This is a genomic window from Pseudomonas ceruminis, from assembly GCF_021602025.1.
Taxonomy (GTDB): Bacteria; Pseudomonadota; Gammaproteobacteria; order Pseudomonadales; family Pseudomonadaceae; genus Aquipseudomonas; species Aquipseudomonas ceruminis.
The window spans coordinates 55,977-113,647 of the sequence record NZ_BQHW01000011.1 but is presented as its reverse complement, the minus strand read 5'-3'; the positions used below and the strand labels follow the sequence as shown (position 1 = coordinate 113,647).

At 65.2% G+C, this 57,671-nt stretch carries 43 protein-coding genes and 1 pseudogene (2 of these 44 cut by a window edge); 24 read left to right on the top strand and 20 right to left on the bottom strand.

All coding sequences use genetic code 11. The features are described 5' to 3' along the window. Positions 1 to 812, top strand: partial view of an NAD(P)/FAD-dependent oxidoreductase gene (locus L6D80_RS14840; protein ID WP_176512701.1) — the 3' portion only. 73 nt of this gene lie to the left of the window's left edge; only the last 812 of its 885 coding nucleotides appear in the window; the start codon falls outside the window, past its left edge; the stop codon is at positions 810 to 812. A gap of 105 nt (positions 813 to 917) precedes the next feature. On the opposite strand, the gene L6D80_RS14835 is transcribed toward L6D80_RS14840, so the two are convergent. After that, positions 918 to 1,610, bottom strand: a complete 693-nt coding sequence (locus L6D80_RS14835; protein ID WP_054901767.1) for a type 1 glutamine amidotransferase domain-containing protein — start codon at positions 1,608 to 1,610, stop codon at positions 918 to 920. Positions 1,611 to 1,708: 98 nt separating this feature from the next. Beyond that, positions 1,709 to 2,620, bottom strand: a complete 912-nt coding sequence (locus L6D80_RS14830) for a LysR family transcriptional regulator (RefSeq protein WP_176512700.1) — start codon at positions 2,618 to 2,620, stop codon at positions 1,709 to 1,711. A 95-nt stretch (positions 2,621 to 2,715) separates the two neighbouring features. Between L6D80_RS14830 and L6D80_RS14825 the strand changes: the two genes are divergently transcribed. After that, positions 2,716 to 3,882, top strand: a complete 1,167-nt coding sequence (locus L6D80_RS14825) for an MFS transporter (protein WP_054901769.1) — start codon at positions 2,716 to 2,718, stop codon at positions 3,880 to 3,882. A 135-nt stretch (positions 3,883 to 4,017) separates the two neighbouring features. On the opposite strand, the gene L6D80_RS14820 is transcribed toward L6D80_RS14825, so the two are convergent. Then, entirely contained in the window at positions 4,018 to 4,641 is a 624-nt protein-coding gene (locus L6D80_RS14820) for a glutathione S-transferase family protein (protein WP_176512699.1), read from the bottom strand. Positions 4,642 to 4,716: 75 nt separating this feature from the next. Next, on the bottom strand, positions 4,717 to 6,828 hold the full coding sequence (locus L6D80_RS14815; RefSeq protein ID WP_176512698.1) for a TonB-dependent receptor family protein: 2,112 nt from the start codon (positions 6,826 to 6,828) through the stop codon (positions 4,717 to 4,719). A gap of 432 nt (positions 6,829 to 7,260) precedes the next feature. On the opposite strand from L6D80_RS14815, the gene L6D80_RS14810 reads away from it, so the two are divergent. From L6D80_RS14810 to L6D80_RS14740, 15 genes are all read left to right on the top strand, one after another. Further along, a complete protein-coding gene (locus tag L6D80_RS14810; protein WP_176512697.1) occupies positions 7,261 to 9,360 on the top strand; it encodes a TonB-dependent receptor family protein in 2,100 nt (699 codons plus the stop codon). Positions 9,361 to 9,371: 11 nt separating this feature from the next. Further along, the gene (locus tag L6D80_RS14805) at positions 9,372 to 11,084 is read left to right on the top strand and encodes an ABC transporter substrate-binding protein (RefSeq protein ID WP_176512696.1); all 1,713 of its coding nucleotides are present in this window, start codon (positions 9,372 to 9,374) and stop codon (positions 11,082 to 11,084) included. Then, on the top strand, positions 11,081 to 12,013 hold the full coding sequence (locus L6D80_RS14800; RefSeq protein WP_176512695.1) for an ABC transporter permease: 933 nt from the start codon (positions 11,081 to 11,083) through the stop codon (positions 12,011 to 12,013). The genes L6D80_RS14805 and L6D80_RS14800 overlap by 4 nt, the downstream gene beginning before the upstream one ends. Positions 12,014 to 12,033: 20 nt before the next feature. Continuing rightward, entirely contained in the window at positions 12,034 to 13,278 is a 1,245-nt protein-coding gene (locus tag L6D80_RS14795) for an acyl-CoA dehydrogenase family protein (protein WP_176512694.1), read from the top strand. A gap of 14 nt (positions 13,279 to 13,292) precedes the next feature. Further along, positions 13,293 to 14,687, top strand: coding sequence for an LLM class flavin-dependent oxidoreductase (locus L6D80_RS14790; RefSeq protein WP_176512693.1), 1,395 nt, complete (start codon positions 13,293 to 13,295; stop codon positions 14,685 to 14,687). A 76-nt stretch (positions 14,688 to 14,763) separates the two neighbouring features. Beyond that, on the top strand, positions 14,764 to 15,819 hold the full coding sequence (locus L6D80_RS14785; protein ID WP_054901776.1) for an NADP(H)-dependent aldo-keto reductase: 1,056 nt from the start codon (positions 14,764 to 14,766) through the stop codon (positions 15,817 to 15,819). A 79-nt stretch (positions 15,820 to 15,898) separates the two neighbouring features. Next, entirely contained in the window at positions 15,899 to 16,753 is an 855-nt protein-coding gene (locus L6D80_RS14780; protein ID WP_176512692.1) for an ABC transporter permease, read from the top strand. Then, positions 16,750 to 18,396 (top strand): dipeptide ABC transporter ATP-binding protein, encoded by a 1,647-nt coding sequence (locus L6D80_RS14775; protein WP_054901778.1) that lies wholly within the window; start codon positions 16,750 to 16,752, stop codon positions 18,394 to 18,396. Before L6D80_RS14780 ends, L6D80_RS14775 begins: the two co-directional genes overlap by 4 nt. Before the next feature lie 121 nt (positions 18,397 to 18,517). Beyond that, positions 18,518 to 20,245: an ABC transporter ATP-binding protein gene (locus L6D80_RS14770; RefSeq protein ID WP_176512736.1), complete on the top strand. Its 1,728-nt coding sequence runs from the start codon at positions 18,518 to 18,520 to the stop codon at positions 20,243 to 20,245. Between the two features lie 262 nt (positions 20,246 to 20,507). After that, a complete protein-coding gene (locus L6D80_RS14765) occupies positions 20,508 to 22,100 on the top strand; it encodes an ABC transporter substrate-binding protein (RefSeq protein WP_232964043.1) in 1,593 nt (530 codons plus the stop codon). Beyond that, positions 22,097 to 23,083, top strand: coding sequence for an ABC transporter permease (locus L6D80_RS14760; RefSeq protein ID WP_176512690.1), 987 nt, complete (start codon positions 22,097 to 22,099; stop codon positions 23,081 to 23,083). The genes L6D80_RS14765 and L6D80_RS14760 overlap by 4 nt, the downstream gene beginning before the upstream one ends. Further along, complete coding sequence (locus L6D80_RS14755) at positions 23,080 to 23,943, top strand: ABC transporter permease (RefSeq protein WP_176512689.1); 864 nt, start codon at positions 23,080 to 23,082, stop codon at positions 23,941 to 23,943. The genes L6D80_RS14760 and L6D80_RS14755 overlap by 4 nt, the downstream gene beginning before the upstream one ends. Beyond that, positions 23,940 to 25,652, top strand: coding sequence for a dipeptide ABC transporter ATP-binding protein (locus tag L6D80_RS14750; protein ID WP_176512688.1), 1,713 nt, complete (start codon positions 23,940 to 23,942; stop codon positions 25,650 to 25,652). The genes L6D80_RS14755 and L6D80_RS14750 overlap by 4 nt, the downstream gene beginning before the upstream one ends. Before the next feature lie 95 nt (positions 25,653 to 25,747). Further along, positions 25,748 to 26,959, top strand: a complete 1,212-nt coding sequence (locus L6D80_RS14745) for an acyl-CoA dehydrogenase family protein (protein ID WP_176512687.1) — start codon at positions 25,748 to 25,750, stop codon at positions 26,957 to 26,959. Then, positions 26,956 to 28,338: an MFS transporter gene (locus L6D80_RS14740; protein ID WP_176512686.1), complete on the top strand. Its 1,383-nt coding sequence runs from the start codon at positions 26,956 to 26,958 to the stop codon at positions 28,336 to 28,338. Before L6D80_RS14745 ends, L6D80_RS14740 begins: the two co-directional genes overlap by 4 nt. A gap of 85 nt (positions 28,339 to 28,423) precedes the next feature. Here the strand turns inward: L6D80_RS14740 and sfnR are convergent, their stop codons facing one another. From sfnR to L6D80_RS14700, 8 genes are all read right to left on the bottom strand, one after another. Beyond that, a complete protein-coding gene (gene sfnR, locus L6D80_RS14735) occupies positions 28,424 to 29,524 on the bottom strand; it encodes a sigma54-dependent transcriptional activator SfnR (protein WP_054901785.1) in 1,101 nt (366 codons plus the stop codon). 9 nt (positions 29,525 to 29,533) lie between these two features. Then, a complete protein-coding gene (locus L6D80_RS14730) occupies positions 29,534 to 30,721 on the bottom strand; it encodes an acyl-CoA dehydrogenase family protein (RefSeq protein ID WP_176512685.1) in 1,188 nt (395 codons plus the stop codon). 9 nt (positions 30,722 to 30,730) lie between these two features. Further along, positions 30,731 to 31,291, bottom strand: coding sequence for an FMN reductase (gene msuE, locus L6D80_RS14725; RefSeq protein ID WP_176512684.1), 561 nt, complete (start codon positions 31,289 to 31,291; stop codon positions 30,731 to 30,733). Between the two features lie 346 nt (positions 31,292 to 31,637). Then, the gene (locus L6D80_RS14720) at positions 31,638 to 32,156 is read right to left on the bottom strand and encodes a cytochrome c family protein (RefSeq protein WP_054901788.1); all 519 of its coding nucleotides are present in this window, start codon (positions 32,154 to 32,156) and stop codon (positions 31,638 to 31,640) included. Between the two features lie 4 nt (positions 32,157 to 32,160). Further along, positions 32,161 to 32,682 (bottom strand): methylamine dehydrogenase light chain, encoded by a 522-nt coding sequence (locus tag L6D80_RS14715; RefSeq protein WP_176512683.1) that lies wholly within the window; start codon positions 32,680 to 32,682, stop codon positions 32,161 to 32,163. A gap of 14 nt (positions 32,683 to 32,696) precedes the next feature. Beyond that, positions 32,697 to 33,320, bottom strand: a complete 624-nt coding sequence (gene mauD, locus L6D80_RS14710; RefSeq protein ID WP_176512682.1) for a methylamine dehydrogenase accessory protein MauD — start codon at positions 33,318 to 33,320, stop codon at positions 32,697 to 32,699. A gap of 3 nt (positions 33,321 to 33,323) precedes the next feature. After that, positions 33,324 to 33,860 (bottom strand): MauE/DoxX family redox-associated membrane protein, encoded by a 537-nt coding sequence (locus L6D80_RS14705; RefSeq protein WP_176512681.1) that lies wholly within the window; start codon positions 33,858 to 33,860, stop codon positions 33,324 to 33,326. A gap of 15 nt (positions 33,861 to 33,875) precedes the next feature. Further along, entirely contained in the window at positions 33,876 to 35,024 is a 1,149-nt protein-coding gene (locus L6D80_RS14700; protein WP_054901791.1) for an amine dehydrogenase large subunit, read from the bottom strand. Positions 35,025 to 35,215: 191 nt separating this feature from the next. Here L6D80_RS14700 and L6D80_RS14695 point away from each other — a divergent pair, with 191 nt between their 5' ends. Continuing rightward, entirely contained in the window at positions 35,216 to 36,703 is a 1,488-nt protein-coding gene (locus L6D80_RS14695; RefSeq protein ID WP_176512680.1) for an aldehyde dehydrogenase family protein, read from the top strand. Between the two features lie 59 nt (positions 36,704 to 36,762). Here L6D80_RS14695 and L6D80_RS14690 read toward each other — a convergent pair whose 3' ends face one another. The 3 genes and pseudogenes from L6D80_RS14690 to L6D80_RS30330 form a co-directional block, all read right to left on the bottom strand. After that, on the bottom strand, positions 36,763 to 37,779 hold the full coding sequence (locus L6D80_RS14690; protein ID WP_176512679.1) for an ABC transporter substrate-binding protein: 1,017 nt from the start codon (positions 37,777 to 37,779) through the stop codon (positions 36,763 to 36,765). A gap of 77 nt (positions 37,780 to 37,856) precedes the next feature. After that, positions 37,857 to 38,612, bottom strand: coding sequence for a methyl-accepting chemotaxis protein (locus L6D80_RS30335; protein ID WP_371263308.1), 756 nt, complete (start codon positions 38,610 to 38,612; stop codon positions 37,857 to 37,859). A 102-nt stretch (positions 38,613 to 38,714) separates the two neighbouring features. Further along, positions 38,715 to 39,680 (bottom strand): annotated as a pseudogene (locus L6D80_RS30330) (methyl-accepting chemotaxis protein); the annotation flags it as partial. Positions 39,681 to 40,218: 538 nt separating this feature from the next. Between L6D80_RS30330 and L6D80_RS14680 the strand changes: the two are divergent. Further along, positions 40,219 to 41,538 carry a Na+/H+ antiporter family protein gene (locus tag L6D80_RS14680; protein WP_054901795.1) on the top strand — a complete coding sequence of 440 codons (1,320 nt, stop codon included), beginning with the start codon at positions 40,219 to 40,221 and terminating at the stop codon, positions 41,536 to 41,538. Between the two features lie 4 nt (positions 41,539 to 41,542). On the opposite strand, the gene L6D80_RS14675 is transcribed toward L6D80_RS14680, so the two are convergent. Then, complete coding sequence (locus L6D80_RS14675; RefSeq protein ID WP_054901796.1) at positions 41,543 to 42,547, bottom strand: FecR family protein; 1,005 nt, start codon at positions 42,545 to 42,547, stop codon at positions 41,543 to 41,545. Positions 42,548 to 42,828: 281 nt separating this feature from the next. Between L6D80_RS14675 and L6D80_RS14670 the strand changes: the two genes are divergently transcribed. After that, positions 42,829 to 47,331, top strand: coding sequence for an NEL-type E3 ubiquitin ligase domain-containing protein (locus L6D80_RS14670; protein WP_176512678.1), 4,503 nt, complete (start codon positions 42,829 to 42,831; stop codon positions 47,329 to 47,331). 68 nt (positions 47,332 to 47,399) lie between these two features. On the opposite strand, the gene L6D80_RS14665 is transcribed toward L6D80_RS14670, so the two are convergent. The 4 genes from L6D80_RS14665 to L6D80_RS14650 all read right to left on the bottom strand — a co-directional run bounded on the left by L6D80_RS14665 (position 47,400) and on the right by L6D80_RS14650 (position 54,702). Further along, positions 47,400 to 48,020, bottom strand: a complete 621-nt coding sequence (locus tag L6D80_RS14665) for a hypothetical protein (protein WP_236183054.1) — start codon at positions 48,018 to 48,020, stop codon at positions 47,400 to 47,402. Beyond that, positions 47,977 to 51,180, bottom strand: coding sequence for a dermonecrotic toxin domain-containing protein (locus L6D80_RS14660; RefSeq protein ID WP_236183053.1), 3,204 nt, complete (start codon positions 51,178 to 51,180; stop codon positions 47,977 to 47,979). The genes L6D80_RS14665 and L6D80_RS14660 overlap by 44 nt, the downstream gene beginning before the upstream one ends. A gap of 72 nt (positions 51,181 to 51,252) precedes the next feature. Continuing rightward, the gene (locus tag L6D80_RS14655) at positions 51,253 to 53,022 is read right to left on the bottom strand and encodes an acyl-CoA dehydrogenase C-terminal domain-containing protein (RefSeq protein WP_176512677.1); all 1,770 of its coding nucleotides are present in this window, start codon (positions 53,020 to 53,022) and stop codon (positions 51,253 to 51,255) included. A gap of 57 nt (positions 53,023 to 53,079) precedes the next feature. Continuing rightward, positions 53,080 to 54,702, bottom strand: coding sequence for an acyl-CoA synthetase (locus tag L6D80_RS14650; RefSeq protein WP_176512676.1), 1,623 nt, complete (start codon positions 54,700 to 54,702; stop codon positions 53,080 to 53,082). Between the two features lie 192 nt (positions 54,703 to 54,894). On the opposite strand from L6D80_RS14650, the gene L6D80_RS14645 reads away from it, so the two are divergent. The 4 genes from L6D80_RS14645 to L6D80_RS14630 form a co-directional block, all read left to right on the top strand. Further along, positions 54,895 to 56,301, top strand: a complete 1,407-nt coding sequence (locus L6D80_RS14645) for a sensor histidine kinase (RefSeq protein ID WP_054901801.1) — start codon at positions 54,895 to 54,897, stop codon at positions 56,299 to 56,301. Positions 56,302 to 56,313: 12 nt separating this feature from the next. Beyond that, positions 56,314 to 56,952: a response regulator transcription factor gene (locus L6D80_RS14640; RefSeq protein ID WP_082422815.1), complete on the top strand. Its 639-nt coding sequence runs from the start codon at positions 56,314 to 56,316 to the stop codon at positions 56,950 to 56,952. A gap of 136 nt (positions 56,953 to 57,088) precedes the next feature. Continuing rightward, positions 57,089 to 57,562, top strand: coding sequence for a MarR family winged helix-turn-helix transcriptional regulator (locus tag L6D80_RS14635; RefSeq protein ID WP_054901802.1), 474 nt, complete (start codon positions 57,089 to 57,091; stop codon positions 57,560 to 57,562). A 31-nt stretch (positions 57,563 to 57,593) separates the two neighbouring features. After that, positions 57,594 to 57,671, top strand: the start of a protein-coding gene (locus tag L6D80_RS14630) for an HlyD/EmrA/EmrK family protein (RefSeq protein ID WP_054901803.1). The gene runs 1,116 nt beyond the window's last position; the window shows 78 of its 1,194 coding nt (coding positions 1-78); its start codon is at positions 57,594 to 57,596; the stop codon falls past the right edge of the window.

The window sequence follows — 57,671 nt, the reverse complement described above, 5'->3', positions numbered from 1 at the left end:
GCAAGGTGCTGGTGATCGATGCCGGTGTGCGGCGTAATCGTTTTGCCCATAGCTCCCATGGCTTTCTCGGCCAGGATGGGCGTAACCCCGGCGTCATCGCCGGCGAAGCCCGTGCGCAATTGCTGGCTTATCCAACGGTGGAGTGGTGTGCGCAATCGGCGGTTTGCGCGTCGGGCGCGGTGGATGCGTTCGTGGTCACCACCGCGAACGGTGAGCAGTATGGCGGGCGGCGCCTGGTGCTGGCCGCCGGTGTGGTGGATGAGCTGCCGGCAGTGCCCGGCCTGATGCAGCGTTGGGGGCAGAGCGTGTTCCATTGCCCGTATTGCCACGGCTATGAACTGGATGGCGGCCCGATAGGCGTACTGGCGGCTTCACCGGTGGCGATCCACCACGCGATGATGTTGCCCGACTGGGGGCCGACGACCTTCTTCCTCAATGGGGTGTTCGAGCCGGATGGCGAGCAATTGGCCCAGCTGCACAAGCGCAATGTGCACGTGGAGCGCGAGGGGGTGGTGTCAGTGGGGGGTGAGGGTGCCGATGTGAGGCTGACCAGTGGCCGTGTGGTCGAGCTTGCCGGGCTGTTCACCCAGCCCCGCACACGCATGGCCAGCCCGGTGCCTGAGCGATTGGGGTGTGCCTTCGAGGATGGTCCGATGGGGCCGTTCATCAAGGTGGATGCCATGCGCGAGACCAGCGTGCCTGGGGTATTTGCCTGCGGGGATGCGGCCGTGGCGGCAGGTAATGTGGCCATCGCGGTGGGGGACGGTGCGCGCACGGGTGGGGCAGTGCACCACTCGTTGATCTTTCGCTAGATTCGCCGACGGTGTGTGAGCACCGTACCTGTGGCAGCGGGTTTGCCCGCGAAGGCTGCGGCCGACATTGCCACCGCAGGCAAACCCGTTGCCGCAGGGGCTGGCCTATGCAGGCTCCTGTGCCAGCCGGTCGAGCAGTGCCTTGGCCACCGCCTCGGACGATGCCGGGTTTTGCCCGGTGATCAGGTGCCCATCCTCCACGACATAGCTTGCCCAGTCCGCCGCTTTGGAATAGTCACCCCCGTTCTGCTTGAGCATGTCCTCGACCAGAAATGGCACCACCTGGGTCAGCCCGACCGCTTCTTCTTCGCTGTTGGCGAACCCGGTCACTTTCTTGCCCTGGACCACCGGATGGCCATCGGGTGCCTTGACGTGCTTCAGTACCCCCGGCGCATGGCACACCGCGGCAATCGGTTTGTTGGAGGCATAGAAGGCTTCGAGCAGCGTTTTTGAATCCTTGTCTTCGGCCAGGTCCCACAGCGGCCCATGGCCACCGGGGTAGAACACGGCGTCGAAGTCGTACGGGTCGACCTCACCCAACGGTACCGTGTCGGCCAGCGTAATCTGTGCTTCGTTATCGCTGCGAAAGCGCCGGGTCGCGTCGGTCTGGGCGTCTGGCTCATCGCTTTTCGGGTCCAGCGGTGGCTGGCCGCCCTTGGGCGAGGCCAGGGTGACGTCAGCGTCGGCGTCGAGAAACACGTAGTAGGGGGCGGCAAACTCTTCCAGCCAGAAGCCGGTTTTTTTGCCGGTGTCGCCCAATTGGTCGTGGGATGTCAGCACCATCAGGATCTTTTTCATCTGAGCCTGTCCTCCAAGCGTGAATGGGCAGTGCGCCGTTCGCTCTGCATTACTGTGGGAGGCTGTGCAGAGGCAGACGTTCCTTATGAATGCGCGGCCTAGGCCTGCACCGCCGGCCAGCCCTGATGGTGCTGCACCATGAAGTCCACGAACACCCGTACCCGCGCCGGCATCGCCGGGCCACCCACGAACACGGCGTGGATCGGCTCGCGGTCGCCGGGGTTGAATGCTTCGAGCACCGGCACCAGTTGGCCGCTTTTCAGCTCCTCGGCCACGGTGAAGATGCCGATCCGCGCGATGCCTGCCCCCAGCCTGGTCAGTTGGGCCAGTGCCTCGCCGCTGCTGCATTCGATGTTGCCGTTGACCTTCAGCGAAAAATCCTGCCCGTCGCGGCGGAACGGCCAGTCGGGTGCCGCACGGCGGAAGTTGAAGCGCAGGCAGTTGTGCCGGGCGAGGTCTTCAGGCTCCTGCGGTGTGCCGCAACGCGCCAGGTACTCGGGCGAGGCGACGATCACCCCACCGGTGTCGCCAATGTAGCGGGCGCTCAACGAGCTGTCTGGCAGGTGGCCAAAGCGCAGGGCCACATCGGCCTGACCGCCGAGAACGTCGGCAATCTCGTCACTCAACGTCAGGTCGACCAGCACCTGCGGGTAAAGGGCGCTGAATGCGGCCACCAGCGGCACCACTGTCTGCCTGCCATGGCCAAGCGCTGCGCTGACCCTTAATCGGCCTCTGGGCACGCCCTGGTCGGTGATGGCCTCTTCGACCTCGACCATGTCGGCAAGGATGCGCCGCGCGCCACGCAGGTAGGCCTCGCCCTCTGCTGTGAGGTTGATTGCCCGTGTGGTGCGCAACAGCAGGCGCGTGCCCAGGCGCTGTTCGGTCCGCGCAATGATACGGCTGACCGCCGAAGGCGTCAGGCCTAACGCCCGCGCCGCAGCAGACAGGCTGCCTTCATCCACCACCTTGGCAAAAATCTCCATCTCGCCGGATCGCCCGTTGTAATCCATTTGTGCCCCTTGCGCAAAGGTGGTTGCCAGAAAAGCGGTCTAGTGCTTTCAAAGCGCGAATCGTAGCATTCCACGCACAGATAAGGAGCACTTCCATGCGCATCAATCCACCTCTCGTCGCACTCGCCGTCGGTGCCTTCGGCATCGGTGTCACCGAGTTCGCCCCCATGGGCATGTTGCCCAGTATCGCCAACGACCTTGGCGTATCGATCCCTGCAGCGGGCCTGCTGGTCAGTGCCTATGCGATCGGCGTGCTGATCGGCGCCCCGCTGATGACCTTGACCACCGGCAAGGTCCCTCGGCGTTACCTGCTGATCGGGCTGATGGCCATCTTCACCTTGGGCAACCTGATGTCGGCACTGGCCACTGACTACCAGAGCCTGCTGATCGCCCGTGTCGTGACCTCGCTCAACCACGGCGCGTTTTTTGGTGTCGGCTCTATCGTCGCGGCCAGTGTAGTGCCCCCCGAGAAACGTGCCGGAGCGGTCGCTGCCATGTTCATGGGGCTGACACTGGCCACCATCGGCGGTGTGCCGCTGGCCACCTGGTTTGGTGAGCTGCTGGGTTGGCGCACCGCGTTCTGGGGCATTGCCGGCCTGGGGTTGGTGACGATGACAGCGCTGTGGTTTGCCTTGCCCAACCTGCCGCTGCCAGAAAGCGGTGGTGCCATGGCCGAAATCCGCGTGCTGGGGCGTGGGCCGGTGCTGTCGGCGTTGGCGCTGACGGTGGTTGGTTCCAGTGCGATGTTCACCGTGTTCACCTATATCGCGCCAATCCTGCACAGCGAGGCCCAGGCTTCTACCACCTTTATCACGGCCATGCTGGTGCTGTTCGGTGTGGGCCTGACCTTTGGCAACGTGTGGGGCGGCAAGGCGGCGGACCGCTCGGTGGACAGAACGTTGATTGTCTCGCTGGCCGTGCTGATCGCCGTGTTGCTGGTGTTCCCGCTGCTGCTGGGCTGGCCGCTGCCGACGGCCGTGGCGATTCTGGTCTGGGGTGCTGCCAGCTTTGCTCTGGTACCGCCGCTGCAGATGCGTGTGATGGAGGCTGCCAAAGAGGCGCCAAACCTGGCTTCGGCGGTGAACATCGGTGCCTTCAACCTGGGCAATGCCATCGGTGCTGCGCTGGGGGGAGCGGTGATCAATGCCGGGCTGGGGTATCCGGCGATTTCCTGGGCCGGGGCGTTGATGGCAGGGCTGGGTCTGGTGTTGACCGTTGCCTGGCGCGCTCGGCCCCAGGCACTGGCAAGCCAACTGTCATAGACCACCGCAACACGTTCATTTGCAGCGCCCACGCCACAGCGATTTGCGACAACGTCTGAACGTTGACGCAAATCGCTGTGGGCGTGGGAGGTAGGCTGTCAATTCATTTGCGAGCGCGGCATTGCCCTCACCGGCTTAAGCCATGCCGTTGCGTCCATGGGCCAGAAAACCCGGGCGCTCGCTCAGCCGCTCGTAATAGTCGCGTACAGCCGGCAGAGGCGGGTGCTCCAAAGGTGTCTCGAACCAGCGGTTCACCGACAGGCCGATGGGGATGTCGGCCAGGGTGAACCGCCCTCCGGCCACATAGGCTCCGGTCAGGGCCAATTGCCGGTCAAGTATGTGCATGTAATGCGACCACTGTGCGCACCCCTCGGCGAGGGCCTGAGGGTCCTGGTGGGCCGGTGAATGGCGCACCAGCGACATGAACGCGTAGCTCCACGAGCGGTTCAGGTCCGAGGCCTGCCAGTCGATCCACTGATCCACGCCTGCCCTGGCGCGTGCTTCGGTCGGGTAGAAGGCCGCCTCGCCGTAGCGTGTGGCAAGGTAGCGGATGATGGTGTTGGACTCCCACAGGGTGAAGTCGCCATCCTGGACCACTGGCACCATGGCATTGGGGTTCAGTGCCAGGAACTGAGGCGTATCGGTGGGCTGGTAGCCTGTGCCCCAGTCTTCGCGTTCGAACGGGACATCGAACTCGGTGCACGCCCACAAGACCTTGCGCACATTGATGGAAGACGCTCTGCCTAATATCCGTAACATGCTGTTGGTCCTTTGCCGGGAAGAGCCGATCGTCAACCACGGCCCTTCCTCGGTCAAGCGCGAATTGCGCAGCGGTCAGTAGCGGACCTCCACGCCGACGTACGCCCCGATCCCGTCACCCGGCCAGAACGACGCCGTGTCCTGCCCCTGTGCGTTGTACACGGGCGAGACCGCCGTCACGTAGGCCTTGTTGGCCAGGTTCTTCAGGTCCAGCGAAACCTTCCAGTTGCCCTTGGGCGCTTCGTAGCCCACGTTCGCCCCCCAGATGGTGTACGACGGCGCATACAGGCTGTTGGCGTAATCCACCGCCGTGCGCGATGCCGACTGCACATTCACCCCGGTGTACCAGCCGCTGTGGTCCTGGTATTGCAGTTCGCCCTGGTAGATGTGCTTGGGCACCCCCGGCAGTTGGTTGTCGCCGAAGGTGTCGTCATGCCGGTAATAGAAGTCGTTGTAGGTATACACCTGGCGCCAACGTACCAGGTCGCCCTGGGGGTTTTCCCACAGACGGGTGTTAAGGCCGGCCTCGATACCCTGGTGGATGGTCGGCGAGGCATTGAACGCTCCGGTGACCGCCGCCGCGTTGGACGTGGCGGGGATGATCTGCACGTTCAGCAACTCGTCGTGGATCCACGAGCGGTACAGCGCCAGGCTGCCATCGAAAATGCCATGCGAGCCCTTGATGCCGACCTCGAAGGTGTTGCCCTTCTGTTCCACCAGCGGGCGGATGTACGGCAGGGTTGGACCAGAGCCGGAATACTCCCATGAAGCGGGCGGGTCGATGCTGCGGCTGAAGTTGGTGAACACCTGCAGGTTCGGGCTGAACTCATAGCGCAGGCCAATGCGCGGCGCGACGCTCCAGTTGTCATAGTCCACATGCTGCGGGAAGGCGGTGGTGTTGCGGTTCACCGCGTAGTCGATGTCGACGTCGCGCCGCACGTTGACGAACGACACACCGCTGGTCAGCCACAGGTTGTCGACCAGGTTGAGGTCGTTGCCCAGTGCGATCACGCGGTCGAAAGAGCCCTTGTAGTTGACCTTCTTCAGCGACACCTTGTCGTCGTTGGCCGAGTTCACCCCGCCGCGCAGGTGCTGTGTGGAGGTGAAGGCAATGTTGCTGCGGCTTTCATGGCCGAACAAGGTGTCGACGCGGTCATAGCCCAACAGCAGGCCGAGGTCGTGCCAGTCCCAGTAGCTGGGGTTGCTCGGGCTGCGCGGGCTATTGGTGTGGCGGTAGTCGTGGTACGACAGGCCCACGGTCAGGCGCGCGTCGTCGTCGAAGGTGTACGTGGTCTTGCTGCCCAGCCAGATGCTACCGGGGCGACGGGCCCCGGCACCGCTGCTTTCGGCAGTGGCACTGGCGCGGCGGTTGTGGTGCAGGGCCGCGTCCAGGGTCGTGGCGCTGGGGTCGTTGTGGGTTTCATCGCGGTAGCGCAGCAGCAGACGGGTTTCAAGTTTCGGGCTGAAGCGGTAGCCGGCATTGGCAACGATGCCGGAGCTCTTCGACAGGCTGTAGTCGCGATAGCCTTCGTTGCGGTAGTTGTCGGCCTGCAGGTAGTAGTCCAGGTCACCTTCCACACCGCCATAGCTGATGCTCTGCTTCTGGTAGTGGTAACTGCCAGCTTCAGCGCGCACGCGCAGCCCGGGGGCAGTGTAGCCGCTGTGGTTGACGAAGTTCACCGCGCCACCCAGGGACAACGCTCCGTATTGGAAGGCGTTGCCCCCGCGCAGGATCTCGGTGTAGTTGACGCCACTGGCATTGAGGAATTCGTAGGGGGTGCCGCCCGGTCCCGTCAGCGGCAGGCCGTCGAAGAGAAACTTGATGCCCTCGCGGAAATAGCCTGGCGAGGTGTTGGCACCCGAGCCGCGGATCGAGATCTTTGCCGCATCGTTGCCGCCGGTGCTCTGCACGAATACACCGGGCTGGTAACCCAAGGTGTCCTGCAGGGTGGCGGTGCGGCCCTTGGCCACTTCTTCGCTGTCGACCACGCTCGTGCCACCGGGGACTTCGGCCAGGGCACTGGCGGCCTGTTGCACTTGGGTCTGCTTGGCGCCTTGCACGGTGACCGTGCCCAGGGTCTGGTCAGCGGCCAGCACCGTGACCGGGGCCAGCAGGGCCGTGGCCACGCTGGCCAGGGCGGCGTGGCGGATAGCCAGGCGCAAGGGATGAGGATGAATCGCACGCATCTTTGTATTCCTTGAAAGTCATCGTAGGTCCTCGGCGCTCTATGGGAATAGTCAGGCCTGTCAGGGCAGGGTAGAGCAGTTTCTGTGCCAGCTGGCATACGGCCGTAAGTTGCGGGTTTTGTCGCGTGTTTTAAGTAAGGCAGTGAACAGGGCAACAACTTTTGTTGTGCGGCTGTTGGTTTGCTAACAGTCGTTGTTATATGCAAATTACCAAATGAAAGCCCCTTGCTACGGGGGTTTTGGCGTCGCTGATGTTGTGCTTGCAACACTGGCTAAACAGTTTGTTTGGCAGACGAAAGTGAACCGTGGGGAAACACCCGTAAAAAGGCGGAAAAAGGCTGGCACGACAACTGCAATATCCCTGGCAGAGCATTACGGCGATCTTCGCAGGTAGCGCGAATATCAGCCTTATATATAAAGGGAGTACTTGCAGTGCGTGCGAAAGTTCGACCATACAGTCATCATCTGGCCACAGCCGCCAGCTTGCCGGTGTTACTGACACTGCTCTGGCCAACCGTGGCGAGCGCAGCAGAATCCACCCTGGACACTGTGACCGTTACCGGCGCGGCGGCCACCGGCGCGCAGCAGGACCAGAAGCGCCTGCAGAAGGTGGCGGGCAACACCGCGGTAGTCGACAACCGCCAAGTCGAGCAGGGCCGTGCGGCCAACGCCGAAGATGTGCTGGCCTTGCAACCAGGGGTTTTCGCCCAAGGCACCAGCGGCACCGCCGCCAACAAGATCTCGATCCGCGGCTCGGGCCTCAACACCTTCTACCAAGGCTACGTGCTGGGCACCAAGTTCCTCTTCGACGGCCTGCCGATAACCGGCCCTGGCGGCACCCAGGAAGACTTCCTCGACATGCAGGCGGTGGACCACACCGAAGTGCTCTACGGCGCCAACGCCTACCAGTACGCCGCACTGTCATTGGGTGGGGCGATCAACATGGTCAGCAAGACCGGGCGCACCGACCCGGGCAACTACGCCCGTTTCGAAGTGGGCAGCTACGGGTACCGCAAGCAGCAGCTGAGCACCGGCGGTGTGGTGGGCGACAGCGACTACTACATCAACGTGCTGCACAACGAACGTGACGGTTATCAGGACCACGCCAGCAACGAGGGCCGTGGCATCGCCGCCAACTTCGGCCATGTGTTCAGCCCCAAACTCCAGACGCGGCTGTTCCTCAAGTACCGCGAAGAGCAGTTGATCAATGGCAACACGCTGACCCGCCAGCAGCTCAAGCATGACCCGCGCAGCAACCTGGTACCGACTGGGCGGCGCAAGGACGGCACCACCTTCATCGGTAACAAGACCACCTACACCTTCGATGACGGCAACACGCTCGAGGTGGGCGCCGCGTACAACAACTACCCGTTGCTCAATGGTTGGCGCTACGCCGTGGCGCCGCAGGACTGGCGCTCCAAGGACATCAGCCTGAGCCTGCGCTACCTGCGCACCGGCGACCGCTTCCTCGGCCTCCCCAGCGAGAGCAGCGTCATCTTCAGCAACACCCGTGCTTACCTGGCCGATGTGAAGTCCCATAGCCGCGCCACTGACGCGAAAATTCAGGAAACCAACTACACCGGCTCGCGCGACACCGTGCTGACCTTCGCCAATGAGTTGCAACTGGCCGATGACCTGTGGCTGTCCTCGGGCCTGTCGTTCATCAATATCCGTCGCAAGGCCGAGATCGAAGGCACCACGCTGACCACTCCCAACCCCAGTCATTTCCCCACCAGCGTCGAGTACGTGGAGAACGATCTGGCCCCGCGCCTGGGCCTGCGTTACCAGATCAACCCCGAATTCACTGTGTTCAGCAACGTCAGCCGTAGCATCGACCCACCGGTGACTTGGCAGTTGGGCAGCACCAGCAATCCGTTCCTGTATGACGTGCGGCCACAGAAGGCCACCACCTTCGAGGTCGGTGTACGCGGCAGCCATGGCATCTTCGACGGCAGCCTGACCCTGTACCGCTCGTGGGTGCAAAAAGAGCTGCTGACCGTGGTAGTGCGCCAGGCCAGCGCCACGCAAGACCAACTCACCGCCACCTCCAACGCCAGCCCGACTATCCACCAGGGCATCGAAGCCGGGCTCAGTGCACTGCTCTGGGCCGGTGCCAACGGCGATACCCTCGACCTGCGCCAGGCATACACGCTCAACGACTTCCACTACCGCCACGACGACACGTTCGGCGGCAACGAGTTGCCTAGCCTGCCGCGCCAGGTGTACCAGGCCGAGCTGGCCTATCGCCAGGCCAGCGGCTTCTATGCCTCGCTCAACCTGCGCGCCGCGTCGAGCTACTACATCGACTACGCCAACACCTGGCAGGCACCGTCGTATGTGCTGTGGGGCGCCAAGGTCGGCTACCAGGCGCCGAGCAAGAAGTGGGAGGTGTTCGCCGACCTGCGCAACATCACCGACGAGCGCTACACCAGCGCGGCCAACACCGCCTACAACGCCAACGGCCGAGATTCGGCGAACTTCTATCCGGGGGACGCCTTCTCGGTGACCACCGGCGTGGCGTTCCGTTTCTGATGGCCGGGCCGATGCGGCACCTCATCCGTCACGGCGCACTGGCCGGCGCGCTGCTGCTCGCCGCCTGCTCACCGGCCAACCCGCCGGACACCGCCAGTACCCTGAAAGGCGAGGCGACGTATGTCGCCAACGGGGTGATGCGCTACCCCGCCAGCGACTTCGTCGAGCAGGGCGTCGGCCGGCGCGGCGGTACCTTGCGGGTGTCGGCCGCGAGCGATGCTGGCAGTTTCGATATCCATGCACTGTCCCACGGCAACATCCAGTGGCTGGGGCGCATCCTCTTCGATTGCCTGGTGTACCAGGCCGAAGACGGCACCCTCACACCGTGGCTGGCAAAAAGCTGGGACATCAGTGCCGACGGCCTGACCTACACCTTTCACCTGCGCGATGACGTGACCTTCAGTGATGGGGAGCGTTTCAATGCCGAGGCGGTACGGGTCAACCTGGAACACATGCGCGACCCGAAAACCAAGTCGCCGCTGGCTGCCGCCTACATCGCGCCCTATCTGCAGGGCAGGGTGGTGGATGAATACACGTTCGAGGCGACCCTGCGCACACCGTATGCACCGTTCCTAGACGTCCTGTCGCAAGCCTGGCTGGGGATGATCTCACCACGGCAGATCCTCGAGGCGCCCCGGACCATCGCCAGCAAGCCCATCGGTACTGGGCCGTTCGTGTTGACCGACTGGGTGCGCGAGCAGAGTGCCAGCTTCGAGCGACGGGCCGGCTACCACTGGGCGCCGCCGGCGATCAATCATGCGGGCGAGGCCTACCTGCAGCGCATCGAACTGAGCTACGTGCCTGAGGCGATGATCCGCTATACCTCGCTGGAGGCCGCCGACAGCGACATGGCCCTGGACGCACCGGCGCAGAACGCTGCGGCCATTCGCGCCAACCCCGCCCTGACCCTGCGCAACCGTATCCGCAAGGGCAACCCGGCGCGTAGCCTCACGTTCAATGTCGAGCGCGTGCCATTCGATGACGTGCGCGTGCGCCAGGCCGTGGCCAAGGCCATCGACCGCGACGGCCTGGCCTGGATTTCCGGCTTTGGCCAATACCTGGCCAAGGGTGACTTCCTTGCCGTCAACACCCCTGGCTACGACCCGTCGGCCCGCGATGCGCTGGCCTTCGACCCGGCCGAAGCTGGCCGCCTGCTCGATGCAGCCGGCTGGACCGGCCGCGACGCCGAAGGCTTTCGCACCCGCAATGGCCAGCGGCTTGGCGCAACCTTGCTGACTTATGACAACCCCGCGTTCCCGGCCAATGTCTCCGTGGCGGCACAGGCTGACCTGCGCAAGGTCGGCTTTGACCTGGCCATCGAACTGCTGCCCATCACGCGGGTGATGGAGCTGCGCTACGCCGGAGACTTCGACGCCCTGGGCGGCGGGTATTGGCACACCAACACTGCCGATGGCCTGTACATCCTCTACCACAGCCAGTCGATCCCCAGCGCACGGATGCTCGGGCAAAACGCCGGCCATTTCCGCGACGCACGCCTGGACCAGCTGCTTGGCGACGCCCGGCGCAGCAACGACCCGGCACAGCGCCGGACGCTGTATCGCCAGGCACAGCAACGCCTGGGCGAAACCGTGCCGGCCGTGCCGTCGGTGGAGAGCCAGATGCTGCTGGCCTACCGCAAGGCGGCCGTCGGCGGGGTGGTGTTCGACGGCTCGCACAACGTCCCTCTGTTCACCAGCGTATGGCTGGCCAAGGAGCAACCATGAAACTGCTGACAACGTTGCTGCGCCGCCTGCGCGACGGCGTGATCGTGTTGTGGGCGGCGGCCAGCTTGACGTTCCTCGGCGTGCAGCACAGCGGTGGGGATACTGCGCTGGCGATCCTGGGAGGGCCGGATGCCATGCCAACGCCCGAGATGCTCGCCCAGGTGCGCGCCGAATATGGCCTTGACCAGCCGCTGTGGCTGCAATACGGCCACTACCTGGCGCGCCTGGCCAAAGGCGATCTGGGCGAGTCGTACCGGTTGCGCATTCCGGTGGGCCAGGCCATCGGCGAGCAGGTCGGCGCAACGCTGGCCCTGGCCAGCAGCGCGGCGGTGCTGGCCGTACTGATCGCACTGGTCTCGGCATTGTTGACCGCCAATCGCGGCCGGCGCCTGCGGGCATGGGTCTCGGGCATCGAGCTGGTGCTCTCGTCCACGCCCAACTTCGTGATCGGCACTGTGCTGCTGTTGGCCTTCGCCTTCTACTTCCACCTGCTGCCACCCTCTGGCTCGCGTGGCTGGCGCTCGCTGGTATTGCCGACCCTGGCCCTGGCGCTGCCGGTTGCTGCGGTGCTGGCCCAGGTGCTGCGCCAGTCCTTGGAGCAGGTACTGGAGCAACCTTTCATCACCCAGGCCCGCGCCCGCGGTATGTCCGACACCGCGGTACGCCTGCGCCATGCCTTGCGCCATGCGCTGGTGCCATTGGTGACCCTGGCCGGCTACGTGTTCGCCAGCCTTTTGGGCGGCGCAGTGGTGCTGGAACTGCTGTTCGGCCGCCAGGGCATCGGCCGGCTGATGCTCGACGCCACCGCCAACAAGGACATCCCACTGGTATTGGGTGTGACCGTACTGGCGGCCGCGATCTATGTGCTGGTGAACCTGCTGGTGGACCTGCTCACCCAGGCCATCGACCCGCGCACTGCGCGCCGCTGAATTCAAGAGAAGGAACCGTGATGAGTCAAACCCCTGTGTCCGACGCCGAACTGGATGCCCGCTTCGCGCCGATCTACCGCCGCATCGCCGAAGGCGCGGTGGCCCGTGAACAGCAACGCACGTTGGCCTTTGAGCCGGTCGCCTGGTTGCGCGAGGCTGGTTTGGGCGCCTTGCGCGTGCCGCAAAGCCACGGCGGCCTTGGTGCCAGCCTGGCGCAACTGTTGCGCCAACTGGTGCGTCTTGGGCAAGCCGATTCCAACCTGCCGCAGATTTTCCGCGCCCACTTCGGCTTCGTCGAAGGGCGGCTTGCTTCCAACGATGCCGCGTCCCAGGACTACTGGTTCGCCCGTGTGGTGGCCGGTGAGCTGTGGGGCGCGGCGATGGCCGAGCGCAGCGACAGCACCGGCAACACCGTGCAGCTGAGCGACACGCAGGACGGCTACCGCCTGGACGGCGAGAAGTACTACTGCACCGGCACGTTGTACGCCGATTGGGTGGCAGCGGTGGCCAACCATGGCGATGACTTCGTCAGCCTGGCGGTGCCCACCGGTGCGCCGGGGGTAGAGCGGCTCGACGACTGGGATGGTTTCGGCCAGCGCCTGACCGGCAGCGGCACCACCCGTTTTGCCCAGGTGAGCGTGCAGCCCGACCACGTGCTGCGCCGCTTCGCCAAGGGCGAGCTGCGTGCCGAGTCTTACCTCACGGCGTTCTACCAGGCCGTGCACCTGGCCACCCTGGCCGGCATTGCCCGCGCCGTACTGGCCGATGCCGTGGCCTTCGTTCAGGGTCGCACCCGTGCCTTTGGTGTGCCGGGGCAGTCGCAGCCGGCCGAAGACCCGCTGGTGCAAGCAGTGATCGGCCGCCTGGCCAGCCTGGCCTTCGCCGCCGAGGCGCAGGTCACGGCGGTGGGCCAGAGCCTGCAGGCCGTATTCGAAGCCGGGCAGGCCGGGGACGTGCCCGAACAGCTCTACACCGACGCTGAAATCCACACCTTCCAGGCCCAGCAGATCGTGCTGCCCCAGGTGCTTGAAGCCAGCACCCTGCTCTTCGAGGTGGGCGGTGCGTCGGCCACCAGCACGGCCCGGCGGCTCGACCGCCATTGGCGCAATGCCCGCACCTTGGCCTCGCACAACCCGGCGATCTACCGCGAGCAGGCACTGGGCAACTACTACCTCAACGGCATCAGCCCGGCTCAGGCCTGGCGTGCCCGCCAGGCTGCCGCCAGCGCAGGGCAGGGCGGCGGCGACGAAGCCAGTGCGGTCTGAACAGGAGAATCACCATGAGTAACAAACCCGCGCAGATGAGCCTGGGCATGAACATCCTCGGCTTCGGCTCGCACGCCGGTGCTTGGCGCCAGGGCGAGGCGGCCATCGATGCCTATATCGACGTCAACTACTACCGCGACATCGCCCGGCTGTCCGAGCGGGGCTGCCTGGATGCGATCTTCCTCGCCGATGGCCCAGCGTTGCCACCCGATGTATCCAGCCAGCCCGGTGGGCGTCTGGAGCCCACCGTGCTGCTGACGGCGGTGGCTGCGGCCACGGAGCGCATCGGGGTGATCGCCACCTGCTCCAGCACCTACAACGAGCCGTTCAACCTGGCCCGGCGCATCGCGTCGCTGGACCACATCAGTGGCGGCCGCGCTGCCTGGAACGTGGTCACCAACGCCGGCGATGCGGCGGCGCAGAACTTCGGCCTGCCAGGCGCGCCCTTGCATGTGGACCGCTACGGTCGCGCCGAGGAATTCGTCGATGTGACCCTCAAACTGTGGGACAGCTGGGAGGACGACGCGATCATCGGTGACCGCGCTGCTGGCCGCTTTGCCGACCCGGGCAAAGTCCACACTATCGACTTCCAGGGCAAGCACTTTCAGGTCAAGGGGCCGCTGAACCTGCCGCGCTCGCCCCAGGGCCGACCGGTGCTGGTGCAGGCCGGTTCTTCCGAAGGCGGCAAGGCACTGGGGTCGCGCTATGCCGATGCGATCTTCACCACCCAGACCACGCTGGCAGACGGGCAGGCGTTCTACCAGGAAATGAAGGCACGGGCCAAGGCCTGGGGGCGCAACCCTGCGCACCTGAAGATCATGCCCGGCCTGTCGACGGTGATCGGCAGCACCGAAGCCGAGGCGCATGCCCGCTTCGATGAGCTCAACGCCTGGCACGGCGAGCACGGCCTGCTGCAGCAAGTGGCCGGGCGCATCGGCATCGATGCCCGGGAGCTGGACCCGGATGCACCGTTGCCGTGGGCAAAGATTGGAGCGGTGGCGGATTTCGAACGGGGTTCCCACGGTTTCCTGGAAGCCCAACTGAACCTGGCGCGCAGTGAAAACCTGACCATCCGCCAACTCTCACGGCGGATCCTGGTGGGCCACCGGTTGGCGGTGGGCACCCCCGAGCAGGTCGCCGACACCCTCGCCGAATGGTTCCTGGCAGGGGCAGGGGATGGCTTCAACATCATGCCCGACATGTTCCCGTCAGGGGCGCGGGTCTTCGTCGAGGAGGTGGTGCCGTTGCTGCAGAAGCGCGGGTTGTTCCGCACCGAGTACAGCGGGACCACGTTGCGCGAGCACCTCGGGTTGCCCAAGGCGGTGAACCAGTTTGCCAAAAAGGGGCCGCAGCACCCCGCAACCGCCACCGCTTCTGTGCTGGCCCAAGGCACGGCGCGCGCTCTGTAGGCGCCGGTTTGCCGGCGATGGGCTGCGAAACCGCCGCACGGTCCCGAATACACTCAATTACCCAAGGATTTACACCATGCTCTACCGCCACCTAGGCCACACCGACCTCAAGGTCAGCCTGCTCAGCCTCGGCACCATGACCTGGGGCCACCAGAACACCGAGCACGACGCCCACCAGCAACTGGACGCTGCCATCGCCGCCGGCGTGAACCTGATCGACACCGCCGAGATGTACCCCACCCCCACCCGCGCCGAAACCTGGACCACCACCGAGCGTTACATCGGTACCTGGCTGGCTGCCCGCGGCCAGCGCGACAAGCTCGTGCTGGCCAGCAAGATCGCCGGCCCCGCCCGCGAACCTGGGGGCCAGGCGCACATCCGCGATGGCCTGTCGCACCACGACCGCAAGAACATCGTCGCGGCCCTTGAAGGCAGCCTGCGCCGCCTGCAGACCGACTACCTGGACCTCTACCAGTTGCACTGGCCCGACCGCACCAGCAACTTCTTCGGTATCCGCGAATACCCCTACGTGGACGACCACCCCGACACCGCGGCCATCGAAGAAACCCTTGCCGTGCTCGATGAGCAGGTCAAGGCGGGCAAGGTGCGCCACATTGGCGTTTCCAACGAAACACCGTGGGGCGTGGCGCGCTTCCTGCGCCACAGCGAGGAGCAGGGGCTCTCGCGTATCGCCAGCATCCAGAACCCCTACAGCCTGCTCAACCGCCTGTACGAAAATGGCCTGTCGGAGTTCAGCCACCGCGAGGGCATCAGCCTGCTGGCCTATTCGCCGTTGGCGTTCGGTGCACTGACCGGCAAGTACCTGGACGGCGCGCTGCCGGAGGGTTCCCGGTTGTCATCGGTGTACCGCACCTTCAACCGCTACGGCAGCGCCGAGGCCAACAGCGCCATCGCCCGTTACGTGCAGCTTGCCCGCGAGCACGGGCTGACCCCGGCGCAACTGGCCCTGGCCTTCGTTATCCGCCAACCGTTCGTGGCCAGCGCGATTACCGGGCAGACCACCTTGGCGCAATTGCAGGAAAACCTCAGCGCACTTGAAGTACAGCTCACGGATGACGTGCTGGCCGAGATCCAGGCCGTGCACCGGCGTATTCCCAACCCGTCGCCGTGAGTTGAATGGCAAGGGCTTCGCCCGTGTTCGCGGGGGTACCCGCGAAGAGGCCAGCACCGCTGACACAACAAGGACTGACATGACTGCGATCGCACTAACTCCCTGGACGTCATCAAACCGCTACCGCTGGCTGTCCCGCCCCGGGCTCTGGCTAGCATGGGCCACGCTTGGTTTGTTGCTGCTGGCGGTGCTCGTCCCTGGCTGGCTGTCCCCAGCCGACCCCCTGGCTGCGGACGCGCGCCTGGCCTACCAACCTCCCAGCAGTACCTTCTGGCTGGGCACCGACGAAAACGGCCGTGACGTGCTCAGCCGCTTGATCCACGGTGCCCGGCCGTCACTGTTCATCGGTTTGGCTGCCACCCTGGTCGGCCTGGGCCTGGGCACACTGCTCGGCTTGCTGGCTGGCCTGGCTCCGGCCTGGCTGGACAACCTGCTGATGCGCGCCGTGGACGTGTTGCTGGCATTCCCCGACCTGCTGTTGGCACTGGTGATCATCACCCTGTTCGGCCAGGGCGCCAGCAACCTCATCATCGCCGTGGGTATCGCTTCGGTGCCGCGCTACGCTCGCCTGGTACGGGCTCAAACCCTGACCATCCGCCAAGCTGGGTTTGTCGAGGCAGCGGTGACGTTAGGCCGCAAACCGCTGGCGGTGGTGCTCGGGCATGTGCTGCCCAATGCCGTGCAGCCAGTGCTGATCCTCGCCTGCATCGGCCTGGGCGGGGCCATCACGTCAGCGGCAGCCTTGAGCTTTCTCGGCTTCGGCGCGCCTCCCCCTGCGCCCGAATGGGGCGCGATGATGGCCGTGGCCCGCAACTTCATGGCCAACGCCCCCTGGCTGATGGCCTGGCCGGCACTGGCAATCACCTTGACCGTCATTTCCATAACCGTCATCGGCCGTGACTGGCTGAGGCGCAGCGAGGGTAGAAGCGTATGAGCCTTTTCCAGACACAGCCACCGCTGGTGGACATCCGTGACCTGCAGGTGAGTTTCAATGGCGTGCCGGTGGTGCGTGGGGTCAACCTGCAACTGCACGCCGGGCAGTGCCTGGCGTTGGTGGGCGAGTCCGGCTCAGGCAAGAGCGTGACCGCGCGCACCTTGGTGGGCCTGACCGGCCCCGGTGCGGCAATACGGGCGCAACGGCTGGCCTTTGCCGGGCAGGACCTGCTCGCGTTCGATGAAGCAGCCTGGCAGCGCCTGCGTGGTGGGCGCATCGGTTTTGTCATGCAGGACGCCCTGGGCTCGCTTGACCCGCTGCGCCGGGTGGGGGCCGAGATCGAGGAACCGTTGCTGCTGCACACTGGGCTGGGCGCCGAGCAGCGCCGCCTGCAGGTGTTGGAGCTGTTGCGCCAGGTCGGTGTGCCGGAGCCCCAGGTGCGTGCCCGGCAGTACCCGTGGCAGCTCTCCGGTGGCTTGCGCCAGCGTGCGCTGATTGCCTCGGCCATCGCTTGCCAGCCGCGCCTGCTGATCGCCGACGAACCGACCACTGCGCTGGATGCCACCGTGCAGGCGCAGATCCTCGACCTGCTGGAGCACTTGCGCGGGCGCGACAACAGCCTGCTGATGGTCAGCCACGACCTGGCGGTGGTCGCGCGCCTGGCGGACTGGGTTGCGGTAATGCGCCACGGTGAGGTGGTGGAGCAGGGCAGTGCCGAACAAATCCTGCAAGACCCGCAGGACCCCTACACCCAACGCCTGCTCAGCGCAGCGCGGGCGGTGCATTTCCAGCGCCGGTCGGCACCTGCCCTGGCCCTGGTGGAGGATGCCGTGGACGAGCAGCCGGTACTGCTGCAAGCACGTGGTTTGAGCAAATCGTTCGTGGGCCCGGATGGCCGGCCCCGTCAGGTGCTAGACGGCGTCTCCCTGCAATTGCGCGCAGGGCAGACCTTGGGTGTGGTGGGCGAGTCCGGTTCCGGCAAGAGCACCCTGGGCCGCATTCTGCTGGGCCTGGAGCGGCCGGAGCAGGGCAGCGTGGCATTCGCCGGGCAGGACTGGCTGGCGCTTTCTGCCGCGCAGCAACGCCAAGTGCGCCAGGGTATCCAGGTGGTGTTTCAGGACCCGCTGGCCTCGTTCGACCCGCGCTACACCGTGCTGCGGGTGCTCGCCGAGGCACTGGCCCAGGCCGGCGTGCCCCGTGGACTGCGGCGCGCCGAGGCGGCCACGTTGCTGGAACGGGTACAACTGCCCTTGAGTGTGCTTGACCGGCGCCCACTGGAGCTGTCCGGCGGGCAGCGCCAGCGCATCGCCATTGCCCGCGCGCTGGCGATGAAGCCGCGCGTACTGGTGCTGGATGAGCCGGTGTCAGCGCTGGATGTGTCGGTGCAGGCGCGCATCCTGGCGTTGCTGGCCGAGCTCAAGGCCGAACTCAACCTCGCCTGCCTGTTCATTTCCCATGACCTGGGCGTGGTCGAGCAGGTCAGCGACCAGGTGCTGGTGATGCAGGGGGGCCGGGTGGTGGAGCAGGGTGCGGCGGCCCAAGTGCTCGGGCAACCGCGCCATCCCTATACCCGTGCCTTGCTCGATGCCGTGCCCAGCTTGCCGGCGGCGCAGCCACGCTGGGTCAGCCGGATTGCTGTTTAAGCCATCGCCGGCTTGCTGATGATGAGGCCAGTAGCAGCACTTTGATACCGAGGAAAATACTGTGACACCGACCCACCGCCTCCCCGATGGCTGGGACATTCGCCACTTGCCCGACACCCCCATGGCATTCGTGCGCGCCTTCATTCTGCGCCACCCACTGGCCTACGCCGGCATGCTTGCGCTGCAGACCGTGGCCGTACTTTGCGCGGTCCTGGTGCCTTGGCAACTGGGCCAGATCACCCGCCTGGTCAGCCAGGGCCTGGACACTCCCCGCGCCGTCAACCTGCTCGGTTGGCCGCTGGCTGGCTTCGCGGCCTTGCTGGTGGTGGAAATGGTCAGCATGCGCGCGGCCAGCGGCTTGCACATCCATACCGTGCCACGCCAGCGACGGGCGGTGACCCAGGCGTTGTTCGCCTACCTGCAGCGCCACTCGCACCGCTACATCACCAGCGAGTTCGCCGGTGCGTTGGCGCACCGTATCAGCGAGGTTTCGTTGGGTACCACACAGACCCTGGCGATTCTGATCTTCGACCTGATCCCGCTACTGGCCACCCTGGCCCTGGCGGTGGTCCTGCTGGCCACGGCCAATGGCTGGCTGGCGGCGTTCATGGGCCTGTGGGCGCTGGGCTTTCTTACGTTGTGCTGGTTTCTGGCCAGGCGAAGCCACCCCCTGGCCCGCGATTTTGCCGCGGCGCGCAGCGTCAGCACCGGCAAGGTGGTGGATGCGGTGACCAACCTCACCAATATTCGCCTGTTCGCCCGCCACCCATACGAGCACAGCTACCTGGGCCGCTTTCTGGACCGCGAGGTCGCTGCCGCTGACCGCTCGCTAGGCTACATGGAAAAGATCCGCTGGCTGCAGAACGCCTGCGGCGTGCTGCTCAAGCTCGGCATTTTGCTGCTGGCGCTGTGGCTGTGGCAGCGCGGCAGCATCGACATTGCCACTTTCGTCACGGCCACCAGCCTGTCGCTGATGATCATCACCGACGTGGCCGGCCTGTCGCGGCGGCTGCTGGAGTTCTTCGAGGCAATGGGCAACATCGCCAACGGCGTACGCACCTTGGTGCGCCCCCATGATGTACGCGATGCCAATGAGGCACCGGCATTGCAGGTCGAGCGTGGCGAGGTCCACTTCGCCGACGTGAGCTTTGGCTACCACCCTGGGCGGCCGATTTTCCAGGGGTTGAACCTGCATATTCCGGCAGGGCAGCGCGTTGGCCTGGTGGGGGCATCGGGCTCGGGCAAGTCGACATTATTGGGGCTGCTGCTGCGCTTGTACGACGTGAACGCAGGCCAGGTTTTGATCGATGGCCAGGACGTGCGCACGGTTACTCAACACTCGCTGCACCAGCAGGTCGGCCTGATACCCCAGGAGCCAGGCCTGTTCCACCGCAGTATCCGCGAGAACATCCACTATGGTTGCCTGGAGGCAGGTGACGAAGCGTTGCAGGCGGCCATCGACCGCGCCGGTGCACGGGATTTTATCGAGGCCATGGAGCAGGGCGTCGAGTCGTTGGTAGGGGAGCGCGGGGTGAAGCTTTCCGGTGGCCAGCGGCAACGCATCGCCATTGCCCGGGTGCTGCTGAAGAACGCGCCGATTCTGGTGATGGACGAAGCCACCTCAAGCCTGGACTCGATCACCGAGCGCTACATTCAGGACAAACTCGACGAGATCATGGAAGACAAGACGGTGATCGTGGTGGCCCATCGGTTGTCGACGGTGGCGCACCTGGACCGGATCGTGGTGTTCGATAACGGGCGCATCGTCGAGGATGGCAGCCATGCGCAGTTGCTGGCACGGCGGGGCTATTACCACCGATTGTGGAGCCGTCAGGGGGAGGCGGCCTGACGTATACCAGGCTGCGGTCCCTAGGTGTTCGGCCTGGAGAGCGGGGATACGGTCCATGCCGTTATCTGCAGAACCAACTGTCCGCAGCCCAACACCCCTCACACACTTTGCCCTCCCACCAGCACCAGCCACCTGGCAAACCCCAGCAAAATCAACCTGTTGAACCCGGCACAACTCCTGCAACAGGGCTGTTAACGCCCAGTCAACCGCAGGAGCGACCTTGAACCGACCCATCCTCCCCCTGATCCCGCTCTGCGCTGCGCTGGCCTTGATCGGCTGCGAGCGTGCCGAGCAGCACACGGTGCAGAGCAACCAGCCCATCAAAGGTGGCACCTTGGTTTATGCCACCGATCGCGAGCCCACCTGCCTCGACCCCCACGTAGCCGGTGACATGCCCCAAGTGTTCGTGGCCCAACAGTACCTCGACTCGCTGGTGTCGATGGACAGCGACGGCCAGATCGGCCCGTGGCTGGCGACGCGTTGGGAGGTGTCTGAGGACGGCCTGCGCTACACCTTCCACCTGCGCCGCGACGTGCACTTCACCGATGGCACGCCGTTCAACGCCGAGGCGGTCAAGGCCAACCTCGACCACATGGTCGACCCAAAGACCCAATCCAGTACTGCCGGTGGTTACATCCGCCAGTACCGCGGCACCCAGGTGCTCGACGACTACACGGCGCAGGTCACGCTGGCCACGCCTTATGCCGCGTTCCTTGAAGTGCTGGCCCAGGGCTTTCTGGGTATCCAGTCGCCCACTGCGCTCAAGCGCAGTCGTGACCAGAACTGTGAAGCGCCGGTGGGCAGCGGCCCATTCAAGGTGGCGCGCTGGGACCGGCAGAACCAGGTAGAACTGGTGCGCAATCCCGATTACAACTGGGCGCCGCCGACTGCGCAGCACCAAGGCCCGGCGTACCTGGACCGCATCGTCTGGAAGTTCATCCAGGAGCCTTCGGTGCGCTTTGCCTCCTTGCAGGCCGGCGAGGTGGACGTGATCGAGACGCTGCCGCCGGAGTCCCATGAGGCGGCGCGGCGCAATCCGGATGTCGACCTGATCATCGCCCAACGCCCCGGCAACCCCACCAACGGCACCTTCAACCTGCGCCGCGCACCGTTCGACGATATCCGCGTACGCGAGGCGTTCGTGCGCAGCGCCGATGTCGAGGGCGCGCTCAAGAGCGTGTACTTCGGCGAGTTCCCCCGCTCCGGCGGGCCGCTGAGCGTGGCCACGCCGTTCTACAGTGGCGACTTCGAGCACAGCCAGGACTACGACCCGGCGCGTGCGGCCAAGCTGCTGGACGAGGCCGGTTGGACCGGACGCGACAGCGACGGCTATCGCACCAAAGATGGCCAGCGGCTGCGCGCGGTTGTGCTGATCGGTGCTCGCACGCCGCCGTCGGAACTGACCCTGTGGGAGCAGGTGCAAGCCACCACCCGCCAGGTCGGCCTGGAGCTGGTGCTCGACCAGATGAGCGACGCCCAGGTCACTACCCGCCAGGCCGCCTGGGACTATGACATCCGCACCGGCTACTGGAACACCAATACCCCCGACGTGCTGCGCATCATCTTCACCACCGCCTTCGTGCAGCCTGCCGGGGTGGGCGGCTATCACCAGAACTCCTCCGGCTATGCCGACCCGGGCTATGACGCGCTGCTCGACAGCGCCCTGGCCACCCAGGACCCCGAGCTGCGCCGCCAGCGCTATTACCTGGCGCAGCAGCAGGCGGCAGCGCAGTACCTGCAGCTCACCACCTACCCGCAAAGCACACGCCTGGGCATCTACAAGACGGCCCATGGCGTACGCCTGGAGCCTTCGCTGGCAGTGACCTACCTCTATGACGCATGGGTGAACAAATGACGCTGACAACCCTCGCCGTGAGCGATCCGCGCCGTGAGCGCCTGGCCGCCCTGGGGCGGCGCGCCGCCATCCGCCTGGCCGGGGGCGTGCTGGTGCTGTGGGCAGTGGCCACGCTGACCTTCTTCGCCCTGCGCCTGATGCCGGGCGACCCGGTGCTGGCGATTCTCGGTGGCACCACGGGCAATCCGTCCCCTGAGGCGATCGAAGCGGCCCGCCAGGAGTTCGGTCTCGACAAGCCCTTGCCTGTGCAGTACGTGCTCTACCTCGGGCGCCTGCTGCAGGGCGACCTGGGCATGTCGTATTCGCAGCACCTGCCGGTGACGAGGGTCTTGGCAGAGCAGGGCGGCGCCACCCTCGAGCTGACCGTGGCGGCGCTGGTGCTGGCCTGGCTGCTGGTGCTGTTGCTGACCGTCATCACGGCCGGCCGTGGGCGGTTGATCGGCGGTGCGGCCTCGCTGCTGGAAACCCTGAGCGCGGCCTTGCCCCACTTCTGGCTGGGCGTGGTGCTGCTGGCCGTGTTCGCCTTTGGCCTGCGCTGGTTCCCGCCGGCCGGCAGCGACAGCCTGGCCAGCCTGGTGCTGCCAGCGTTTTCCCTGGCCATTCCGCTGGCAGGCTTCATTGCCCAGGTAACCCGTGAATCGTTGGAGCTGACGCTGGACCAGCCTTTCGTCCTAACCGCCCGTACCCGCGGGTTGAGCGACCTGGCCGTGCGCTTTCGGCACGCCCTGCGCCATGCCTTGCTGCCTGGCGTGGCGCTGTCGGGCTGGGCCATCGGTGCGCTGATCAGTGGCGCTGTGGTGTGCGAAGTGATCTTTTCGCGCAAGGGTATCGGCCGTCAGCTGTACCAGGCCGTGCAGTTGCAGGACTTGCCGCTGGTGATCGGTATCAGCCTGGTAGTAGCGGCCGGTTATGTACTGGCCAATATTCTGGTCGACCTGTTGTACCAGTGGATCGACCCTCGGCAACAGGAGGCTGCAGCATGAATGACCTGACCTTGGACAGGGCCGTGGCGCCCCGGCGAACCCAAAGGCGCCTGGCCCTGCCACCGGTGGGGGCGAGCCTGGCGCTGCTGTTCCTGGCAGCACTGCTGTTGGCGGCGCTGGCCCCCGGGCTGTTCACCGGCATCGACCCCTTGGCGATCGTCCCGCGCGAAGCCTTCCAGCCGCCCAGCTGGGCGCATTGGCTGGGCACCGACCAGTCGGGCCGCGACATCTTTGCGCGGATCATTCACGGCACCCGCCAGAGCCTGCTGATTGGTGTGGCAGCCACGGCGATCTCGATGGCCATCGCCATCCCCCTGGGGTTGCTCGGCGGCCTGGGTGGAGCCCGGCTGGATCGGACAGTGGGCTGGTTGTTGGAAGTGTTGTTCGCCTTCCCCAGCCTGGTGCTGGCGCTGCTGTTCGTCGCAGTGTTCGGCAGCGGCGTCGGCACGCTGATTGTTGCCACGGGTCTGGGCGGCGCGCCTGGTTATGCGCGCATGGTCCGCGGCCAGGTGCTGGCAGTGCGCAACGCCGGCTACATCGAGGCGGCGCGGGCGCTGGGTCATCCGACGTCGCGCATTGTCCTGCGCCAGTTGCTGCCCAATGCCATGCGCCCGTTGGTGGTGACGCTGACCATGGGCGTCGGCCAGGCCATCGTCTGGGCCTCGGCGCTGAGCTTCCTGGGCCTGGGCGCACGGCCGCCGGCCCCGGAGTGGGGGACCATGCTGTCGATGGGCCGCGACTTCATTGCAAACGCCTGGTGGCTGACCTTCTTCCCCGGTCTGTTCATCGTGTTGACCACACTGGCCACCACGGTGACCGGCCGCTATATCCAACAACGCCTGGAGGGCCGCCTGCCATGAGTGAAAAAACCTTGATCGTCGAGGGGTTGAACGTCGCGTTCGACGGCAGCAGTGTGGTCCGCGACCTGTCGTTCACCTTGCAGCCGGGGCGTTGCGTGGCGCTGGTGGGGGAGTCGGGTTCGGGCAAGAGCGTCAGCGCCCGCAGCCTGGTCGGCCTGGCCGGAGCACGGGCGCAGGTGAGCGCACGCCAATTGAGCTTTGCCGGCCACGACCTGCTCGGTCTGAGCGAGCGCCAGTGGCGTGGGGTGCGGGGCAAGGACATCGGCTTCGTGCTGCAGGACGCGCTGGTATCGCTCGACCCGCTGCGGCCAGTGGGCAAGGAAATTCTTGAAGTGCTGCAGACCCATCGATACGGCGACCGGCAATCGCGTATTGAGCGGGTACATCAGTTGCTGGACCGGGTCGGCGTGCCGGACGCCCCTCTGCGTGCCCGACAGCGCCCGGGGCAGCTGTCCGGCGGCTTGCGCCAGCGTGCATTGATTGCCAGCGCCCTGGCGCTTGACCCTGCGCTGGTGATCGCCGATGAGCCGACCACGGCACTGGACGCGACGGTGCAGGCGCAGATTCTCGACGTGTTCCGGCAGATCAAGGCGCGCGGCGCTTCTTTGCTGATCATCAGCCATGACCTGGCGGTGGTCGCGCAGCTGGCTGACGACGTGCTGGTGCTGCGTCACGGCGAGGTGGTTGAGCAGGGGCCGATGGAGCAAGTGCTGCGCCAGCCGCGCCACCCGTACACCCAGGCGCTGCTGGCCGCTGTGCCGGCCGAGCACCCGCGTGGTAGCCGCCTCTCGCCGGAGCGTGCAGGCGTGCAGCGCGAGCCGAAGCCTCGGCTGAACAGCGAAGTGCTGCTGCAAGGGCGCGGCCTGGGCAAGCGCTACCTAGGCCCGGACGGCTTGCTGCGGCAGGTCGTGCAAGGCGTCGATTTCACCTTGCGCGCCGGGCGTACGCTGGGCATCGTCGGCGAGTCGGGCTCGGGCAAGACCACCGTAGCGCGCATCGCCCTCGGTCTGCTGCAGCCCGATGAAGGCGAAGTGCTGTACCGCGGCCAGCCCTGGAACCGCCCCGACAACGCCGTGACCGAAGCCCGACGCCGGCCGCTGCGCCGTGAGATCAGTGTGATCTACCAAGACCCGCTGGGTTCGTTCGACCCCCGCTGGACAGTGGCGCAGATTCTCGACGATGCCTTGCAGGTGGCCGGTGTAGAGACGGCGGCTCGCCCGGCGCGTATCGCCGTGCTGCTCAATCAGGTGCGCCTGCCGGCCGAACTTGCCCAGCGCCGACCCTTGCAACTGTCCGGGGGCCAACGCCAGCGGGTAGCAATCGCCCGGGCGATCGCCAGCGAACCCAGGCTGATCATCTGTGACGAGCCAGTGTCGGCCCTGGACGTATCGGTGCAGGCCCAGGTGCTTGACCTGCTGGCTGACCTGCAGGACGAGCTGGGCCTGGCTTACCTGTTCATTTCCCATGACCTGGGTGTAATCCGCCATGTCAGCGATGACGTGCTGGTGATGCGCCATGGGCAGGTGGTGGAGCAGGCGCCGGTCGAGCAGTTGTTCGACAACCCAACCCACGAATACACCCGACGGTTGCTGGGCGCAGTGCCCCGGCTGCCCGGCAGCGGCAGTGAACTGGTGGTGCCGCCGCTGGACCTGGAGCACGAAGCCTTCGACCTGTTCGACGAATCACGCCTGTGGAAGATCGCGGTGTGATCTGAAGCTCAAGGCGTGCGCATTTTCCGGGGCCTCAGCAGGGCTCCCACAGCCCGTGTGCCGACTTTACGAATGCTGTCATTAAGGACTGAACCATGACCACTTTCCAACGCTTTACCGCCCAAGCGCCGGCCGCCAATGTCGCCGCCCTGAAGGCGCGCATCCTGGCGCTGCTGCCAAACGTCGCCGCCGGTGCTGCCCAGCGCGAACGTGACCGGCAGTTGCCCTACGAGGCCATCGCTCAACTGGCCGCCGCCGGGCTGTATACCCTGCGCATTCCTGCCCAGTACGGCGGCCCCGGCGGCACGGTCAGTGATGTGATCGAGCTGCTGCTGCATGTCGCCGCCGCCGACTCCAACGTCGCCCAGGCCCTGCGCCCTGGTTTTGCCTTTGTCGAAGGCCTGTTGGTGTCACGCGCCGAAGGCGCCGAGCAGGAGCGCGAGCGGTGGTTCGCCCGCTACCTGGACGGCGCGGTGATCGGCAATGCCGGCTGGGAACTGGGCGGTGCCAACGGGGCCATTGCGGCGCGCCTGGTGCGCGAAGGCGAACACTTTCGCGCCAACGGCAGCAAGTTCTACAGCACCGGGGCGCTGTTTGCCGACTACGTCAGCGCGGTCGCCCTGGACGAAGACGAGCAGCCAGTGTCGTTCATTCTGCCGCGTGATCGCGAGGGCCTGGAGCTGGTCGACGACTTCGACGCCATGGGCCAGCGCCTGACCGCCAGCGGCACCACGCACCTGCGCGATGTGAAGGTCGAAGCCAGTGACATTCGCACCCGCACCGTGGAGGAGGGCAAACGCACCCTGGTTACGCCGTTCCTGCAGCTGTTTCTCGGGACGGTGCTGGCTGGTATCGCCCGCAATGCGCTGAACGACGCCAGCCAGTTTGCCCGCGAACACGCCCGCCCGATCAAGCACAGCAGCGCCAGCCGTTCGGTGGATGACCCCTATGTGGAGCTGTCGGTCGGCGATATCGCAGCCCGAGCCTACGGCGCCGAGGCGCTGGTGCTCAAGGCGGCTGCGACCATCGACAAGGCTTGGGCCGCGCAGCTGGACGAAGCGGCGGTGGAGCAGGCAGCCCTGGAAGTTGCTCAGGCCCAGTACCTGGTAGCAGAGCTTGCGCTCAAGGCCGCCGAGACAGTGTTCGATGTCGGTGGTGCCTCCACCACGGGTCGTCAGCATAACCTTGACCGGCACTGGCGCAACGCCCGCACGGTGGCCAACCACAACCCGCGTCAGTGGAAGGCGGCGGTGGTGGGTGCCTGGCAGCTCAAAGGCACCCGGCCGCCTGTCTCGGGGCTGTTTTGACCGCCCAGCCGGCCCCGCTCGCCGACCTGGCACAAAGCCCGAAGGTGCCGGTGATCATCGGGGCCGCGCTGTTCATGGAGCTGCTCGACAGCACGGCAGTGATGACCGCCTTGCCACAGATGGCCGCCGACTTTGGTGAGCCGGGCCTGCGCATGAACCTGGTGGTGTCGCTATACATGCTGGCCCTGGCGCTGTGCGTGCCGGTCAGCGGCTGGGCGGCCGAGCGCTTTCGACCGCGTCAGGTGATGCTGCTGGCAATGGGGCTGTTCACCTGCGCCTCGCTGGCCTGCGCCCTGGCCGAGTCGCTCTGGCAACTGTGCCTGGGGCGCATGCTGCAAGGTGCAGCCGGTGCGTTGATGACGCCGGTGGGGCAGGTGATCATCCTGCGTTGGTCGAGCCGGGAACAGTTGCTCCAGGCCATGTCGTGGCTGGCGTTGCCGGCACTGGTGGGGCCGCTGATCGGACCGTTGCTGGGCGGGCTGCTGGTGACGGTGCTGTCGTGGCACTGGATCTTTTTGATCAACTTGCCAATCTGCCTGGTGGGTTGCTGGTTGATCCTGCGCCATGTACCGGACTATCCGGCACGCCCAGTACCGCCGCTGGATGTGCGTGGCTTGCTGCTCAGTGGCGGGGCGTTGGCCATGCTGGTGTTCGGGCTTGAGTCGCTGGGGCTGGGGCAGTTGCCGTGGACGTGGGCGCTGGGCCTGATCATCGGCGGTGTGGCTTGCGCGCTGGGTTACCTGGCCCATGCGCGGCGCCATCCCAACCCGTTGGTCGACCTGTCGTTGTTGCGCCTGCGCAGCTTCGGCGTGATCCAGGCCGGTGGTGGTCTGTTTCGTCTGGGCTCGGCGGCGCAGCCGTTCCTGATCGTGTTGCTGCTGCAGAACAGCCTGGGCATGAGCCCGCTGGCGGCTGGGTGGCTGGTGGTCAGTGGTGGCCTTGGCGCGCTGTTGATGAAATTGCTGGCCGTGCCGCTGGTGCGGCGATTTGGCTATCGGCGCGTGCTCAGTTGCAATGCCGTGCTCAGCGGCGCTGGCATTGCCTTGTGTGCCAGCTTTGACCGGGACACGGCCGTGTGGCTGATGGCCGTGGTGTTGTTCGCCGCGGGCCTGGTGCGCTCGTTGCAATTTTCCACGATGGGCGCTGCCAGTTACCAGGATGTGCCCGGTGAGCGCTCTGCGGCGGCCAGTTCGCTGTCGTCGATGTCGGTGCAGTTGACCATGGCCATGTCGGTAAGCCTGGCGGGTGTGTTGCTGGGGTTATTGGCCGGGCTCGAAGGCCGCAACGAAACCTCGGTCGCGGACATTGCCACGGTGATATTGCTATGCGCAGCGATGTGCGGGATGTCGGGGTGGGTGTTCCGGCGTTTAGCGGGCTGACCGTCTTGCGCAACTTCCAGACGTTGACGCAATGCCTGGGGGAGCAGCGTGCCGGCGATAAGGCCGGCACAGCTCCAGCAAAACCTCAGATCGACAACCGCACCATCCGGCTGTCCACCACCTGAGGCTCCGGCCCCCGCCGCTTGTTCACCACCAGCTCACCAATCGCGATCAGCCGCGTGCGTGTCACATTGCGCGACAAGCCCAGCAACTGAGCGGTGTGTACTTGGTTGTAATGGCAGAAGTGGTACGCCGAGCGCAGCAACGCATTCTCGACCTTCTCGTACAGATCGCCAGGTTGTTCTTCGTACAGCCGGCTGAATGCCTGCTGCAGCAAATCTTCCACGGCATTGCTGGTCGGCTCCTCCTCCTGGCGCTCCAGGCGCAAGTTGGACAGGCGCAGGTCCTGGGCCTGGACCAGCCCGTCGCCACAGGTGAGCAAGCTGTGATGAATCACGTTTTCCAGCTCGCGGATATTGCCCGGCCAACTGTACTCCACCAGCTTGGCCTGGGCCTTGGGGCTCAGCTCTACCGGGCCGTAGCCTAGCCGTTCGCTGTAGCTGCGGATGAAATGGCGGGCCAACGGCAGAATGTCGCCTGGCCGGTCGCGCAGCGGATGCAGCTGCAGGGTGACGACGTTCAGGCGGTAATACAGGTCTTCGCGAAAATGCCCGGCATTGATCGCTTTCTCCAGCTGCACGTTGGTGGCCGCCAGCACGCGCACATTGATCGGGATGCTCTTGCGCGAGCCCAGGCGCACCACTTCGCGCTCTTGCAGCACGCGCAGCAGTTTGACCTGGATCGGCAGCGGCAGGTCGCCGATTTCGTCGAGGAACAGCGTGCCGCCGTTGGCCTCCTCGAACCAACCGGCCTTGGCCGCCAAGGCGCCGGTGAAGGCGCCTTTTTCATGGCCGAACAGTTCGGCTTCTACCAGCGACTCGGAGAAAGCGCCGCAGTTGACCGCGACGAATGGGCCGTTGCGCCGGCCGCTGAGGTTGTGAATGTGGCGCGCGACCAGCTCCTTGCCCGTGCCGGTTTCGCCGATGATCAGGACGCTGGCCTCACTGGGGGCGACCTGTTGCAGGTGGGCGAGCAGCGCCTGCGATCTGGGGTCTTCGAAGACCTGTGCGGTCGCCCTGATCGAGGTAGCCAGTGTCGGTGACGGGGGAAGGGTCAGCAGTTGCATGGGCGATCCTTAGGAATAGAAGGATGGGGCAGGGCGCTTGCCGCTGAGGGCCCACTCGCCGAGCTCGTGGATGCGGTAATCCACCGGGTCGTGCAGGGTTTGCGTCCTCAGGTTGCGCCAGTGGCGATCGAAGCGCAGCGAGGCATGGGTGGCGCGAGCGCCAGTCACCTCGAACAGACGGTTGCAGATGTCCAGGCCGTGCCGGGTGGCTGCCACCTTGGCGGTGCCGATGGCCAAGGCCAGGTCGCCACGCGCCTCGGCAGTCAGCGCGTGCTCCTTGGCCCAGGCAGCGTCAAGCTGGTGGGCGGCGCGCTCGATCAGCACCCTCACGCTTTCCAGGCCCACCCAGAACTCACCGTAATGGCGCAGCACATAAGGGTCCTCGGCACTGGTGGCGGCACTGGAGCGGAACCATGGCCGGCTTTCCTTGAGGGTGTACTGGCGTGCTTCGTCAAAAGCGCCTTCGGCGATGCCCAGGAACAGGTTGGCAAAGTGCAATTGAGCGATCAGTGGGCGCAGGGCGGCAAACGGAGTGCTCAGCGGGCCTGGGTCGAGCAGCAGTTCGTTGTCCTCCACCCGCACCCGCTCGAACGTAGCGCTGCCGCTGTCGGTCTGACGCTGGCCAATGTTGTTCCAATCGTTGTGCAGGGTGATGCCGGTGCGGCCACTGGGTATCGCGGCGATCAGCAGCTTGCCGCCGGCACGCTCATCCACGGCCGAGGCAATCAGCATTTCCGAGTCGCTGGCGCCGGAGCAGAAGCTCTTCTTGCCGGAGAACTCGCACCAGCCATCGAAGTGCTTGACCACCGTGCGGGTGTCCAGCGGGTTGAGGGCGTTGCCCCAGAACCAGTGTTTGCGCGCGGTCTGTTCGAACCACGGCTGCCATTGATCGGGGCGCGAGAACAGGCGCACGGTGGCCAGCATCAGGTGGTGGAAGCCGAACACGTGGGCCAGCGAGCTGTCGACCCGGGCGAACTCACGCACCACCTCGAAGGTGTCACGCCAGCTGGCGCCCTGGCCGCCAAAGGCCTGCGGGATCGCCAGCGACAGCAGGCCGCTGTCGCGCAGGGCATCACGTTCGGCCTTGGGCGTGCCGCCGTGTTCATCACGCTCGACGGCGCTGTGGGCGAACTGCCCGGCCAGTTCGCGAGCGATGGCCAGGGCAGGGCGCTCAGTGGCAGTTACAGGTGCATTCATGGCCGCTCCTCAGGCGCTCTTGCGCAGCGCATGGTGGGCGCCGAACAGCGGTACAGCGCGCTCGGCAGCCAGACGGATGCGGGCATGCAGGGCATCGCTGGACACCCGGTAGTCGGCCAGCTCGGCTTGGCTTGCGTACACGCCGATCGGCAGGGTCAAGGCTTGCAGGAAGCTGAACAGCGGGCGCAGCTGGTGGTCCAGCACCAGTGCGTGGCGTTCGCTGCCGCCGGTGGCAGCGAGCAGTACGGGCGTGTCGACCAGTGCGTCCTGGCCGATCAGGTCGAACAGGTGCTTGAAGTGGCCGGGAAAGCTCCCACGGTAGACGGGTGTGGTCACTACCAGCAGATCGGCCGTTTCCACCAGACGTAATTGCTGTTCGACCGTTTCGGGCAGCTCGCTGCGCCATAGCGCGGCGCCCAATGGCCGGGCGATGTCGCCCAGTTCGATCAGGTGAGGTCTGATGTTCAGGTGTTGGCCAAGTTCGGCGAGGATCGCCTCGGTCAGGCTCAAGGTGCGCGACGGGCGGGAAGTGCCGCCGGACAAGGCTACGACGTTCAGGGGGGCGCTCATGGCAGGTCTCCGGTTGAGTAAGCGGGACTTTGCTTGAGCAATCGTCGTGCCGGGTTTCAAATCTCTTGTTAATCAAAAGGTTGCGTGCTTTTAACGTCGCTACCCTGTTGCCTTGTGGGCGTTTGGTGTTGATCAGGTGTTGCGCTGCAGACAGTTGGCCGGGTGTTGGCGGCTGTACAGTTGGAAGCGTTATAGAGGATTTATGACGATTAAAAAAAGAATAAGAATTCATATTCTTATGTCTTTGTTGTTAAGCGCCGCGCGCACGCCGGGAAAACGGCCAACGAGGACAAGGCGAAAAAAAGCCCGCTGACCGAGCGGGCTGAAGGCACAACGCTTGCGTGATTCAGTGGTTCAGGCCATCGCTGATCACAATGCCCTTGGCCTGCATCGCTTCGATCAATCCGGCCCGCACCGTGGGTAGGTTGAGCATGCTGCGCTGGCGCACCCGGTGCACTTCTTCTGCGCTGTACGGCTGCCAGTGTTCCGGCGAGCTGTTGCCCGCCATGCCGTCACGTGCCAGCAGCCAGTTGAGCAAGTCGGCAATCTGCTGGTCATTGAGCGCCGATTGCGAGATGCCCGGGACCCGCACCAGGAATTCGCGGCCACCCGCCACGCGCAGGAAGTTGCCGACAAAGCCCTGCATGCGCGGGGTGTCGTTGGCCGCCGAGCCCTGGCCGTGGTCGCGGTGGCAGCCGGCGCACTGCAACTGATAGTTCACCGGGGTCGAGTAGCCGGCCTGGGCAATCGGCACCGGCGGTACTTCATTGCCCTGCGCCGGCCGCTGGTTGGGGTTGGGCAAGGTCCTGGCCTGGCCGAGCGGGGCCAGCAGGCTCAAGAGCAGAAGCGCCGCTACACCTTTCACCGGGCTACACCGCCACGCCACGGATGATGGTGACGGTGCAATTGTAGATCTTCGACTCGGCCCCCAGGCACCAGTTGATGTCGTTGTTGTTGAACGGGCGATACAGCGGTTGCTCGTCATCATTGCGCGAGCAGGCGCATTGGCCGCAGGCGTGCTTACCGCAACAGTCGTTGTACGAAATGATGTAGTTCTTGCCATCGGCCGGGTTGCGGCAGGTGCCGATCCAGGTCACCAGCGAGGCATCGGTGCCAGGCGGGCAGGAGGTAATCGAGCCGCCGCAGCATGAGCAGAGGAACCCGTCGATCGAGCAGTTGCGCCAGTAGTCGCAACTGGTCGGGTCACCCGGGTCGCCCATTTTCGGCTGTTCGGCGGCCAGCGCCTTGGCGGTACGGTCGATGGGCAGCAACAGCGGCAACGCGGCACCGGCGACCATCAGTGAACCCAGGCGGGCCAGTACCTTGCGCCGTGACGTGGTGTCGGCGACATGGCGGCTGGAGCGTTCAAACAGTGTGTCGAGAAACTTCATGGTCGGCTCCGCGATCAGTGTTGCGCGCTGTGGGAGTGGGCAGGTTCATGCGTGTGTTCGCCATGCAGGTATTGCTGCAGGCTGGCGCTGCCCAGGTGGACGGTTTCGAACAGGCTGTCGAGGTGTTCGCGGGAGTTGACCAGGCCCTTGGCCCGCAGGGTGCCGGCCGGGTCGATGAGCACGGCATAGGGCAGCTTGCCGATCTGGTAGGTCATGCCGATCTCGGGGCCGACCACGTAGGTGGCGTGCTGCAGGTCGTTGGCCTCGATCAGCGCCTGTTGCTCGGCGAAGTCGCCATCGCTCACATAGATCACGTCCAGGGCGCCGCGGTTGTCCCGGGCGATCGACTTCACGGCGGGCAGCAGTGACTTGCACACCGGGCAGCCGGGGGCGAGGAAGAACAGCAGTTGCGAGCGTTCGCCCTGGTAACCGATGTTCACCGGGCGGCCGTGGCGGTCGGCGGCGGTGACCTGGGGGGCGGGGTCATTGACGGTGACGCCTTTGTCCACCATCAGGGCGCCGGCTGGGGCGATGCGGCCGTGCAGTACGCCAATCTGGCGCACCAGGGCCATGACCGTGAAGGCGACGGCGATCAGTAGCAGCCAGAGCAGGATGTTCGAGGCGACAAGCAGTTGCATGGGTTATCTCCCGGTCAATTTGGCAAGGCGCGGCTGGTTGGCCAGCAGGCCGTCCACCGCTACATGAATCAGCAGTGCCACGGCAGCCGCCGCGATCACCACGAAAATATCCAGGGCGCCCAGGGCGCGTTCGCCCATCGGCAGTGCGGCAAGGCCGGCGAGCAGGGCGATGATCAGGTTGCGCAGCAGCAGAACCGGGCGCAGCGGTTGCGCAGCGCCGGGGCCGGAGCAGCCGCAGTCGATGTCGCGGCGGCCGCGCCAGAGGTTCAGGCTGATGGCGCTGGCGTACAGCACCATCAGCAACACCACGCCCAGCGCCGCCAGGCTGCGCCACGCGGGTGTCAGCAAGGCCAGTGCCAGGGCCAGCTCGGCCAGTGCCAGGCTGACGGTGCTGGCGGGCGCCAAGGCGCTGGGCAGCACCTGGTAGGCGCGCACGATGGCGCTGAAGGCACGCAGGTCACGCAGCTTATGGCTGGCGGCGCTGGCCAGCAGTGCAGCCAGGGCAGTGCTGCTGGCGATTACCAGAACAGGGTCGAGCATGGTCGGTCCTCCCGTTTACCAAGGTGCCAGGGTGAGCACGGGTGTTGCGGCGATCTGGTCCATGGCCCCGGTGTGCTTGCCGCTGGCCAGGTCGAAGAACTGCACGCCGCCTTCCAGGTCGGTGGCGACCAGGATCGGTGCCTTGTCGTGGCTCGCCTGCAGACTCCACACCGGTTTTGGCGACTCCAGCGCGCCCAGCTTCTTGCCGGTCTTGAGGTCGAAGGCCCAGATGGTCGTGCTGGGGTCTTCCCATTTGCCGTCGGTGTGCTGCTCATGCATCAGGGCGTACAGGCGGTCCAGGCCGGGGGCCAGGGCCAATGCCTGCCAGCCACCTGGGGCCCACCCCTGTTTGCGTTCCTCTGCGTTGACCAGCGACCAGGTAGGCAACGGCTTGGCCTTGTCGCCCGCGAAGCTGACCGGGTACACCTCGCCGTGGGTGGTGGTGAAGTAGTAGGTGTCGCCATTGGCAATGGCGCGCTCGTTGAGGCGCACCTTGTTCGGGTCGAAGAACGGCGTTTGCGCGCGCGACACTTCCTTGCCCTGGTCGTCGAGGGTGACCACCAGCAGCTGGCCATCACCGCACAGCGAGGCGAAGCTGCGCTTGCCGACCGGGTAGTTGAGCACGCAGCCGCTGATGGGCACTTCGCTGGCCACCTTGCGGGCCTGGGTGTCGACCACGGTCACTGAGGTCGAGGGCGTAAGGTTGAAGACATAGGCCAGCTTGCTGTCGGCGCTGACCCCCATGGCGTACTTCTCGGTCAGGGTCGAGGCGCGCTTGGCCGGCAGCACTACCTCCCATTCCGGGCGCAGGGTCTGGGTATCCCAGGCCACCAGCACGTCGGTGCGCTCACCGTAGGTACCGCGCGAGTAGAACAGGTTGGCCGAGTACAGGGTACGGTTGTCCGGGCTCAGCGCCGTGGGCGCGACGAAGGCATTGGTGGTCATGCCAAGCATGCGCCTGGCCTTGGGATCGACCACCACCACCTTGCCGGCAATCGGGTTCTTGAAATCCACATCGAGGATGTAGACACGGTGTGGGTCCGGGGGGAACGGCAGGGTGTTGCTGCCGATTTCTTCGGCGGGCAGCTCGGCCCGCACGCTGGTGCTTGCGGCCAGGGCCAAGGCCAGGGCCGCCGAGATGCTGAGCCTGTCGACGCGACGCATTGGCTATCTCCGGTGTTGTTATGGGTTATGCACACATCGCAGTGTGCCGCGTGGGCCAGGGCGGTGATTTGGCCAGCGTGACATTCTCTTGAGGCTCCCTGACAAAACACCGGGCAGGGCTGGCAGGCGGCGGCCGGGCGTTTGAAGATCGGCCGGCACCTTCTTTTGCGCTGCCATCCAGGAGTCATGTCATGAGCGATATCCAGCTGTTACCTGCCGTGGTCGAGTTCCTCGCCAGGCCCCATGGCCATTTCATCGAGGGCCACTACCAGGTGGGGGAGACGGGGGCGTCGATCGACATTCATGACCCGTCCACGGGCGCGGTGATCAGCCGTGTCGCCGAGGCCTGCGAAGCCGAGGTCGAGCGTGCGGTACGCAGCGCCCGGCAAGCGTTCAAGGGCGCCTGGGCGGATGTTTCGCCCTACCAGAAAGATGTTGTACTCAATCGCCTGGCGGACCTGATCGAGGCCAATACCGAGGAGCTGGCACAGCTTGAAACCCTGTGCTCAGGCAAATCGATCAACCTCTCACGGGGCCTGGAAATTGCCCAGAGCGTGGTGTTTCTGCGCTATTTCGCGGGGTGGGCCAGCAAGATCACCGGGCAGACCATGACGCCCTCGATCCCCTCGTTCGCAGGCGAGTGCTATACCGCGTTCACCTTGCGTGAACCGGTGGGTGTGGTGGCGGGAATCGTGCCGTGGAATTTTTCGGTGATGATCGGTATCTGGAAGATAGCCTCGGCCCTGGTGACCGGCTGTACCATCGTGGTCAAACCCAGCGAGTTCACCCCGCTGACCCTGCTGCGCATTGCCGAACTGGCAACCGAAGCCGGGGTGCCGGCGGGAGCCTTCAATGTGGTCAATGGCCGGGGTGCCGTAGGGCAGCGTCTGATTGCGCATCCGCAGGTGGCCAAGGTGGCGTTCACCGGCTCGGTGCCGACCGGTATCGACGTGGGCAAGGCGGCGATGGCGGCCAACCTTACCCGCGCGACGCTGGAGCTGGGCGGCAAGAATGCAGCGGCGCTGCTGGCGGATGTCGATGTGGACAGTGCCGTGGCCGGCATCGTGCAAACGGCCTATGTGCATCAGGGCCAGGTGTGCGCGTCGCCAGAGCGGTTGTACGTACACCGCAGCAAGGTGGACGAGGTCAGCGCCAAGCTGGGGGCGGCGCTGAAGCAGTTGAAGATCGGCTCTGCGCTGGACCCGCAGGCCCAGTTCGGGCCCTTGGCCAATGCGGCGCACCTGCAGAAGATCCTGGGCTTCTTCGACCGTGCGCGGGCCAGCAACACGGTGGTGTGCGGCGCCAGGGCGGTCGAGCGGCCGGGTTACTTCGTCGAACCGACGGTGGTGCTGGCCAATGGTGCCAACGACCCGCTGCTGCACGAGGAAACGTTCGGGCCGATTGTTTGCGTGCTGCCATTCGATGACGAAGAGCAACTGCTGGCACTGATGAACGACAGCCCCTATGGCCTGACGGCCAGCGTGTGGACCAATGACCTGTCCAAGGCGCTACGGCTGATTCCACGGATCGAGGCGGGGACGGTGTGGGTCAACATGCACACCTTTCTTGATCCGGCGGTGCCGTTTGGCGGGGTCAAGGCGTCGGGGGTCGGGCGCGAGTTCGGCAGTGCCTTTATCGAAGATTACACCGAGTTGAAGTCGGTGATGATTCGTTACTGAGCCTTTCGTCATTGCAACGCGCCGGGGGCGCTGTGCGCCCCTTTCGCGTCATCAGGGCATCAAAGGCCTTTCTCCACCTTGGCTGCCACTTCAGCCGGCAGCCAGGCCTTCCACACATCCGGATTGTTGCGCATGAAGGCCTGTGCGGCCTTGTCTGGCGCCAGGCGCTTCTCGCTCATCTCGGCCAAGGCCTTGTTCAGGCGATCGATTGGCAGGTCGACCTTTTCGAACACCGCCACCAGCTCGGGGTAGTTGTCATGGAAGGCTTTGGACACACCGATCGACAGCTTCGCCGGCAATGACTGGCTCCCCCTCGGGTGCGGGTTGTTAGGGTCGGTGAGGGTGGCCCAGGCGGCAGGGTCGAAGGGCGGTTCCTGCAGCCGTACCAGGTCATGTCGGCCCATCAGGGGGGTGGGGCTCCAGTAGTAGAACAGTACCGGCTTGCCACGGCGGATGGCCGAGTCGACCTCGGCGTCCAGCGCTGCGCCGGTGCCGCTGCGAAAGTTGTTGTACAGGCCGTCGAGCCCATAGGCCTTGAGCTTCTGGCTGTTGACGGTCTCTGAGGTCCAGCCGCTGGGGCTGTTGAGGAAGCGGCCCTTGCCGGGCGCCTCAGGGTCGCTGAACACCTGCGGGTAACGTTTGAGGTCGTCGACGCTGCGCAAGTCAGGCGCCAGCGGCGCCAGGCCGCGCGCGGGGTCGCCCTTGATCACGTAGGCGGGCACCCACCACCCTTCTTCGGCGTTCTTCACCGTATCGCCCAGGGCGAACACCTGGCCTGCCTGCTCGGCCTTGACCCACGCGGGGCTGCGCCCGGCCCATTCCTCGGCGACCACTTGCAGGTCATTGCGCGCCAGCGCGACTTCCATACTGACGGTGCTGCCGGGGAGGGTGTCGGTGGGGTAGCCATACCCGTGCTCGGCGATCAGCCGCAGGATCTCGGTGGTCAGGGCGCCGCTTTCCCAGTTGATGGCACCGAAATGGATGGGCGTGCGCTGCTCGGCGCAAGCTGCACTGTCCGTGCTGGCCAGCCCCGCGGTGAGGAGCAGGGCGGCCAGCAGCGCTGGAATTTTCTTCATCGGGACCTCGTCAATTGCCGTTGCATGGGGTCGGGGCAAGTGTAGACGACGAGGTTTCCGCTGATCCTTGCGCCAGATCAGACGCGGAACTGATCCATCAAGGCCTGTTGTTGGTTGGCCAGGCTGTTCAGCGACTGGCTGACCCGCGCCGACTCGTTGGCCTGGCCCGACAGCGATTCGGTGACATCACGTATGGTCGCGACATTGCTGTTGATTTCTTCGGCTACCGCGCTCTGCTCTTCGGCGGCCGAGGCGATCTGCAGGTTCATGTCGGTGATCACGGTCACGGCCTGGCCGATACGTTGCAGCGCGGTGACTGCTTGGCCGACCTGCTCGACGCCACCCTGGGCCTGGCGGTGGCTGTTGTCCATGGCGCCGACCACTTCGCGGGTGCCGGTTTGCAGTGCCTCGATGACCTGGCGGGTTTCTTCCACCGATTCCTGGGTGCGCTGCGCCAGGTTACGCACTTCATCGGCTACCACTGCGAAACCACGGCCGGCCTCGCCGGCACGGGCGGCTTCGATGGCGGCGTTGAGCGCTAGCAGATTGGTCTGTTCGGCGATCGAACGGATCACTTCCAGCACCGAGCCGATTTTCTCGCTGTTCTGCGCCAGGCCTTCGACTTCGCTCATGGCCTCGCTCATGTTGGCGGCCAGGGCATCGATGCTGTGGGTGGTGCGGTCGATGACCGCCAGGCCCTCGCGGGTTGCCTGATCGGCATCGCGCGCCGCCTGGGCAGCCTGGGCGGCGCTGCGGGCGACGTCCTGGGCGGTGGCGCTCATCTCGTGCGAGGCGGTGGCCACCTGGTCGACCTGGCGGTACTGCTGTTCCATCCCGGCGCTGGTTTGCGTGGCAATCGCCGACGACTGATCGGCGGTGCCGCGGGCGGCCTGCACCGAGCGTTTCACCTCGGCGATGGTCGGTTGCAGCTTGTCCAGGAAGCGGTTGAACCAGCCGGCCAGCTCGCCGAGTTCGTCGCGCTTGTCGTAGGTCAGGCGGCGGGTCAGGTCGCCTTCGCCACTGGCGATGTCCTTGAGCATTGCCGCTACGCCCAGAATCGGCCGGGTTACGCCACGGGCCATCAGCCACACCAGCAGCAGGCCAGCAATCGCCGCCGCCAGGCCCAGACCCAGCTCCAGCAAGGTCCCGCTGGTGTTCAGGGTATCGAGCTCTTGCTTGAGGGCTTCGGCCGGGCCGGTCAGGGCGTTTTCCGGCACGTCCAGTAGCACGCCCCAGGGATTGGCACCGGGAATAGGCGCGAAGGCAGCGAGCACCTTCAGGCGTTGCTGGTCGTGGTGGATGGTCAACTTGCCCTCGGCCATTTTGCGCACCAGTTCGGCGCCTTTGGCAGGGTCGACCTGGTCGAAGCGCTGGGCCAGCTTGCTGTCGTCGGCACTGTAACCGGCCAGCAGGCCCACCGGGCTGAGGATGCCGACGGTGGTGCGGCCTTCGTACAAGCTGCGGCTGGCCGCTTGGCTCAGGGCCTGCAGGCTGTTGAGGTTGATGTCGATGGACAGGGTGGCGATCACCTTGCCGTTGACCGCCAGCGGGAAGACGATGCTGGTCATCAGCACGCGCTGGCCGTCGATGTCATAGATATACGGTTCTACCACGCACACCTTGCCGGTGCTGCGCGGGCACACCCACCAGGTATTGGCCGGTTGGCCGCTGGGGCCGATGTCGGTGTTTGCCATGTCGTGCTCAGGCAGGGCCATGGCGGTCAGTTGGCCGGCACGCGGTTGCGACCAGTACAGCGCGAAGCGCCCGGTTTCGTTGCTGCCCAGCTCGGCCTTGCCGGCGAACAGGCTGTCCTTGTTGTCCAGGGCGTTGGGTTCGAACACCAGCGACAGGCCAAGCAGGTCGGGGTTGGCCTGCAGGGCGGCGCGTACCTGGCGCGTCATGTCTTCGCGCAGGTCGAAGGCGTCCAGAAAACGCTTTTCCGACTGCTCGCGCAGGAACAGTACCTGGCGGGCGAAACCAGCGCCGTATTGGTAGGCATCCATGAACTGGCGGCGGATGCTCAACGCCTGGAGTTCGCCTTGCGACTCGATGCGTGACTGCGCCGCCTCGGTGAGCATCTGCATGCTGCTGGCCTTGACCAGGTCCGAGCTGTGGTCCATGCGGTACAGCGAAAGGCCGACGAGCAGGGTGACGATGCTGGCCAGGCAGAGACCGGCGAGCAGGGTGATCTTCCACTGGATGGAAAGTTGTCGCAAAGGCATGGGGAGAATCCCTTTTTAATAGGAATGTGGCTAGCGACTATGTCGGCGGTCTCGTTTTTTTCTTTATTCGAACGTTCAATTTAAATTTTTTTTTCATCCACGCAGGCTACACCGTCAGTGCCGATGTAACGGCCAGCAACATGGCGTTTTTGACATCTGCCCCCTACTGCTGCAGAGTGCGCGCTTTTTTGTCTGCAGCTACGAGGAAAGCCAAACCATGAATGCAGTGATTGCCGCGGTGGGCATCATGCTGATTCTCAGCCTGTCGCGCGTGCACGTGGTCATCGCCCTGATCGTCGGTGCCCTGGTCGGTGGCCTGGTTGGCGGGTTGGGGATCGAAGGCACACTGAAGGCGTTCAATGGCGGCCTCGGGGGCGGCGCCACCGTGGCGTTGTCGTACGCCTTGCTCGGGGCCTTCGCCGTGGCCATTGCCAAGTCCGGCCTGGCCCACGCACTGGCCGATCGTGCGCTGGCCATGATCGACCGTCAGGGCCATACCCAGGGCGGCAAGGTCAAATGGCTGTTGATCGGCCTGATGCTGGTGGTGGCGGTATCGTCGCAGAACATCCTGCCTATCCACATTGCGTTCATCCCGCTGCTGGTGCCGCCGTTGCTGTATGTGCTGACACGTCTGCGCATCGACCGTCGGCTGATTGCCTGCGTGATCACCTTTGGCCTGATCACGCCCTACATGTTCCTGCCCGTGGGCTTTGGCAACATCTTCCTCAATGAAATCCTGCTGGCCAACGTCGCTCGCGCCGGGGTCGATGTGAGCGGGGTCAACGTCACCCATGCCATGGCCATCCCGGCAGCGGGCATGCTGGCAGGGCTGCTGCTGGCGGTATTGATCAGTTACCGCAAGAAGCGTGACTACGACCTCAAGCGCATCGAGCAAGTCGAGCAGGTCAGCATCCAGTACAACCCGCTGACCCTGCTGGTGGCGGGGCTGGCGATTGCTGCGGCGTTCATCGTCCAGTTGTGGCTGGACTCGATGATCATCGGTGCCATGGTCGGCTTCCTGATTTTCTCGCTGTCGGGCATCGTGCGCTGGAAAGACACAGACGACCTGTTCACCGAAGGCATGAAAATGATGGCCATGATCGGCTTCATCATGATCGCCGCGTCGGGTTTCGCCGATGTCATGAAGGCCACCGGCGAGGTCAGGAGCCTGGTCGAAACCTCGGCGCAATGGATTGACCACAGCAAGGGAGTGGGTGCCTTGCTGATGCTGCTGGTGGGGTTGCTGGTGACCATGGGGATCGGTTCATCGTTCTCGACGGTGCCGATCCTGGCGGCCATTTTCGTGCCGCTGTGTGTGCAGTTGGGCTTCGATCCGCTGGCCACGGTGTGCATCGTCGGCACGGCCGGTGCCCTGGGTGACGCCGGCTCGCCGGCATCGGACTCGACCCTGGGGCCGACGTCGGGGCTCAATGTGGACGGCCAGCACCACCACATCTGGGACACCGTGGTGCCCACCTTCATCCACTACAACCTGCCACTGCTGGCGTTTGGCTGGCTGGCGGCGATGACCCTGTAAGCCGTCAGCCCTTGTCCGGCGGCGAAATGCTGTTGAGGACGGTGCTGCCGTCCTTGCTGCGGGTCAGGTAGACCGGCAGCACCTTGGGCAGGTTGTCTACCAGGCGCCCGACTTCGCGGGTGTTGTAGATACCGCTGATGCGGATGCGGCCGGTGCTGGCGTCGGCCAGCAGCAGCGGTGCATCGAGGTAGCGGTTGATCACTGGCAGCGCCTGGTCGAGGCTGAGGTTGTCGAGCACCAACTTGCCGCTGCGCCAGGCCAGGCTGTTACCGTAGTCGTCGCTTTGCGCCAGCTGCGGCTCGAAGTCCCCTGTGTGGTAAGTGGCCTGCATGCCTGGGCCAAGGCGGTAGCCGCCCGAGCGGTCGTCGCTGCTGACCAGTACGGATCCTTCCACCAGGGTGACCTTGACCTGGTCCTGATACTTCCACACGTTGAACTGGGTACCAGTGACCCGGGTCTGGCCGTGGCCGGCTCGGACGATGAAGGGGTGCAGGCTGTCGTGCTGCACCTTGAAAAACGCTTCGCCGCGCTTGAGGGTGACCTGACGCTGGTCTTTGTAGTTGAGGTAGGTGAGCTCAGTATTGAGGTTGAGCTCGACCGTGCTGCCGTCGCTTAACTCCACGGTCTGGGTCTGGTCGGTGGCGGTGAAGTGCTGGTAGTGGTTGGGCAGCCATCCTTGTTCCCAGCCAACCCAGCCCGCCAGGGGCAGCGCCAGCAGTGCGATGGCTGCCGCCGATGCCAGTGGGCGCCAGCTGCGGGGCTTTACCACCTGACGGGCGGGCGGGTTGAAGTCGATGACCGTGGCGCTGCGTGGCAGCAGGTCGGCGGTTTGCCAGATGTCCAGCATCGCCTGGTACTCGTCCGCGTGGCGCGGGTCCGCCGCCAGCCAGCGGGCGAAGGCCTCGCGCTCGTCCACTGTGCAATCATCGGCGTGCAAGCGCATGCACCACTGGGCGGCGGCGTCGGTGATGGCATCGTCTGTGCTGGGGTTGAGGCGGTCCTGATTCATTGCGGCTCCGGGTTTTGCGCATTCTAACCCTCCAAGGGGCATCCCGAGAACCGAGGTAATGGCGAATGACTATCAGTTATGTGGTTTTTTCGTCGGATTCACAAGGGTTTTCAGCGTTTGAGAACCTTTCGCGGCGTTGTGGGACATCACCATGGCACGTTGGCCATACCGGGTGTTGCCCCCATGGCGATCGCCCTGCGCTGAGCGGGTAGTAGCTATCTAGCCTCCGGCAGTGGACCTTGCACCCTAGGCTGCAGTTTTCACGTCAAGGGAAGCAAGCCATGGTCGACGACAGGGGAAGCTCCAGCACCGATATCCATACGTTGGAAGAGGCTTTTCAGGATGACTTGCTGGCACAGCGCCTGCCTCACTGGGTGCGCAGGCTCGATCGCGATGAACTGGACGCGTGGCGCACTGCCCTGAAGAGCAGCTTGGTCTGTCGGCAGCAACTGGCAGCCCGGTTGCAAGGTATCCAGGGCATCAGCGATTTTGTCCACGCGCAGTTACAGGAGGCGCTGGCCAAGCGCTTCGGACTGCAGCTCGACGTCGCCACGCTGTACTTTCGTCAAGGCTATCTGGTGCCGTCAGGCGAGCAGCTTTTTACAGGTCGGGCCCCTGTCTGGCGGCCGGAATATGCTCAGGTACCGTTGCTTGAAGCTGCGCTCAACAATTTCGTCGGCGATGAGGCCGACCAACAGTTGCCTGGGAACGCCTTGGTCACCGAGGCGGGCGCTCACCTGTCCCGGCCGACGGCGGTTGAATTCGCCAGGCTATGCCGGGACCTGGACTTGGGTGCGTGTTACCAGAGGCACCTCGATACCTGTCTGGACGCGGCGACGGGCCCGGCGTCCGCAGTACCTGATGTGCGCTCGCTGATGCTGCAATTGCAGCGCTCAACCTTGCTCGTCGACGCGTGCCAAGCCAAGGCCGAAGGCGTGCTCAGCGAGGCAGAGCTGCACAGTGTATTGGGGCTGTGTCGGGATGGCCGATTGCCCGAGTTGGCAGGTGCCAGGGTGGTAGCCAAGCAACTGCGTGTGTTGGGCTGCGACCTGGAACAGATCATCATTTTCGATGTGCTCGAAGCGGGTTGGCTGCACGCTACCCGTAAACGGGTACTGGCCTATATACCCGGCGACCCTCATGGCCCCTGGAGCGCCTTCCCTGACCTTGAACAGTTCGCCCGGAAGCTGCTTGGCCACCGTCTGCGCGACGCCGGTTACCGAAACTTCTTCAGCCGTTTCGTGCGGCGTCGCGACAGCCAACGTTTCTTCACGGCTGTGATCGCGCTTTACCATGACGTGGCGATCTGGGCCAGCCGTGATCTGGACGTACACCTGCGTGACTACCCACGCCCCTTGTTCGAGCACCTGGCTGCGGCGCGCGTCCAGCAGATCAAAGATGACGCCGCGATGATCGCGCCGCCGGTCGCACAGATCGACCGCGCTGTGCAGCGTGACCATGAGCGGTGGCTGGCCGCGCAAGGGTGGGCATTGCTCGGTGTGGCAGGTATTTTCATCCCGGCGGTAGGCGCAGGTTTGCTCGCGATCATGGCCTGGCAACTGCTGAATGAAGCGTTTCACGGCATCGAAGATTGGCGTGATGGCGACACAGCGGCTGCATTGGACCATCTGACCCACGTTGCCGTGGACCTTGCCGTGGCTGGCGCTACCGTCGGCGGTATCACCCTCGCACGTCGCGGCTGGGCCCGTTCAGCGTGGGTGGACGGCATGGTATCGGCGCCACTGGAGCAAGGGGGGGCGAAATTGTGGAGCCAGGACCCGACTGCGTTCCGCGGCGCGGCACCGCAGGCTGCGGCGGACGCCCAAGGTGTACGCCACGAAGGGAGCCAGGCGTGGATTGAGATGCAGGGGCATCACTACCCGGTGCGTCAGCGCGTGGCTGACGGCGCGTGGCAGTTGATGCCCCGTGAAGGCTTCGGTCCCCTGGTGCTCGGCAACGGCGGTGGGGCATGGCGGCTGGCGAGCGACCAGCCCTCGCGGTGGACCGATCGCCATGACATGTTCCGCCGCCTGGGTGGAATGTTCGGCACGTTGGAAGATGCAGATATCGATACGGTGCTGAGCATTCACGGCCTCGGCGAAGACAACCTGAGGGCGTTGCACATGGCGCGTCAACAGCCTGATCCGTGGTTGACCGACACGGTCCGGCGCGTTCACCTGCAACGGCGGATTGTTCGCCTGATCCAGCAACTGGGGACCGACGAGCCCATCCGCGACCTCACCCTCCTGCAGCACGCTCAATTGCTGCGCAATGCCGCTGGGTTATCCGGCGTTGAGCTTGCCGGCCAGCTGCAGTTGCAGCAGCGGCAATTGCTGCAGAGGGTCTATGACAGCGTCCAGCCCAGCGACTCTCCGGCGGTCGCCCTCCTGCGCCAGGTTTTTCCCTCGCTGCATCATCCTGCCGCCCAAGCCTTGCTGGACGCCGCTGATGTGAGCGACTTCCAGCGCCTGACGGTCGATCGGCGGGTGCCGATGAGCGTGGGGGCGTCTGCTAGGGCCAGCGTTGCGCGCATCCGCCGCATCAGGGTGATGGAGGCGTTGTGCTTCGACCTGCCGCAGTCTGCCGACCTGGGCCGCGTCGCCATCGGTTTGCTCGACGAGCTTGCGGGGGCTGCGTCGGGCGTGCGCTGGCATCTCCTGGAGGGCGGCCTCGCCGGCCCTGTGTTAGCCGAAAGTGAAGCGGGCATTGATGATTTCTACCTGGTTCACTTCAGTGGGCGCTTCCTGCTGCTCGATCAGCACCACGTCACCCTGGGTGAGCCCGGTGGCCTGTTCGAGGTCATGGCCTCTGCCTACAGCGACAGCCAATGTGCCGCCATGGGGCTGACGCCGCCGAGGGGGGCAAGCCTACGCGCGTTACTCAGGCAGCAGGCGGCTACCCGGCCTGAGCAGGTAGAGCGCTTGCTGTCGCCTGCTCGTGTACAAGGCCTCTGTGCAGCTCAGCGCCTGGGCGATGGCCGCTTTGGCTATATGCTCAGTGGCCGCAGGTTCTGGCGAGGCACTCGCCAGGGCAGGCCCCAGGTGTTGAGTGACAGGGTGCACGGGCTGTTTCCCGACCTGGACCAACTGCAGATCGACACCTGGGTGGGAGAGGTGCTGGCCACCGGGCAGCGCATCGAGCCCTTGCTGGAAAGGTTGCGCGCGCAGTTGCAGATGCTGGAGCGTCACCTGCAGGGCTGGGTGGAGGAGGTTGCCCAAGAGCAGCGCGAGCAGCGGCGTTACTTGAGTCGTTCATTGATCGAATGCTGGCAACGCAGCGCGCTGGAAGAAGCCCGCCAGCGGCCCGAGCCCACTGAGCTGTGGTGGAGTCAGATGGGCGCGCGTACGGGCGGGTTGCCGGATCTGCCGGAGCAGGTACGTTTTCGCGCTGTGGCGGTGTTGTCATTGCGCCAAATGGGCATCAGCGCGCTCCCTGACGGTTTCCTGCGGGCCTTTGGCAACCTGCGTGTGCTGGAGCTTCCTGGCAATGAGCTGACCCAACTGCCCATGCACCTGCAAAGCCTGCGTCGGCTGCAATGCCTGGACCTTACCCGCAACCGGATTACGCTGAACCCTGCCCAGTGCGCGATCCTCGCCAGTTGCGAGCAGCTGAACTACCTCAATTTGTCTGAGAATCCGCTTGGGCGGGTTTTCTCGGTCAGTGCCATGACCGATTTGACAGAGTTGCGGCTCCAGGACACCGAGATCGAGGCCTTGCCCTATGGCGTCCTGAATTGCTCGCGGCTCCATACGCTCGACGTGCGCAACAATCGCATCGCAGAGCTGCCCACCGGTTTTTTTCATGCGCGAGTGTGGGGCGAGGGCCGCGTCTGGTTGCACGGCAACCCGTTGAGCGCGGAACAAGCGCAGGCGCTGCAGACGGCATTGAGCTTGCCCCTGCCGTTCGAGGTGCCGCAGGGGCCCGGTACGTTTCCGCGGATGCGCTGGCTGGACGCAATCGCTCCGCCAAGCCGCGACGACTTAGGTTCTGTATGGGCGTTGGTCGAGGCCCACGATGGCTCGGAGCCGTTCTTCGAACTATTGAATGGCCTCACTCAAACGGCTGACTTTCGCAGCCCAGCGGGGGCCCGCGACCTGGGTGACCGTGTGTTGATCATGTTGCAGGCCATGGACGAAGATGCGGGCTTGCGCACGGAACTGTTCGCCAATGCCCAGGCGGTGACCTGTCAGGACAGCGTTGCCCTGCGCTTTTGTGACCTTGAAGTGCGGATGCGGGTGTGGCAGGCAGAGCACGACGACGCCGCTGCGGGCGACACAGAGCAGGCGTTGCTGCGCTTGGGACGGCAATTGTGGCGGTTGGAGTTTGTTGATCGGATTGCCCTGGAGGACGTCCTCGCACGCCGGGACGCTGGCGCGGACCCGGACGAGATCGAGGTGGTGCTGGCCTATCGGCTGGCACTGCGCGTCGATCTGGACTTGCCGGTGCAGATCACTTCCATGCGCTTTCGCTACCTTGCCGAGGTCGACGTTGTACGTGCTGAACGGGCACGTGATCGCGTGCTGGCCGCCGAAACCAGCGAGCAGGTCGCCCACTCGCTGGTTGAACGGGACTTTTGGCAGCAATACCTTCGCCGTACTTATCGGCAGCGCTTCGATGAGCTCGATGAACCTTACCGTGCGCGTATTGAAGCGTTGCTGTCCGATGATCAAGCGCCCGAGGCCACGCGTCTGCAGCAGGTGACACAGCTTCAGGCGCAACGGGCACAGGCCGAGCGCGAGGCGATGCTGGGCCTGACTCGCGACGCGCTGGATGTGACCCACTGAATCGATGCAGGGCTTTGGCGCCCCGCGCTTTAGCCCTGCCGCGCGCAGCCCTTGGGCGGCGTGCGTCGTCAAAGGTCGAGCAGGCTGCTTGCCGGTTCCATCAATGCCATCTCCCTGAAGGTTGCATCACGATCAAGCCGCTCAAGACGGCGCCACAATCTGGCGAAGCCGGGTGCAGGGTCATCGAACGAATCGAGGTCCTCGATGAGTGCCCGCAGATCGCGACGGTACTGCAGCGGCAAACGCAACCAGAGCTGTTGTCGCTGCGCACTGGCCCCGCTTAGCAGCGGCTGATAGTCGGTGTCCGACACCAACAGGTCCACCCCATGGAGCTGGTAGTACTCCTCGATCTGTTCGCGAATGGGCAGGCTCAGGGATTCGCTTTCCAGGCACAGCACCTTGGCGGTCTCACGCGGCAGGGTGAAGTCCCGAGGCAAGCGCTGGAGTGGGTTGTCGGACAGGTCCACCACCGCGGCCGATTCCAAGCGCTCCAGCCCCTGGGGTAAACGTGTGAGGCTGCAATTGACCATGAACAGCGAACGTAGGTTGGACAGCCGGGAGATGTCTGGAGCGCTGAGCAAAGGGTTGTCAGAGAGGTCCAGAACCCGTAGCGAGTCCAGCCGCTGCAGGGCGATCTGCGCCGCCTCATCCCAGGTGATGCGGTTTCGCTCTATGTCCAGCCAGTTCAATTCGCCTGCCTCGGGAAGGTGCGGTAGGCGGGCAAACCGACAGCGGGCCAAGGTCAGCCGCCGTAGGCCAGGCATGCGCTGAAACCATTGGCTTGGCACTTCGCTCAATGACGGGTTGCCGCTGAGGTCCAGATCCTCCACATGGGTGAACCCGTCGGGAAGGCTGAGGGTGGCCAGGTCGTGGTTTTCCAGATGGAGATCTGTGAGGTTGAGGCAAGCGATTCGCTCGCCGGTATTCAGCCAGCGTATCGAATTGCGCCGCCAGGCGTTGACGATGGGTGCGATAGCACGTTGCCGATGTGGCGCGAGCGCCGCCCAGCCGTTCAGGTCGCTGCGCAGTCGTCGAAGGCGGGTTTCGTAATTGAGCAATTCGACTTCGGGGGAGCGCAGGTGGCGTTGCCAGTCGGCCAGCGTCCGGTCGACCTGCTCCTGCGTGAAGGTCGGAAACAGCCGACGCAGCCGTCCGGCCCATGCGTTGTGGGACAAGGAGGGGGGGCGGCAGCGGGTTGGTCGGTTTGCCACCGGCCAGCCGCAGGCGCAGTGGCGTGCGCTTGGCCCCGATACCCCACAGCCGTGCCGGCCACGCCTGGCGGTCTGTCTCGGCAAAGTGGCGGATGCGCGCTTGCAGGGTTTCGACATCGCCCAGAGCAGCTTTCAGGGGGGCTGGTGCAGCGGCGAACACGGCCTGGTAGAGATCCCCATGAACGGTGTCGGGGACGGGGTGCTCACCTCGATAGGCTTCGAAGCCTTGCGCTGATTTGAGGAGCAGGCAACGCTGGCTTGCCGACTCGCTGCCAATGGCCATCAGAAGCGGGCCATCTGGGCTGTTGGCGCGAATTTCCAGGCGCAGCGCCGCCGGCCATTGAGGCTGTCGCTCCAGGCAGGCCAGCACCAGCCGATCGCTGTCGGCGTTGGCCAGGCCAGGCACATAGAGGCCTTCCAGCGCGCGGGAGAGCGGCAGGTCGGCGCTGGCCTGTTCAGCCTCTGCGCGTAGCCAGTTGGGGAGAGTACCGGTACCCACCCAGTCGGCCTGTTCGGCGACGCAAAGGCGCGCAAGCAGTCGTGCTGCCAGCGGGGTGCTCAGGTGCGCGAATGCATCGCGCAATTTCTGCTCGGCAAGGTTGGGTGGGTACTCGTACGCTGCCATCAAGGCTGCAGGGGGGAGGTCGGCAAATTGCTTGGCAAGCTTCATCCGCTCCAAGGTATCGGCGAGCAGGACCGGGGTCGGGGCACCTGCTAGATAGATGGCCTGCAGACGGCAGCGATCGACGCCAGTGATCTTCAGCGCATGGCCCAGCTCGCGGTCGTCCAGTGCCTCCAGCGCCAGGCCCAGGCGGCGTACAAGCTGGCTGTCCGACCAGTCTTGAGGTGCTTCATGTTCACACCACCAGGCCCCGTCACCATTGTGCTCCAACACGGGTTGATAGGCCTGCTGGTCACTTGGGTGCACGATTCGCCAGCGGCCCGTGTCGCTGTCCAGACCCTGCGCATACAACTGCCCATCCATGCGGATATACCACGTGCCCTCATGGGCGTATTGGCCCAATGCGTTGGGTTGCAGGGTCGACGGCAGTTCGATTGCGTTGCCGTAGCCTGCAAGGTCCGCGCGCCACAGCCGTTGCGAACCGTCTGCCTTGGCGACCGGGTCAAGGCCTTCCATCAGCGGGCTGTTGAACAGTTTCGGTAGGACCTTGCCAGCGGCATGCAAGCCGCCGATCACTGCCAGGTTCAGCCCCACGGCCTCCAGATGACGCAGGGCCAGGTGGCGGTCTCCCACACCCCAGGCCTGGTAGCCCTCGTAGACTTCATCGAGCAGCTGGCAGGCCACCACGCCAAGCATGAGCGTGCCAACGCCAGTGATGAAGGCGCCTGCAATCATCAGGGCGTTCAGGCCAGCGCTTTCCCATTGGGCGATACGGCGCTTGCGTGCCTGTTCATCGACCTCGGCCGTAGGGACCGCGACCAGGCGCGCCTGCGCCTTGAGGCGGGCGAGGTGGTCGTGGTAGGCAAACGCGAACGGGTCCCCGTCGATCGCGCATCGAGCCAGGTACAACGAGGCATCTGCGCGTAGCGGCCAGGCTTGGTCGAGGGGCGTATCGCCTGCCGCATCAAGGTTTTGCCGAAGGCGGTCGATGAACTCGGCGTGGCTTGCCGTGGGGACATAGGCCAGAAATTGCTGGCGGAACAGCGGATCCAGCAAGTCGCTGCACAGGTCATCGTGAAGCGCATCGAAGTGCGAAGCCTGCCGCAACGCCCTCTTGTGACCGGGCAAATGCAGCAGCAGGCCGGCGCTGCCCAAATCAAGCAGCAGGGCCTCATGCAGGGTAATGCCAAACAGGCTCAGTTGAAGGCTAGGCAGGGTGGTGCGGCTCTCCACCAGGGCCGCGACTGCATCCACTGCCGTTGCGGTCACCCGATTGCGCATGAACGCCACGTCGGCGTCCAGGCGCAGGCGTGCTTGGCACATCGCCATGAAGGCATGCCTGACCGGGGCGGGGGTGAACAGGGCGTCGAGGTGTTCCTGATAGCGCTGGCCAAGGTCCAGCTCTCGGCACGCGCGGGCGAAGGCCTGGGGCGCCAGTTGCAACGGGGTGATGGCGTAGGTCTCGGAATCCAGTTCTATATCCACCAGGGTGTCTTGATCACCAAAGGTGGTCTGCCCCACCACCACGCAGCGCTTGACCTGGATGTCGCGTGCCAGCGCCACTGCACTGTCACGGCTGAACGTCACATCCTCGGTAAAATTGTGCAAGGCCGCGTGCAGCAGGCTCTCGCGCTCGTGGTGACTGACGTAGGTCTGCCAGGTGAAGGTGCGGTAAATCCGCATCAGCTGTGCGTCACGCACTGAGCTATCCAGCCCAAAGGCATCACGCAGATGCTCGCCAAGCAGTGGCTCGGCGAACTCGCTGATCTGTTTCAGGCCCTTGAGTGAGCGGACCAGGGCGCGCTCGGCTGCGAACAGGCGGGCCTGGCTGGCTACCACCGTTTCGCGCAGGTCGGGGGCGGCATTGGCGAACCACGCGGCTTGAGCGTCAGGCAAACCCTGCGCGGGTGTCAGGGCCTGCTGCAGATGCCGCCAGTGAGCCGGTGACAGCTCCCTGGCCCAGGCCGGTAGCTGCTGCTCGAGAAGGTGTTGGTGGGGGTTGATGGCGTGTGGCATGGGCGCCTCCTGTCGGTTGAGAGCCAACAGGAGGCATCAACTCAGACGCCCACGGGCGGTAGATAAGTGTGCTCAGAACTGCGCCGGTGCCATGGCATAGAGGCTTGCGCTGCCCGCCCGTATACTCGCCTCCAGCGCCAGGCCACGTGGCAGTACGCGCTGGAAGTAGAACACGGCGCAGGCCAGCTTGGCCCCATGGAACTCAGGGTCTTCGGCCTGCTTGGCGTGGGCCACGGCGGCCATGCGTGCCCACATGTAGGCGTAGGCGGTCAGGCCGAACAGGTGCAGGTACTCCACCGCCACGCTGCTGACCAGGTTGGCGTCCTCGTTCACCCGTGCGCTCAACCACTCACTGGTGCTGACCAGCCGCACCAGGCTGGCCTGCAAGGCGTCACGGTGTAACGGCGCGCTCACGCAGAAGGCGCGGACTTCGGCGGCGAAGCCGGCCAGGGCCTGGCCGCCGTCAGCCAGTACCTTGCGCCCCAGCAGGTCGAGGGCCTGGATGCCGTTGGTGCCTTCGTAGATCTGCGCGATACGCACGTCGCGCACGCGCTGCTCCTGGCCCCATTCGCGGATGTAGCCATGGCCGCCGAAGACCTGCTGCCCAAGCACGCAGCTTTCCAGGCCGTTGTCGGTGAAAAATGCCTTGGCCACTGGGGTGAGCAGGGCCACCTGGCGCTGCGCGTGCTCGCGCTCGGCGGCGTCCTGGGCATAGCGCGCCAGGTCCAGTTGCTGGCCGACGTAGGCGGCGAAAGCGCGGCCGCCTTCGGTGAGGGTGCGCATGGTCAGCAGCATGCGCCGCACGTCACCGTGGTGGATGATCGGGTCGGCGGCCTTGTCGTGGGCTTGCGGGCCTACTGCCGCACGGCTTTGCAGGCGCTCGTTGGCATAGCGGGCGGCGCTCTGGTAAGACGCTTCGGCGCAGCCGATGCCCTGGATGCCAATGGACAGGCGTTCGTAGTTCATCATGGTGAACATGGCGGCCAGGCCCTTGTTCGGTTCACCCACCAGATAACCGCTGGCGTCATCGAAGTTCATCACGCAGGTGGCGGAAGCCTTGATACCCATCTTGTGTTCGATCGAGCCGCAGTGCGCGGCATTGCGCGGCCCCAGGCTGCCGTCGGCGGCCACCTGGTATTTGGGTACCAGGAACAGCGAGATGCCTTTGGCGCCGGCCGGGGCATCCGGCAGTTTGGCCAGCACCAGGTGGACGATGTTCTCGGTCAGGTCCTGCTCGCCGCCGGTGATGAAGATCTTGCTGCCGCTGATACGGTAGCTCCCGTCGGCTTGGGGTTCGGCGCGGGTGCGGATCAGGCCCAGGTCGGTACCGGCGTGGGGTTCGGTCAGGCACATGGTCCCGGCCCAGCGGCCCTCGTACAGCGGCGGCAGGTAGGTGGCCTTCAGGGCCTCGCTGGCATGGGCGTCGATGGCCAGACAGCTACCGGCGCTCAGCGCCGAATACAGGCTGAAGCTGCAGTCGGCGGCGTAGAGCATTTCCTCGAACAGCACACCAAGCATTTTCGGCATGCCCATGCCGCCGTATTCGGGGTTGCCACCCAGCCCGACCCAGCCGCCTTCGCGGTAGGTGCGCCAGGCATCGCGGAAGCCGTCCGGGGTGGTGACGGTGCCGGCGTCGAAGTGCACGCCTTGCTCATCACCGTTGCGGCTGAGCGGGGCGATCAACTGTGCGGTGACCTTGGCGGCTTCTTCGAGGATGGCGTCGGCGGTGTGTGCATCGATGCGTTCGGCCAGCTCTGGCAGGCGCGCCCACAGGGCCGGGCCCTGGAACACGTCATGGAGGATGAAGCGCATGTCGCGCAGTGGGGCGGTGTAGTCAGTCATGGGCGGGGAGCTCGGGCAAATTGATGGGGGCTTGTCGGCGACAGGGCCGTTACGGCGTCAGAGGTCTCTGGCCCGGTCGCGCAGCACGTATTTCTGGATCTTGCCGGTGGAGGTCTTGGGCAGTTCGCCGAACACTACGGTCTTGGGCACCTTGAACCCGGCCAGGTGCTCGCGGCACCAGCTGATGATGTCGCTTTCACGGGTGTGCTCGTGCCCCGGCTTGAGCGCGACGAAGGCGCACGGCGTTTCGCCCCATTTTTCATCGGCGCGCGCGACCACGGCGGCCTCCAGCACCGCGCGGTGCTTGTAGAGGGTATCTTCGACTTCGATGGTGGAGATGTTCTCGCCGCCGGAGATGATGATGTCCTTGAGGCGGTCCTTGATCTCGACATACCCGTCGGCGTGCCAAACGGCCAGGTCGCCGGTATGGAACCAGCCACCACGGAACGCTTCGGCAGTCGCTTCGGGGTTTTTCAGGTAGCCCTTCATCACTGTGTTGCCGCGCATGAAGATCTCGCCCAGGGTGTTGCCATCGCGGGGCACCGGTTCGAGTGTTTGCGGATCGCCCACCATCAGGCCGTCGAGGGTCGGGTAGCGCACGCCCTGGCGCGACTTGATCCGCGCCCGGTCCTCCAGTGGCAGGTCCTGCCATTCATCGTGCCAGGCGCAGACCGTCACCGGGCCGTAGACCTCGGTCAGGCCGTAGGTGTGGGTGACGTGGATGCCCATTTCTTCCACGGCACCGATCACTTTCGCCGGCGGCGCGGCGCCGGCGACCATGGCCTGCACCGGGTGTTCGATGGCGGCCTTGGCGGCCTCGGGCATGTTCACCAGCGCGTTGAGCACAATCGGCGCACCGCACAGATGGGTGACCCGGTGCTCGCGGATCAGGGTGAGGATCTTCTGCGGGTCGACCCGCCGCAGGAACACATGGGTGCCGGCCAGCGCGGTGATGGTCCACGGGTAGCACCAGCCGTTGCAGTGGAACATCGGCAGGGTCCACAGGTACACCGGGCGGTGGCCCATGGCCCAGGTCATTTGGTTGCCAATGGCGTTGAGGTAGGCGCCGCGGTGGTGGTAGACAACCCCCTTGGGGTTGCCGGTGGTGCCGGAGGTGTAGTTCAGCGATATCGCCTGCCACTCGTCATCGGGCCATTCCCAGGCGAAATCCGGGTCGCCTTCGGCCAGCAGGGCTTCGTAGTCCAGGTCGCTGACAGCGCGGCCTTCACCGTACTCAGGGTCGTCGACATCGACCACCAGGGGCGGGTCTTGGAGCAGGCTCAGGGCCGTCTCGATGACGCTGTGAAACTCCCGGTCGGTGATCAGCACCTTGGCCTCGCCGTGTTGCAGCATGAAGGCGATGGCTTCGGCATCCAGGCGCACATTCAGGGTGTTGAGCACCGCGCCGATCATCGGCACCCCGAAGTGGGCTTCGAGCATGGCTGGCGTGTTGGGCAGCATCACCGCCACCGTGTCGCCACGGCCTATGCCGCGGCCAGCCAGGGCGCTGGCCAGGCGGCGGCAGCGTTGATAGGTTTCACCCCAGTTGCGGCGGATGGCGCCGTGGATGACCGCCGGGTAGTTGCCGTAAACGGCAGCGGTGCGCTCGATGAAGCTCAGTGGGGTAAGGGCGACATGGTTGACGGCGGCGGGCATCAGGCCCTGGGAGAATATCGACATGCACGAATCCTGTAAGGGAGACAGACGCAGCCTGTGCGTTCGGCCCCCGGTGGCTGATTGTTAGCTCTGATCAGGGTGTGGGAAGCGCGCCGGTGGCCGCTTTCCCCTGTCGCAGTTTTACGCGAACCGCTATGGTAGATGGAATATCGACTATAGCAATATAGTAAAACTACTATACGAAGAGTGATCGCCGTGGCCCGCTCCCTTTCGCCCTTGCTCGCCAAGGACCCGCAACCGAGCCTGTTGCTGGCGGCCGACGCCCAGGCCGTGGCCGTCAATCCTGCCCTGCAGGCGCTGATCCAGGGCGGCCCTGCGTTGCCTGCCTGGCTCCCGGCCAACTGCCCGGCGCTGGTGCGCGCCTGCCTGCGCCAGTGTCGGGCGATTGCCGACGTGCAAGCCCAGGTTGGGGAGCGGATTCTGCTCTGGACCTTCATCCCCGATGCTGAGGGTCAGCAGGTGCTCGCCCGTTGCCGCGATGCCAGCGAGGAGCGCCAGGGCGCCCGCGAGGCCAGCCGTGCCCGGCGCTTGTACCGCTTGATCATCGAGAACACCACCGACCTGATATCCCGCCACAGCCCCGACGGCCGTTTTCTCGATGCATCGCCTGCCGCCTATCGCCTGTTGGGCCTGTGGCCTGAGCAGTTGCGCGGCCTGGCCGTGCGCGCCTTGCTGCACCCGCGCGAGCGGCGCCAGGCCTTGCGTCAGGCGGCAGCAGCGCTGGATCAGGATGGCTACCACACCATGACCTGCCGCGTGCGCCATGCCGCAGGGGGGTATCGATGGTTCGAAATCGCCTGCCGGGCGATCCGGGAAACCTACACGGGGGCCGTGGTCGAGGTGGTCTGCGTTTCGCGCGACATCACCCTGCGCATCGAAGCCCAGGAAAATCTGGCCCACAGTGCCCGGCTGGCCACCTTGGGCGAGCTGGCGGCGGGCATTGCACACGAAATCAACCAGCCGCTGGCGGCGGTGGTCAATTACGCCAACGCCAGCCAACGTTACCTGCAAGGGCTGGAGCAGGATCCGCAAGCCCGCGAGCGGGTCGCCCAGGGCTTGCAACGGATCGGTGAACAGGCCACCCATGCCGCCGAGGTGATCCGCCGCCTGCGTGCGTTTCTGCGCAAGGGGCCGCGGCGTTTGCAGCCGGTCGACCTGGCCGAAGTGGCCGCCGAAGCCATGCGCTTGTGCGCCTGGGAGGCGGCCCGCGACCAGGTTGCCATCGAGCTGCGGGTCGGCACGCAACTGCCGGCTGTGTTTGCCGACCGGGTGCTGCTGGAGCAGGTGTTGTTGAACCTGTTGCGCAATGCCATCGAGGCCAACCGCGAGCAGCAGGGCGAGCAACCGTCCCAAGTTCTGCTGAGCGCGGTGCGCGACGGTGATGGGGTGCTGGTTGAAGTGTCCGACCAAGGGCCTGGCGTGGCAGTTGAACGCCTGGAGCAGATCTTCATGCCGTTCACCACCAGCAAGGCCGAGGGGCTTGGCTTGGGGCTGAGCATGAGCCGCAGCCTGATCGAAGGGTTTGGTGGCAGCCTGTGGGCGCGGACCGGTGCACCAGAAGGCTTGATAGTGTGCTGCCGCCTGGCGGTGAGCAGGGGATAAGGAGAGGCAAGGGTGCAAGCAAAGGTGTATGTGGTCGACGACGACCAGGGCATGCGTGACTCGACCGTATGGCTTTTGGAGTCGGTGGGGTTGCAGGCGTTGCCGTTTGCCAGTGGCCAGGCGTTTCTCGACGCCTGTGCCGCCGAGGGGCCGGCCTGCGTGCTGCTCGATGTGCGCATGCCGGGCCTGGGCGGCATGGCCGTGCAGCAGGCCTTGCGCGAGCGTGGCCTGGCGATACCGGTGATCTTTGTCAGCGGCCATGCCGACGTACCGATCGTGGTACGGGCGTTCAAGGCGGGTGCCAGCGATTTCATCGAAAAGCCTTACAACGAGCAGCTGTTGCTCGACAGTGTGCAAGCGGCGCTGGAACGTGCCGGGCGCGAGCACAAGGGGGATCAGGCGCTGGCCGAGGTGCAGCGGCGTATCGACGCGCTGACCCCGCGTGAGCGCGATGTGTTCATTCCGTTGGCTCAAGGCCTGAGCAACCGCGAAATTGCCGAGCAGTTGGGGATCAGCGTGAAGACGGTAGACCTGTACCGGGGGCGGGTGATGAAGCGCCTGCACGCCGCGAGCCTGGCGGAGTTGGTGGGCATCGCGATTGCCAGTGGCCAGGTGCAGGCCCTGGGCTTGCGGGTACCTGCTGCGGGATAACCAGGGCCGTGTTTTAGGGGCGAAGCGGTTGGCGCAGGCGCTGAATCATGAATATTTGCATAGCCCCCTAATCAAAGCTTTGACATTCACTGCCTAGGCAGTAATATTTTTAAACAATTGCCCGAGCCACCTGCCAATGTCCTATTTCACCCCGGAAAACTTCCAGACCTGCGCCATTGGCATGTTGCTGGGCCGCGCGGCGCTCCTCAAGGACCGCATCCTCGACTGGCACCTCGAATCCGAGGGCGTCACGGCGGCGCAGTTCAAGGTGCTGATCATCATTACCCAGTATCAGGTCGATACGCCGGCCGAGCTGTGCCGCTACCTGGGCCTGGACAGTGGTTCGATGACCCGCATGCTCGACCGCCTCGAGCAGAAGTGCCTGATTCTGCGCAACCGGTGCGCCGATGACCGCCGCCAGGTGCGTCTGGCCCTGACCGCCGACGGCCAGCGCCTGGCCGACCGCTTGCCGGAAATTGGCGCGGCGGCAATGAATGAACTGGTCGGCGTGCTGCAACCTGACGAGCTCAAGACCCTCGAAGGCCTGTTGGCCAAGGTCCTGCTCGGTGCCGGCGACCCCCTGACGATCCGTCGCTTCGGCGATCGTTGAACCCTGTTACGCAATTTTCCAAGGTATTGTCATGGCCACTTCCGCAGACACCACAACCCCTCCCGACGCGCCGCAATCGTCGCGCAAACGCAAGGCCTGGCTGCTCGGC

Coding starts and splice junctions, on each gene's coding strand:
- L6D80_RS14775 (WP_054901778.1), top strand. CDS start 16,750: ATGAGCCTTTTCCAGACACAGCCACCGCTGGTGGACATCCGTGACCTG.
- L6D80_RS14700 (WP_054901791.1), bottom strand. CDS start 35,024: ATGCGTCGCGTCGACAGGCTCAGCATCTCGGCGGCCCTGGCCTTGGCC.
- L6D80_RS14780 (WP_176512692.1), top strand. CDS start 15,899: ATGACTGCGATCGCACTAACTCCCTGGACGTCATCAAACCGCTACCGC.
- L6D80_RS14820 (WP_176512699.1), bottom strand. CDS start 4,641: ATGTTACGGATATTAGGCAGAGCGTCTTCCATCAATGTGCGCAAGGTC.
- L6D80_RS14755 (WP_176512689.1), top strand. CDS start 23,080: ATGAATGACCTGACCTTGGACAGGGCCGTGGCGCCCCGGCGAACCCAA.
- L6D80_RS14680 (WP_054901795.1), top strand. CDS start 40,219: ATGAATGCAGTGATTGCCGCGGTGGGCATCATGCTGATTCTCAGCCTG.
- mauD (WP_176512682.1), bottom strand. CDS start 33,320: ATGCAACTGCTTGTCGCCTCGAACATCCTGCTCTGGCTGCTACTGATC.
- L6D80_RS14670 (WP_176512678.1), top strand. CDS start 42,829: ATGGTCGACGACAGGGGAAGCTCCAGCACCGATATCCATACGTTGGAA.
- L6D80_RS14675 (WP_054901796.1), bottom strand. CDS start 42,547: ATGAATCAGGACCGCCTCAACCCCAGCACAGACGATGCCATCACCGAC.
- L6D80_RS14760 (WP_176512690.1), top strand. CDS start 22,097: ATGACGCTGACAACCCTCGCCGTGAGCGATCCGCGCCGTGAGCGCCTG.
- L6D80_RS14795 (WP_176512694.1), top strand. CDS start 12,034: ATGAGTCAAACCCCTGTGTCCGACGCCGAACTGGATGCCCGCTTCGCG.
- L6D80_RS30335 (WP_371263308.1), bottom strand. CDS start 38,612: ATGGAACAGCAGTACCGCCAGGTCGACCAGGTGGCCACCGCCTCGCAC.
- L6D80_RS14835 (WP_054901767.1), bottom strand. CDS start 1,610: ATGAAAAAGATCCTGATGGTGCTGACATCCCACGACCAATTGGGCGAC.
- sfnR (WP_054901785.1), bottom strand. CDS start 29,524: ATGCAACTGCTGACCCTTCCCCCGTCACCGACACTGGCTACCTCGATC.
- L6D80_RS14660 (WP_236183053.1), bottom strand. CDS start 51,180: ATGCCACACGCCATCAACCCCCACCAACACCTTCTCGAGCAGCAGCTA.
- L6D80_RS14790 (WP_176512693.1), top strand. CDS start 13,293: ATGAGTAACAAACCCGCGCAGATGAGCCTGGGCATGAACATCCTCGGC.
- L6D80_RS14830 (WP_176512700.1), bottom strand. CDS start 2,620: ATGGATTACAACGGGCGATCCGGCGAGATGGAGATTTTTGCCAAGGTG.
- msuE (WP_176512684.1), bottom strand. CDS start 31,291: ATGAGCGCCCCCCTGAACGTCGTAGCCTTGTCCGGCGGCACTTCCCGC.
- L6D80_RS14715 (WP_176512683.1), bottom strand. CDS start 32,682: ATGAAGTTTCTCGACACACTGTTTGAACGCTCCAGCCGCCATGTCGCC.
- L6D80_RS14805 (WP_176512696.1), top strand. CDS start 9,372: ATGCGGCACCTCATCCGTCACGGCGCACTGGCCGGCGCGCTGCTGCTC.
- L6D80_RS14655 (WP_176512677.1), bottom strand. CDS start 53,022: ATGACTGACTACACCGCCCCACTGCGCGACATGCGCTTCATCCTCCAT.
- L6D80_RS14750 (WP_176512688.1), top strand. CDS start 23,940: ATGAGTGAAAAAACCTTGATCGTCGAGGGGTTGAACGTCGCGTTCGAC.
- L6D80_RS14745 (WP_176512687.1), top strand. CDS start 25,748: ATGACCACTTTCCAACGCTTTACCGCCCAAGCGCCGGCCGCCAATGTC.
- L6D80_RS14650 (WP_176512676.1), bottom strand. CDS start 54,702: ATGTCGATATTCTCCCAGGGCCTGATGCCCGCCGCCGTCAACCATGTC.
- L6D80_RS14690 (WP_176512679.1), bottom strand. CDS start 37,779: ATGAAGAAAATTCCAGCGCTGCTGGCCGCCCTGCTCCTCACCGCGGGG.
- L6D80_RS14815 (WP_176512698.1), bottom strand. CDS start 6,828: ATGCGTGCGATTCATCCTCATCCCTTGCGCCTGGCTATCCGCCACGCC.
- L6D80_RS14635 (WP_054901802.1), top strand. CDS start 57,089: ATGTCCTATTTCACCCCGGAAAACTTCCAGACCTGCGCCATTGGCATG.
- L6D80_RS14695 (WP_176512680.1), top strand. CDS start 35,216: ATGAGCGATATCCAGCTGTTACCTGCCGTGGTCGAGTTCCTCGCCAGG.
- L6D80_RS14825 (WP_054901769.1), top strand. CDS start 2,716: ATGCGCATCAATCCACCTCTCGTCGCACTCGCCGTCGGTGCCTTCGGC.
- L6D80_RS14705 (WP_176512681.1), bottom strand. CDS start 33,860: ATGCTCGACCCTGTTCTGGTAATCGCCAGCAGCACTGCCCTGGCTGCA.
- L6D80_RS14785 (WP_054901776.1), top strand. CDS start 14,764: ATGCTCTACCGCCACCTAGGCCACACCGACCTCAAGGTCAGCCTGCTC.
- L6D80_RS14800 (WP_176512695.1), top strand. CDS start 11,081: ATGAAACTGCTGACAACGTTGCTGCGCCGCCTGCGCGACGGCGTGATC.
- L6D80_RS14730 (WP_176512685.1), bottom strand. CDS start 30,721: ATGAATGCACCTGTAACTGCCACTGAGCGCCCTGCCCTGGCCATCGCT.
- L6D80_RS14770 (WP_176512736.1), top strand. CDS start 18,518: ATGGCATTCGTGCGCGCCTTCATTCTGCGCCACCCACTGGCCTACGCC.